Raw genomic sequence first — 57,671 nt, forward strand, 5'->3', positions numbered from 1 at the left:
GCAAATCACCAATGCGGATGTTACCAACATGCTTCAGTTCATCAACAAAACAGATACGGGCAAAATGATCGTTTCTGTGATGGGCGAACTGGATACCATACGTCCAACTTTTGTGCTGCATCGCGGTGAGTATGATGCTCCGGGTGAAAAAGTAGAGCCCGCAACTCCGGTATCCATTCTTCCATTCGATAACAGCTACCCCAAAAACAGACTGGGATTGGCCAAATGGCTCTTTGATCCAAAGCATCCGCTTACGTCAAGAGTATATGTTAACCTGTTATGGCAGGAGTTTTTTGGAAGAGGACTTGTCAAAACCTCTGGTGATTTCGGGATGCAGGGAGATCTGCCTTCTCATCCCGCATTGCTGGACTGGCTGGCAGTGGATTTCAGGGAACATAACTGGGATATAAAAAGACTGGTAAAGCTGATGGTAACATCTGCCACTTACCGCCAATCTGCAATTGTATCCAAAGAAAAGCTGGCGAAAGACCCGGAGAATATCTATCTCTCCCGTGGGCCCAGGTATAGGATACATGCTGAGTTCATCCGCGACCTGGTATTGTCGAGCAGTGGGTTGCTGAATCCTGAAATAGGCGGACCAAGTGTGAAACCTTATCAGCCTGCAGGATTGTGGGAAGGAGCTACCTCCGGTCGTGGTTTACTTTCGATTTACACGCAGGATCATGGTGCAGCGCTTTACAGGAGAGGGATGTATACACTGATTAAACGTACGGTACCTCCTCCTGCCTTGTCTATTTTTGATGCGAGCAACCGGGATATCTGCGAGGTAAAAAGACTTCGCACCAACACTCCGTTGCAGGCACTGGTTATGTTGAATGACCCAACTGTATTGGAGGCTGCCCGGGTACTGGCAACTAAACTGCAACAGGAAGCAGGAGCACCCGAGGCAAAAATCAAGCAGGCTTTCAGAAGAATTGTATGCCGGAATCCGGATGCAAAAGAAACTGAGGTACTCGTGAATTATTATCAGCAGGAGCGAACAACAATGGACAAATCAACCGCTCAGAAAATGATCCGGGTGGGAGAAAGCCCCCTGCCGCAGCAAGCTGACATCCTCGAGATCGCTTCCCTGATGCGGGTTATAACAGCTATCTATAACCTAGAAGAAACCATAACCAAATCCTGATTAGGAGATAATCAATACAGCGCAATGGATAAAGAAATCATAGAACATGGGTTCAGTTGGAACAGGCGGCGTTTTTTATCTGCCATGAGTATCGGTGTTGGTAGTATGGCACTGGGATCACTGCTGATGCCTGATTTGTTATCAGGTGCTGGTGCTGAGGAAGGATGGGCACCAGGAGTTCCGCACTTTGCTCCAAAAGCCAAACGGATCATCTATTTGTTTCAAAATGGAGCACCCTCTCAACAGGAACTGTTCGACTACAAGCCTAAGCTGCGTGAAATGCATGGACAGGAGATTCCTCCATCTGTGAGAGGTAAACAGCGCCTGACCGGAATGACAGCTAACCAATCAGCCTTTCCGCTGGTAGGCTCCTTCGTAGACTTTAAGCAATATGGTCAATCAGGTGCCTGGATAAGTGACCTGATGCCGTATACTGCTAAGATTGCAGACGAGTTGTGTATCATTAAATCGATGTATACCGAAGCAATCAATCATGATCCTGCACTTACCTTTCTTCAAACCGGCGCGCAACAGGGGAATCGTCCCAGTATGGGCGCCTGGTTGAGTTATGGATTGGGGAATGAAAACAACAACCTGCCTGCATTTACCGTATTGCTATCCCGTGGCGTGGGCAATGGTCAGGGTGTGTATTCCAAATTGTGGTCCAATGGATTTCTGGATTCTGTTCACCAGGGGGTGCAATTCAGCAAAGGGGAGGATCCGGTTCTATATCTGCGCGACCAGGATGGTATGAGCAGGGAATCCCGACGCATCATGCTTGACCAGATTGCGGAATTGAATGAAAAATCCTACCTGGAATTTGGTGATCCTGAAATCGCCAGCCGCATTCAGCAATATGAAATGGCTTACCGGATGCAAACAGCTATTCCTGAAGTGATGGATATCTCAAAAGAGCCGGAGAGTATTGTAAAGCTCTATGGTCCTGATTGCCTCGTACCGGGAACCTTTGCTGCGAATTGTCTCCTGGCTCGCAAACTTTCAGAGAATGGGGTCCGCTTTGTTCAGCTGTATCACCAGGGATGGGATCAGCATGGCAATCTTCCCTATGAAATTGCACAACAAGCCAAAGATGTAGATCAGGCATCTGCTGCTCTGGTGATGGATTTAAAACAAAGGGGATTGCTGGATGAGACCCTTGTAATTTGGGGTGGAGAATTCGGGCGAACCAGTTATACCCAGGGAGAGCTGACAAAGGATAATTATGGTCGTGATCATCATCCCCGTTGCTACAGTATCTGGATGGCAGGTGGTGGTATTAAACCAGGCATTGTTTATGGTGAAACGGATGAACTTGGATATAACATCATTAAGGACCCTGTTCACGTGCATGATTTTCAGGCAACCGTTCTGAATCAAATGGGCCTCGATCATAAAAAACTAATCTTCAAACATCTTGGTCGCCGGTACCGCTTAACCGATATTTCCGGAGAAGTAGTTCGAAACATCATTAGTTAATCCTCCTTATGCAGTGGTACTCAAAAATCAGGCTGGTAACCGAACAATGTTTGCTGGCGGTTCTGCTTCTTGCCAGCTTTCTGTTGTTATTTGAACAATACCTGGAGATTCCTTACTGGCTGCAGCCGGTTGGCAGGATGCATCCCATGCTCTTACATTTTCCAATCGTGCTGCTGGTAGTTGCATTGCTGCTATTATGGATGCCCCGAAGTCTTGAAATGGCCCAGGCTTTTTTATTATGGGGGAGCCTGCTTTCCGGTATAACGGTGATCATGGGATTGTTTTTATCAAAGGAAGAGGGATATACCGGTGAAGCGCTCAACTGGCACAAGTGGAGTGGCGCCCTACTGTTTTATTGCGGAGCAGGATTGTACTGGTTGAGTACAAGGAAACAAAAACCAGTTGTTACAAAATGGCTTGGTTCTCTTTTGATAGTACCGGCTCTTTGGATAACCGGCCATTATGGTGCCAGCCTCTCGCATGGTGAAAATTTTATTCTGGAACCGATACTTGCTCAAAAGAAAGAGGCTCCCGTTGTGTTGGAGGAGGCCATTGTTTATGCGCATGTCATTCAGCCCATTCTGCAACAAAAATGTGCAAGTTGCCACAGTGTGCAGAAGATGAAGGGTGCTCTCAACCTCACTGATACCCTGGCCATGTTGAAAGGTGGAAAAACGGGCAGGCTTTTTATTCCGGGTAATTCAGATCTCAGTTTATTGTTGGAGCGGGTTCATCTTCCACTGGAAGAAAAAAAGCACATGCCGCCTCAGGGAAAGCCGCAATTGACACCAGTAGAAGTTGAGTTGTTAACCAGGTGGATTGATGGAGATGCCAGTTTTCATAGCAGGCTGATGGAGCTTCCCGAGACTGATTCATTGCGCATACTCGCGCAGTCGCTTTTACAACCATCCGGTCAATTGGCTGAACAATTTGATTTTGCTGCTGCAGATGAGAACACGATCACGCAACTCAATAATTTTGACCGCTCAATTAAACCAGTTGATCGCGAAACTCCTGCTTTGGAAGTTGCCTTGTATAATCGGAACAAGTATACAGTAAAACACCTGCAGGAATTATCCTCCATTCGTAAGCAGGTGATTTCCATCAATCTCAATAAACTTCCGGTAAAAGATGCCGATCTGTCTGCCTTACAACAGTTTCAAAATCTTCGCAAGCTGGATTTGAATTTTACAGATATAACGGATGCGGGATTGGCAACACTGGCTGCATTGCCACAGTTGCGTTCATTGGCGATATCGGGGACAAAGATCAGCCATGCAGCGCTTACCAATTATCTTCCTGGTTTCAAAGCATTGCAATCTATTGCTATCTGGAATACAGCAGTAAATCCGGAAGATGTGATCAGTCTGAAGAAAAACTTTCCAAAAATCAATATAGTGGAAGGCTTTATTGACACAGGAGTGGATACGTTGAAATTAAATCCGCCCCAGGTCAGGAATCAGGAGATGGTTTTCCCTAAAGCATTACCGCTGGAGTTGTATCATCCGGTAAAAGGAGTAACGATCCGTTATACCATGGATGGCTCAGAGCCTGACAGTATACGCTCTCCAATATTTGATGGAAATACCATACTGCAACAACATACAACGATAAAAGCAAAAGTATTCAAGCCTGGATGGTATTCCAGTGAGGTGGCAACATTTGACTTTTTGAAGAATTCATTTATTCCGGATAGTGTTCGTTTACTTAGCAAACTCAATGATGTTCACCAGGCTGAGGGAGCGGAAACATTTTTTAACCGGAAGCTGGGAGCGATTGGCGCCAATAATCCTGCCTGGGCGAATTACTGGGCGGGAGTGCGAAATAATGATTTGGTGCTGGAAGCAAGGTTTGATCAAGCCATTCCTTTGACTTCGGTTGGATTGCATTATATGGTGGAAGAAGCTACCGGCATTTACCCTCCGGCTGTTGTAGAAGTGTGGGGCGCTGCGGGGGCTGAATCTCCTAAACTACTTACAAAAATCACTGCTCCTTTACCACTCAAGGGAGAAAAGCCGTCTTTAAAATTGGTACAAAAAGAGATGCCCATGAAGCAGGTTTCTTATCTCAAGATTATTGCCCGGCCTTATCAAAAAGGGAAGAACCGATATCTTTTACTGGTAGATGAAATGTTCCTCAACTAGTAAAAAAAGAGTCCCCCGTAGAAACGGGGGACGATCAACGATTGCTTGCCATATGTGAAACAGTGGTTAGAAGCTATAGATAGCGGCCAGCAGGAAACTGCCTGCTGATTTTTTACCGGTACCATTTGCGTCTGCATAAATTTCTTCTGAAGCATTTTCAACCCTGAATTCTGGAATGAATGTCAGTCCGCCTACTTTGAAATTGGCTGATAGGGTAGTGGCAAAAAGGCTGGCTCCATCTGGTCCTGCAGTTGGAATCTTGAACTGATTCTTATCACTGAAGTATTCGCCTCTCAACGTCAGGCCAAACCAGGGTTTAGGGTCGAGGTTTAAATAGAGGGCGGATCCCCACCAGGATTTTCCGGATTCATTTTTAGCGCCATCCCAGGTTTTGGTAGTGTTAACCGTACCATTGTAACCGATACTGAAGGCATCCGAAATACTGGCTGTCATCACAAGGTCGAACTGGTTGGTTTTAGAGGTGTCCGGATTTTTGCCACCTACATAATTCAGGTAGAATTTCAGGTTATCACTTGCTGCGAAACTATACTGGGCAAGGATGAATTTCCGGTTGATTTGGTCAGTTGGAGGAATGCGATAATCTGTAGCGTTGGAGATACCAAGCATGAATCCGCTCTTCCCTTTTGATACTTCTGCTTTCAGACCGGTATGAGAGAACGGACCGTTGGAAAACATGTAAGACATGCTGTAGTTCCGGTTCAGTTGTGGATCAACGAGTTCATATCCAACATGGGTTGCCCAGGTACCTGCAGTAAACTTCAACCAATCGGTTGGAGCATAGCTGACATAGAGCTGTTTAATAGCCTGGGTAATACCTTCGTCTGCATAGGTGAATTCCTTGGCGCGTGGGCCAAAACCAAGATCCAGCACAACGCCGATCTTATCGCCCTGGTGTTCAGCTTTCAGGCTGGCCATACCAAGCGCGAAACTGTTATGTGTATTGGTAAAGCTGGTACGATTGTTACCGGCCTGTTTTCCAAAATCATATCGGTAGTAAACATCAGCGGATCCGGAAAAGCTGATCAATGGTTTTTTTTCTTCGGGTGGGGTGGCAGCCGCTTCCGCGGTGCTGGTTGTTTGGGTTGATTCGGCAGTCTGGGCATGGCTAATTGTTATACAGGATAGCGCAATGCCTGTTGCCAATAATTTTTGTAACATTGTGAAACATTTTAAGTGTTAAGGGAAAGGGTACGGCGATAAACTTGTATCAGAAGTTTGTCAATATGCTGTACCTTTTTCTCGTTTACTGCCTGGCCCAAAAGTGGAGAGTGCAGTTAGTTTTGGTTGGTTATTAAATTTCAGAAAGCTCTTCTTCTTTCAATTTGCCGTTATTGTGAACCAGCAATGTTCCCTGCAGGTATTTTTCATTGTGCTGGGTTTCATCCAGTCCAAGTTCTTCTTCTTCAGAACTAACCCGCAATGGCAACAGGAAATTGATGAATTTGAATATCGCATAAGAAACTACAAAGCTGTATCCTACTGCTATCAGCATGGCTTTCAACTGAGTCAGGAAGAAGGCTGCATTTCCGTAGAACAGACCATCCTGGCCCGCACTGTTTACTGCTGTTGTGGCGAAAATACCAGTCATCAGCATACCTACCATACCACCAATACCGTGACAAGGGAATACATCCAGTGTATCATCCAGGGAAGATTTTTGCTTGTAATAAACAGCCAGATTTGAAATCAGGGCAGCTACCACGCCAATGAAAATACTTTGTGGAATAGCTACAAATCCGGCAGCGGGCGTGATGGCAACCAGGCCAACCACTGCACCAATACAGAAACCGATAACAGATGGTTTTTTGCCACGCATTACATCAAAGAACATCCAGCTACAACCGGCTGCACCTGCTGCAACATTTGTAGTAATGAAAGCAGAAACTGCCAGCGCATTAGCACCCAGTGCAGAACCTGCATTGAAACCAAACCAGCCGAACCACAGCAAACCGGTTCCGATTAATACATAAGGGATATTTGCAGGAGGAATTTCTTTATGTTCCATGTGTACCTGGCGACGCTTTAATACCAGTGCACCTGCCAATGCTGCACAACCGGCAGAAATATGTACTACTGTACCACCGGCAAAGTCAAGTGCTCCCATTTTCAGGAGGAACCCATCTGCATGCCAGCTCATGTGTGCGAGAGGTGCATATACTAAAACAGCGAACAGTACAATAAATAAGATATAGGAAGTGAAGCGGATTCTTTCAGCCACAGCTCCTACTACGAGTCCCGGTGTGATGATCGCAAACATCAGCTGGAATACCGCAAACAGGGATTTGGGGATGCCACCAACCGGTTCACCACTGTTAACGCCTTTCCAGAACATATGGGTAAAAGGATTACCAATAAAACCTCCGATAGATTCTCCGAAGCAAAGGCTGTATCCAAAAAACACCCATAAAACACTAACAACTCCTGCTGCTACCACACTTTTAATCATAGTGGAGATTACATTCTTCCTGTGTACCATTCCGCCATAAAAAAATGCAAGTCCGGGTGTCATAAGAAATACCAGGGCTGAGGCTACCAGGATCCAGGCAATATCTGCCCCATTATAAACCTTGTCGGGGTCAGCGAAATCTGCAACGGTTGGGGCAAAGAGCGCCGCTACAGAAACAGCAGCCAAAATCAGAAAGGGGGCTACCTGTTTGATCGTCAGTTTACTCATTTCAGTTGGTTTTAATTGCATTAAAAAAATAGTAACTATAAATTATTTTTCTAAAGTAGTGATAAAACCGATTAGAAATGCTCTAATATATACACATATAAATAAATATAATGTTATATCTGATTCCCTGGAAGAGGCTCTTCAAAGAAGAAGCTAGGGTATGCTGAATATTTTGTTTATAACAATTGATATTCAATTAGATATGAATCGATTAATGTTTTTCAGGAAATCGCTGTAATCCAGGTTAATAGAATTTTATCCTTTGGGTTAAATTTTGTTTTATTCCGGTCGGTAAATAAAAAAAGCGGCCAAAAGCCGCTTTTTATTAAATATGATAAAAAATATAATATGTTAGAGTGCCATGGATAACATTGCATCCTTGGTTTCCAGTACAGATTGCCCCATCAGGTATTCATCCACTTTACGGGCACATTCCCTTCCTTCACTGATCGCCCAAACCACCAGGCTTTGTCCCCTCCGCATATCACCAGCAGTAAAAACTTTGGGAATATTGGTTTGGAAGGATTTTTCTCCTGCTCTTACATTACCTCTTTCATCCAGGTCAACACCCAATTCTTCCAATAATCCTTTATGCTGCGGGTGTAGGAATCCCATAGCGAGGAATGCTCTTTCACAGGGGATTTCCCGAACACTTCCTGCTACTTCCTTAAACTGAGAGGGGCGCCCATCTGCTCCGGAACTCCATTCCAGGTCAACTATCTGCAACGCTTTCAGGTTTCCCTGTTCATCACCAATAAAGGATTTGGTGGCAATCGCCCAATGGCGTTCACAACCTTCTTCATGGGAGGTGGAGGTTTTCAATACCATCGGATAACTTGGCCAGGGCATGAAATCCGTTCTTTGAGCAGGAGGTTTTGGTAACAGTTCAAATTGTGTTACTGAAACAGCACCCTGGCGATTGGATGTACCTACACAGTCACTACCCGTATCTCCACCACCGATTACAACTACATTTTTCCCGGTGGTCAGGATGTTTTCTCCAACAACGTTACTTTCAATTTCTTTGAATGCGAGGGGATCCGACTGATAATTGCGTTTGTTCTGCTGCTTCAGAAAGTCCATCGCAAAATGAACGCCGTTTAAATCGCGACCAGGAATCGCAAGGTCACGAGGCACAGTTGATCCGCCTGCCAGTACAATTGCGTGGTACTCTCTCAACAAATCATTCACGCGTACATTCACTCCCACATTGGAATGACATTTAAATACAACACCTTCCTCCTCCAGTAATGCCACCCGGCGCTCTACAACCCATTTCTCCAGTTTAAAATCGGGTATGCCATACCGTAAGAGCCCACCTGGCTTTTCATCCCGCTCGTATACAGTTACTTGGTGACCTGCATAGTTCAGTTGTGCAGCGGCTGCCAGTCCGGCCGGACCAGAACCAATCACAGCAACTTTTTTACCTGTTCGGAGTGTTGGCTTCTGTGGTTTTACCAGTCCTTTTTCAAAGGCGACTTCAATAATATGTTTTTCGATTTCTTCAATCGTAATGGCCGGCTGGTTAATTCCCAGTACGCAGGCAGTTTCACAAGGAGCCGGACAAATTCGTCCTGTAAACTCCGGGAAATTATTCGTGGATTTCAGAATGTCATAAGCTTCTTCCCAGTTCTTGCGATACACGGCATCATTGAATTCGGGTATCACATTTCCTAAAGGGCATCCGTTATGACAAAAAGGAATGCCACAGTTCATGCATCGCGCAGACTGTTTGTTCAGCTGCTCATCCGAATACCGGTTGATGAATTCGTTGTAATCTTTCACACGCTCTTCTACAGGTCGCTTGCCTGGCAACTCCCGTGTGAACTCCATAAATCCGGTTGGCTTACCCATATTTCTTTCTCAGTTAAGTTTTGTTATTAATTTTTTTCCTCCTTTCTTCCCTTCTCCTTTGTCTCCTCTTCCCTTCCTCACTTCTCACTTTTCACTTCCATGCTCCTGCGCTTTTGCAACACTTTCTTGTAATCACTCGGGAACACTTTCACAAAATTCTTCAGCTGGTTCTCAAAATCAGTTAAGATGAATTGCGCTACTGTACTTCCGGTATAGGTATAATGCTGCTGCAACAAATCTTTTAGTTGTGCGATATCCTCATCCGCAACCGGATCCAGGTCCACCATTTCCTTATTACAGAGATCAGGGAAATTTCCTTTTACATCGTAGATGAAAGCAATTCCTCCACTCATACCTGCAGCAAAGTTTCTTCCAGTGTCTCCCAGTATCACAACTGTACCTCCGGTCATGTATTCACAACCATGATCACCAACTCCTTCCACAACTGCTGTTGCGCCTGAATTTCTTACCGCAAATCGCTCACCCGCTTTACCGCGAATGAATGAAATACCGGAAGTAGCGCCATAAAATGCTACGTTACCAATGATGATGTTTTCCTCCGGAACAAAACTTGCCTGCAGAGATGGATATACCACCAGTTTCGCACCGCTTAATCCCTTTCCAAAATAATCATTGGCATCTCCTTCCAGTTCGAGTGTTACTCCTTTTGTATTGAACGCTCCAAAACTTTGTCCGGCTGTTCCGGTAAACTTGAAATGAATGGTATCGTCCGGTAACCCTTCTTCTTTGTACTTCTTCGAAATCTCATTGGACAGAATGGTGCCAATGGTACGATCCGTATTCTTCACATCAAATGCCGCAAATACTTTCTGCTGGCTTTCCAGTGCTGGTTTAGCTGCTTCCAGCAATTTCCAGTCGAGCACATTGCTCAACCCATGATCCTGTTCTTCCATTTTGTACAAACCTGTGTAACGTGACGCAGGTTCCTTATACAATACAGGAGAGAGATCGAGGCCTTTGTATTTCCAATGTGTTACATCTGTTTTTGCTTCCAGGAAATCTACTTGTCCCACCATTTCATTGATGGTTCTGAATCCAAGCTCTGCCATGATCTCTCTCAGATCTTCTGTGATAAAGCGGAAGAAATTCACCACATGATCCGCATTTCCGGTGAAACGTTTTCTGAGCTCGGGGTCCTGGGTAGCAACACCAACCGGACAAGTATTCAAATGACACTTACGCATCATGATACAACCTTCCACAACAAGTGCTGCAGTTGCAATGCCCCATTCTTCCGCACCTAATAAAGTTGCTATCGCGATGTCGCGACCTGTACGCATCTGCCCGTCTGCCTGCAATACCACGCGACTCCTGAGTTTATTTTTCAGCAGGGTCTGGTGCGATTCAGCCAACCCCAGTTCCCAGGGTAAACCTGCATGTTTGATGGAGCTGATAGGAGAGGCCCCTGTTCCGCCATCGTGACCAGCAATCAGAATTACATCCGCTTTTGCTTTGGCTACACCGGCTGCAATGGTTCCAACACCTGCTTTACTTACCAGCTTCACACTGATGCGTGCCGCACGGTTGGAATTTTTCAGGTCATAAATCAGCTGCGCCAGATCTTCGATACTGTAGATATCGTGATGCGGTGGTGGTGAAATCAATCCTACACCCGGAGTAGAGTGACGAACCTTGCCGATCCATTCATCTACTTTATGTCCGGGTAATTGGCCACCTTCTCCCGGCTTGGCACCCTGCGCCATTTTAATCTGTAATTCATCTGCCATGGTGAGGTAGTAGCTGGTCACACCAAAACGACCGGATGCTACCTGCTTGATCGCACTGCGCATGGAGTCTCCATTGGCCATGGGCTCATAACGCAATACATCTTCACCACCTTCTCCGGTATTGGATTTAGCACCAATGCGGTTCATCGCAATAGCCAGGGTGGAATGTGCTTCGTGTGAAATGGATCCGAAACTCATTGCTCCAGTTGCAAATCGTTTCATGATGCTTTCTGCAGGTTCAACTTCGTCAATGGAAATAGACGGACGATTGGTTTTAAACTGCAACTGGCTTCTGAGTGTGGCGGCTTTTACGCTTTGATCATTTACCAGCTTCGCATATTTTTTGTAAGTCGCATAATCATTCATCTTGGTTGAATACTGCAACAAGTGAATGGTTTGCGGATTGAATAAATGGAATTCTCCTTTGCGCTTCCATTGGTAAACACCACCAACCGGCAGACGATCCACAGGAATTTCTTTTTTACTGAACGCAAGGAAATGTTTGGCTAATGCTTCTCTTGCGATTTCATCCAGCCCCATTCCTTCAATGCGGGATGTGGCACCGGTGAAGTATTTTTCAACTACTGTTTTATTCAGGCCGATAATTTCAAAGATCTGTGCACCCTGGTAAGATTGCAGGGTAGAGATTCCCATTTTAGAGAAGACTTTCAACAGTCCTTCATTAACCGCTTTGATATAATTTTTCTTGAGCTGATCCGGATCCAGGCTGGTTTCCAGCTTGCCATTCAGTCGCAGATCACGAATGGTGGACAATGCCAGGTAGGGGTTAATCGCAGTAGCGCCAAATCCAATCAAACAGGCGAAATGATGTACTTCCCATACATCGCCGGCTTCTACTACCAATCCTACTTGTCCACGTAATCCTTTTCTTATCAGGTGATGATGAATCGCTGCAGTGGCCAGCAAAGAAGGAATGGGAGCGTGATCCGAATCAATCGCACGGTCAGAAAGTATCAGTACTTCAAATCCATCCTGTGCAGCATCTACTGCATAGCGGCAGATACGATCCAATGCTTTCTGCAGTGATCCGGGTTTGCCATCGGCGCGGAAATAACATTGCAGGGTTTTGGCCTGAAATACGCCGGTATCAATACTTCTGATTTTTTCCAGTTCATGATTGTTGAGTACCGGATGTTTCAATGCAACACTATGCGCGGCCAGTGGTTCTTCTGTCAGCAGGTTGCCATTGTTACCTACAAAGGTGGCGAGTGACATTACCAGTCGCTCACGAATTGGATCAATTGGCGGATTGGTTACCTGAGCAAACAGTTGTTTGAAATAACTGCTGAGGTGTTGCGGCTGATCACTTAATATCGCAAGTGGGGTATCAGTACCCATTGAACCTACTGGCTCTTTGCCATCTATTGCCATGGGTGCAATGATGGTTTCAAGATCTTCCGTAGAATAACCAAAAGCTTTCTGGTATTTGAATACCTGGTCGTGTTCCAGGTGAGTAAACAATACTCTTGGCTCCGGCAATTCTTCCAGGCGGATCTTATATTTATTCAACCAATCTCCATAAGGTTTCTGAGAGCAGATCTGTTCTTTTAATTCGGTATCACTGATGATGCGGCCCTGTTCCATATCCACCACGAACATCTTACCTGGCTGCAGACGACCCTTTTCTATTACGATGGAAGGATCCACTGGCAATGCTCCGGTTTCAGAAGCCATGATTACACGATCATCATTGGTAACGCAGTAGCGGGAGGGGCGAAGACCATTCCGGTCGAGCGTAGCACCAATAATTTTTCCATCTGTGAAAGAGATAGAAGCAGGACCATCCCAGGGTTCCATAAAGGAAGCATGGAACTCATAAAATGCTTTTTTAACAGGATCCATGCTCTCGTTGCCATCCCATGCTTCGGGAATCAGCATCATCATTACATGTGGTAATGAACGACCTGATAAAGTCAGCAATTCGATCATATTATCCAGGCAGGCGGAATCTGATTGTCCATCTGTTACGATAGGCAGCAGCAGATCCATTTCCTCCTTGGTAAAGTAGGGAGATGTAAATCCTTTTTCATTGGTGCGAAGCCAGTTCAGGTTACCCTGCACTGTATTGATTTCACCATTGTGCGCGATAAAGCGGAAAGGCTGTGCCAGCTTCCAGGAAGGGAACGTGTTGGTGGCAAAACGGGAGTGCACCAGGCCGAAAGCACTCACCAGTCTTTTGTCATTCAGGTCGGGGAAATAGCCTCGTACCTGGTTACTGGTAAGCTGCCCTTTATAAACTACAGTTTTGTAGGAAAGCGATGCAATGTAAAATCCGATAGCATCTTTCTTCACTGTATTGTTGATGGTATGGCTGGCGTAATTACGCAGGATAAAGAGTTTGCGTTCGAACTCATCCGGGTTGTTGATATGATCCGGACATGCAATGAATACATGCTCCATTTCCGGTTCCACACTTAAGGCGGTTGCACCAATTCCCTCTGTATTCACCGGTACCTTACGGTAACCAATAATTTCAAGTCCGAGTTTTTCTGCTGCCCGGTTGAAGATATCTCTACACTCTTCACGCAGGCGGATTTCCCTTGGGAAGAATAAAACACCTACACCATAGCGGCCGAAGGAGGGGAGATGAAATCCCAGTTTCACACACTCATCAAAATAAAATTCGTGCGGTACCTGGATCATGATACCAGCGCCATCGCCGGTATTGGCTTCACAGCCGCAGGCACCCCGATGCTCCATATTTTCCAATACGGTAAGTGCATCCGAAATGATTTGATGAGATTTGTTGCTCTTGATGTTTGCCACAAAACCGATCCCACATGCGTCACGCTCAAAAGAGGGATGGTATAAACCCTGGTTGCTTGCCATCGTTGATAATGCAGTTTAGAAAATTTTCAATAAAAAATACCTTCTGTTAGACAGAATTAATTATATGCAGCAAGCAAGGCTATGAATATACAACAAAATATGAATATTCAGACGAGGTATCCAAAAAGATTATCGTCTTTATTCAATTCTGTGTAATTGATATGGTACTGCTGCATATTTTTCAGCAGGATATGGTAATCTGTCGGGCTTTTAAGTTCTATTCCTACCAATGCTGGCCCGGTTTCTTTGTTGTGTTTCTGGATGTATTCGAACCGGGTTATATCATCTGATGGTCCCAGGACAAAATTTACAAATTCTTTCAATGCGCCGGGGCGCTGTGCAAAACGGATGAGGAAATAATGTTTGAGTCCCTCGTATTGGAGGGCTCTCTCCTTAATTTCCTGCATTCTGTCAATATCGTTGTTGCTGCCGGATACAATGCAAACCACCTTTTTTCCCTGTATCTGGTCGGCATATTGGTCCAGGGCAGCGATCGAGAGGGCTCCGGCAGGTTCTACCACGATGGCATCCTCGTTGTACAGCTTCAGGATTTCCGCGCAAACCCTTCCTTCCGGTACCAGCAGCATATCCGTTAATACTTCCTGGCAGATGGGGAAGGTCTTTTCACCCACTCGTTTCACTGCAGCACCATCCACAAATCGTTCGATGTTGTCGAGGGTTACAGGTTCGCCTGCTTTAAGTGCCTGGTACATGGAGGGAGCTCCTTCCGGCTCCACCCCAATTATTTGAGTGGCGGGGGCATAAATCTGGAGATACTTGCCTACACCTGCGGAAAGGCCACCACCTCCCACGGGGATAAAAACAAAATCTGGATCGTTCAGCTCTTCCAGGATTTCAACGCCTACTGTTCCCTGTCCCTCTATGATGCGCTCATCATCAAAGGGTGGAATAAATACCATTTCATTGGCCTCCGTATAAGCTTTGGCTGCAGTTGCGCAGTCGTCGAAGGTATCTCCGGTCAGGCGTACTTCTATCCAGTCTTCCCCAAACATTTTTGTCTGGCTGACTTTCTGATTGGGGGTTATGATGGGCATGAAAACCACACCCTTTACTTTTAGCTGTTTGCAACTGAATGCAAATCCCTGGGCATGGTTGCCGGCACTGGCGCAAACCACTCCTTTGCGAAGTTGTTCCTGCGGCAGGCTGCTCATCATGTTGTAAGCTCCTCTCAACTTATAACTTCTCACTACCTGCAGGTCTTCCCTTTTCAGGTAGACATGACAGTTATACCGCCGCGATAAATTGGCGTTATAGGTCAGCGGTGTTTTTTTAATCACCTTCTTCAGGCGATGCGCTGCTTTGTGAAAGTCGAGTATGGAGTTAACTTGAATGACTATGAATTTTTAAGTGAGATGTGAAATGTGAGACGTGAAATGTGAGATGTTCTTCTGACGTCTCACATCTCACGTCTCACGTATTTTACTTTGCCTGATTTTCCGGTCGCAGACTCCGTACGGTTTTACCAGCCTGCCACATTTCACTCTCCCGAAGTTCTTTCAGTTCTTCTTCCAGTTTCTCGCGATAGTCGGGCTGACTGTTGGAATCGATAGAACGCTGTGATTCTTTTCCGGTTGCCACGCTTTCGTACAGTTCTTTGAATACAGGTGCTGTTGCATCTCTGAATTTTTTCCACCAGTCGAGTGCACCACGCTGAGCAGTAGTAGAACAGTTGGCGTACATCCAGTCCATTCCGTTTTCAGCAACCAGTGGCATCAGTGATTGTGTCAATTCTTCCACCGTTTCATTGAATGCTTCAGAAGGAGTATGGCCTTTATCACGCAATACCTGGTATTGTGCTGCAAAGATCCCCTGGATAGCACCCATCAGGGTTCCTCTTTCACCAGTCAGATCAGAGTATACTTCTTTTTTGAAATCTGTTTCAAACAGGTAACCGCTTCCTACAGCAATACCCAATGCAATTACACGGTCTTTTGCTTTACCGGTTGCATCCTGGTAGATGGCATAAGAGCTGTTCAAACCACGACCCTGCAGGAACATCCGACGCAGGGAGGTACCACTTCCTTTCGGAGCTACCAGGAATACGTCTACATCAGCAGGAGGAATAATTCCAGTTTGCTCATTAAATGTAATTCCGAAGCCGTGAGAGAAGTAAAGGGCTTTCCCTGGAGTCAGGTGTTTTTTCACCGTTGGCCACAGTGCGATCTGTGCTGCATCACTCAGCAGGTAACAGATGATGGTGCCACGCTCCAGCGCTTCTTCAATTTCAAACAGGGTTTCACCGGGAACAAATCCATCAGCGATTGCCTTGTCCCAGGTCTTGGAATTCTTACGCTGACCAACAATAACATTGATGCCATTGTCGCGCTGGTTCAATGCCTGACCAGGACCCTGAACACCGTATCCAATTACTGCTACGGTTTCATTTTTCAATACTTCCTGTGCTTTTGACAGGGGAAACTCTTCCCTCGTTACTACATTCTCCTCAACTCCTCCGAAATTTAATTTTGCCATGATTTAAATTGATTAAGAAATTTTACGGTTGCTTGTTATATATTGATTTTTTTCGTCTCACGTCTCACATCTCACGTCTCACATGGTAAACACCTCATCCTGCTTATCCAAATACTCATTCTCCACCACTTCCTCACTCGGTTCCTGCGCTTCAAATTCTCTCAGCTTTTCATGGAATCCACTGCTCGCTTTAATAATCGCTACGCGTGCACTTCTCACAAACTCGATTAAACCATATGGTTCCAATACATTGATGAGTTTGTCGGTTTCTTCGCGGTGACCGGTTGTCTCAAATACAGTATAGTCTTTCCGGATTACTACGGCACGTGCGCCATACTCTCTTAAGAGACGCTCTACTTTTACTTTTTCCGCAATCTCATCCGTAGATACTTTATACAGTGCCAGTTCCTGCCAGATGAGTTCTTCGTTATTGTTGTAGTAGGCCTTCAATACTTCCACCTGCTTTTCAATCTGGCGCACCAGTTTTTTCACCACCTCTTCAGTTTCATGTATCACAATAGTAAAGCGATGAATTCCCTCCACTTCAGAGGGCGAAGTATTCAGGCTCTCAACATTGATTTTTCTCCTGGAGAACATGATGGCGATCCGGTTCAGCAACCCGATCTGGTTCTCCGTATATACTGTTATGGTAAATTCTTGTTTGGTCATCGTTTGTTGTTTTTGAAATCAATTTATCTCTCTTCCCTTCTCCCTTCTCCATTCCCCCGTCTCCCGTCTCCCTTTTCACGTCTCACGTCTGACGTCTCACTTAAGTCTAATCTCCGCCACACTGCAACCCTGCGGTACCATTGGGAATACATTGTTTTCCTTACCTACCATTACTTCCAGCAGATAAGCGCCCTTGTGGTTCAGCATGGTTGATAGCGCTTCCTTCAGGTCTTTTCTTTCACGAACGCTGTTGCCATCTATGTGATATCCTTTGGCTACCTGTACAAAATCCGGACTCGTAATATTCACAAATGAATACCGGCGATCATGGAAAAGCTGTTGCCACTGACGTACCATTCCCAGGAACTCATTATTCAGGATCAGGATTTTTACATCCACATCAAACTGCATGATGGTTCCCAATTCCTGGAGTGTCATCTGGAAACCGCCATCACCGATTACTGCAACTACTGTTCTTTTGGGATCACCATATTTTGCTCCAATGGCAGCGGGCAATGCAAAGCCCATGGTTCCCAATCCACCCGAGGTTACATTGCTCTTGGTTTGATTGTAGTTGGCATATCTGCAGGCTACCATCTGGTGCTGACCAACATCTGTTACGATGATCGCATCACCACCTGTTAATTCATTCAGGGTATTGATCACTTCACCCATGGTTAATACCTCTCCGGTTGGATGCAACTCGGGCTGGATGCATTGCTCCTGCTCCTGCTGCGCATAGTCACGGAAACGCTGTAACCATTGAGGATATACTTTGGGTTCAATCAATTCCGTCAGCATAGGAAGTGTCTCCTTACAATCGCCCCATACCGGAACAGTTGTCTTCACGTTTTTATCAATCTCTGCCGGATCAATATCAAGATGGATTACTTTCGCCTGCTTGGCATATTTATCCAGCCGGCCGGTTACCCTATCATCAAAGCGCATACCCACGGCAATCAATACATCACATTCATTGGTCAGTACATTCGGGCCATAGTTGCCATGCATTCCCAGCATTCCAACTCCAAGCGGATGATCTGTTGGGATAGCACTCATGCCCATGATGGTCCAGGCAGATGGTATTCCAGCTTTTTCTATAAAGGCAATGAATTCTTTCTCCGCTTTGCCCAGGATCACACCCTGACCAAAAATCACAAAGGGCTGTTTTGCTTCGTTGATTAATGCAGCTGCCTGCTCAATATATTCTTTGCGCACATTGGGTTTCGGGCGATAGCTACGGATATGATCACACTTTTTGTAGCCTTCATACTCAAACAACTGCAACTGCGCATTTTTGGTGATATCGATCAGCACCGGACCAGGGCGACCGGTTCTTGCGATGTAAAATGCCTTTGCCAGTACAGCAGGAATTTCTGCTGCATCCGTTACCTGGTAATTCCATTTGGTTACAGGAGTAGTGATATTGATTACATCTGTTTCCTGAAAGGCATCTGTCCCAAGCAGGTGTGCAAATACCTGTCCTGTTATAGCTACCACGGGAGTAGAGTCAATCATTGCATCTGCCAATCCTGTTACCAGGTTGGTTGCACCCGGACCGCTGGTTGCAAATACAACTCCTACATCACCAGATGTACGTGCATATCCCTGGGCAGCATGTATACCTCCCTGTTCGTGACGTACCAGGATATGTTCCAGTTGATCACTATAATCATAAAGTGCATCGTATATGGGCATGATAGCCCCACCGGGATAACCAAATATGGTTTTCACACCTTCCGCAATTAATGCTTCCAGTACAGCTTTCGAACCACTAATGGTCTCAGTCTTCGTCGGTAACGCAGCCTTCTGCGGCTGACTTAACGTGCTTTGCATATTTATAAAGAATTCCTTTTGTTACTTTTAATGAAGGTTTTTTCCAATTCGCTTTACGCTGATCAATCACGCCCTGTTCTACTTTCAGATTGATGGTGTTATTCGTTGCATCCAGTTCAATGATATCATCATCCTGAACCAGTCCGATTAATCCGCCATCATAAGCTTCAGGCGTGATGTGACCGACGACGAATCCATGCGTACCACCACTAAAGCGGCCATCTGTAATTAATGCCACGGATTTGCCTAACCCCGCGCCAATGATAGCAGATGTGGGTTTCAGCATTTCCGGCATTCCCGGTGCACCTTTAGGCCCTACATTTCTGATCACCACAACATCCCCTGCTTTCACGCGACCACTGCTGATGCCATTGATTAATTCAAACTCACCGTCAAATACTCTTGCTGGTCCAACAAATTTTTCTCCTTCCTTGCCACTGATCTTGGCAACACTTCCACCTTCAGCGAGATTGCCATAGAGGATCTGAAGATGTCCGGTTGTTTTCAATGGCGCTTCCAGCGGATAAATGATCTTCTGTGTTTCAAAATCCAGATCCGGAACTTCCGCCAGGTTTTCTGCAATTGTTTTACCTGTTACTGTCAAACAATCACCATGTAATAAACCTTTGCTCAATAAATATTTCATTACTGCAGGTACACCTCCATATTGGTGCAGATCCTGCATCAGGTATTTTCCACTTGGTTTGAAATCTGCGAGTACGGGCGTTTTATCACTTATGGCCTGGATATCATCCTGCGTAAGAGGAACATCCACACTTTTCGCCATCGCAATCAAATGCAGCACAGCATTGGTTGATCCACCCAATACCATGATCACCGTAATCGCATTTTCAAATGCTTTGCGGGTCATGATATCACTGGGTTTAATATCTTTTTCCAGTAATAAACGGATGGCTTTTCCGGCTGCCCGGCACTCATCCTGTTTTTCCTGGCTCAGGGCAGGGTTGGAAGAAGAGTAGGGTAGACTCATGCCGAGTGCTTCAATCGCGGATGCCATTGTATTCGCAGTATACATACCGCCGCAGGCACCTGCACCCGGACAAGAATGCTGCACAATTCCTTTGAAATCCGCTTCCGATAATTGTCCCGCGATTTTTTGTCCTAATGCCTCAAATGCAGATACAATATTCAGATCCTGTCCTTTATAATGTCCTGGTGCGATGGTTCCACCATACACCATAATAGAGGGGCGATTCAAACGACCCATCGCAATGATAGAGCCCGGCATATTTTTATCACAACCCGGAACAGTGATCAGGCCATCATAATACTGCGCACCGCATACTGCTTCAATTGAGTCGGCAATGATATCCCGGCTTACCAATGAATAGCGCATGCCATCTGTTCCATTACTCATGCCATCACTTACGCCAATCGTATTGAAAATGAGTCCGACCAGGTTTTCCTGCCAAATACTTTCCTTGATAATCTTCGACAGATCATTCAGGTGCATATTGCAGGTATTGCCATCGTAACCCATACTGGCTACGCCCACCTGTGCTTTCGCGAGATCTTCATCTGTTAGTCCGATTCCGTACAACATTGCCTGTGCGGCAGGTTGTGTTGGGTCCTGTGTGATTGTTCTTGAGTACTTGTTTAACACGTGCGACATGAGCAAACTGTTGTTTAAAATATTGTTGGTTGTTTTAGGATAAAAAAAACGATCCGCCTTTTTGGAGGCGGATCGTTTGCAATGCTTTTATGAAACCAGATTACATACTGTTACCACCTCCTGTTATGACAGGAATAATCACCACCACCACAATAATGACTGCAGCGAAAAGGCGAATAATAGATGTGATAGTAACGTTGTTCATCTGTTCAATGATAAACGAATGTACTAACTACATCGAAACAAAAAAAAGAACTATTGATTATTTTTTTAAATAATCGTTGACTTCCGCAACTCAATGTTTTCCGGGTGCAGCTCGGTTGGGATCTTGTCCTGCACCAGGTCTGCCACCAGTTCACCAATAGTGGAAGTGAAATAAAAATTCATCGGGTCAATGTCTTTTGTTACAAAACCATTGTCCAATGTCCATTGTACTGCTAATCTCACTTTTGTTGCTTCTTCCTTCAAACCAAAATGGTCCAGCATCATCGCTGCCGATAAGATTGAACCCAATGGGTTGGCAATATCTTTTCCGGCTGCTGCGGGATAAGAACCATGAATCGGTTCAAACAAAGCTCCTCCATTTCCAATGGAAGCAGAAGGCAATAATCCCAGGGAGCCGGTTAATACACTGGCTTCATCACTGAGAATATCACCAAACATGTTTTCTGTAAGGACCACATCAAATTGCGCCGGATTCAGAATGAGCTGCATGGCAGCATTATCAACAAAGAGAAAATCGACGGATACATCCGGGTACTGCGACTGCATTTCACGCACCAGCTTTCTCCAGAGTCTTGATGTTTCCAGGACATTGGCCTTATCTACGAGGGTTAATTTCTTTTTACGCTGGCGGGCTGCCTGAAATGCGAGATGGGCGATCCGTTCGATTTCATTCTTCGTATAGGCGCAATCATCAGAGGCCATATTGCCATCAGCTGACAATGTCTTGTTTCCAAAATAAATACCGCCGGTTAACTCACGGTAAATGATGAAATCTACTCCTTCCAGAATTTTTGCTTTGACAGGTGTGAGATGCTGGAGAGCAGCATAGGTAGTAACCGGACGTATATTGGCGAAAAGTTGTAAGGATTTACGCAGCTTCAGTAAGCCCTGTTCCGGACGTACTTTGGCATTAGGATCATTATCATATTTAGGATGCCCGATGGCTCCGAATAAAATAGCATCGCTGTTCAGGCATAATTCGATGGTGCTATCCGGAAGAGGATTACCTGTTTTATCGATTGCATCTGCACCCATCAAACCATATTCATAATGAAAATGATGATGAAATTGTGCAGCAACGGCATTCAGCACATGAATGGCCTGCCGGGTTACTTCCGGACCGATTCCATCTCCTGTTATAACGGCTATTTTCTTATCCATTTATTATTGCTGCTTATGAAACGGCCAGTGTATGAGCTTTTGCCAGGGTATTCAGGTCCTCATCGCTTACTTCTTTTTTTGTATCGGCGATTTCAAGGAAACGTGCATATAGTTCATCAATGTCGTTGCGGTTGAACTGATGTCCCAGTTTCTGAAAGCGATAGGCCAGGGCACTGCGGCCGCTGCGCGCAGTCAGCACAATTTTGGAACTATCTGCTCCTACTTCTTCCGGCGCAATAATTTCATACGTAGTAGTGTCTTTCAGGAATCCGTCCTGGTGGATACCAGAGGAGTGAGAGAAGGCATTTGCTCCAACAATCGCTTTATTAGGCTGAACCGGCATGCGCATGGTATCTGCTACTTTGCGGCTCATCGGGTTCAGTTGAGTTGCATTGATTCCGGTGAAGAAACCCATACTACTATGTTGTTTGATGATCATCACCACTTCTTCGAGAGCAGTATTACCTGCTCTTTCACCGAGACCGTTGATGGTACATTCGATCTGGCGGGCTCCGGCAATGATACCTGCAATTGAATTGGCAGTGGCAAGACCAAGATCGTTATGACAATGGCAGCTGAGCACCGCTTTATCCACATTGGGAACATTATTAATCAGGTAAGCGATCTTCTCACCATACTGGTGGGGAAGGCAATACCCGGTAGTATCTGGAATATTAACAGTAGTGGCACCTGCTGCGATCACTGCTTCCACCACGCGCGCCAGGTATTCATTATCAGTTCTACCGGCATCCTCTGCATAAAACTCTACATCATCTGTAAAGTTGCGGGCCCATTTTACACACTGGATGGCACGCTGCAGGATATCTTCCCGGTTGCTGTTGAATTTGGATTTGATATGAAAATCAGAAGTACCGATCCCGGTATGGATGCGCTTGCGGGCGGCGGGTTTCAGGGCTTCTGCAGCTACTTCAATGTCTTTCTGCACAGCGCGACTTAATCCGCATACCACTGTTTTTTTCAGGAGTCTGGCGATCTCATGAACCGCATCAAAATCTCCGGGAGAGGAGATAGGGAAACCTGCTTCAAGTATGTCCACGCCCATGGCTTCCAGTTGGAGGGCCAGCTCAATTTTTTCAGCTTTATTGAGTTTGCATCCGGGAACCTGTTCGCCATCTCGAAGGGTGGTGTCGAAAATGAAGATTTTTTGATCCATAAATCGCGTGTGTTTTAGGTAAAAAGGCAGGCACCGTAAGCGGGTTCTGCTTGCTATAAAGCTGCATTACGGCAACCTGCTTTTCGAAAGTACCGATAGGGGCATGCGAAAAGAAATCAAAATGCCTCGTATATTACAGCGCTTAATGCCCCATAAATCGGCTGAAACCCACGCCAGATAAGGATTTAAAATTAGATTAATTACGATGCCCAACAGATCCATAGATCCGCTGTTTCAACTGATCAAAACGTTGGAAAAGTCCGAAAAACGGAATTTTAAGCTCTATGTGACCCGGAATACCTCATCGGACAACCTGAAAATCATTGAATTATTCGATGCGCTGGACAAGCTGTCGGACTATGATGAAGCCCAGCTGCTCAAAAAAACGCCGGGTATCAAGAAACAGCAGTTAAGCAACCTGAAAGCCCATTTATACAAGTCGATTTTATCCAGTTTAAGGCTGATAAAGGATGATCAAAACATTGATATTCAATTACATGAGCAGATGGGTTACGCCCGCGTGCTCTACAATAAGGGTTTGTATCACCAGAGCCTGAAGATACTGGACAAAATGAAAGACCTTGCCCGGCAACACCACCAGGTGAGTTTCCTGGTCCAGGCCCTGTTTTTCGAGAAAAAGATCGAGGCCCTTCATATTACCCGAAGCAGTGAGCACCGGGCGCAAAGCCTGGTAAAGGAGTCGGAGGAAGTGGTAAGCCGGATCAAGGCTATCAACAACAGTTCGAATCTCTCGCTAATGCTGTACGACTGGTATATCCGGCATGGCCATGCCCGGAACCAGCAGGATGCGGAAGAACTGAATGCCTTCTTCCAGCAGCATATGCCAGAGCGGGTTCGGCAATTCAGGGGATTTTATGAAGAGCTCTATGTAAGCCAGAGTTATTGCTGGTACGCCTTCATTCGCCAGGATTACCTGCAATACTACCGATACACTTCCAAGTGGGTTGAATTGTTTCAGCGGCATCCGGATATGATCAAGGTGGAAACCCTGCAATACATCAAAGGATTGCACAACCTGCTGAGCGCCCATTTTGATTTAAAAAATGAAGAAGGGTTTACTAAAACACTAAAGCAATTTGAGGAACTGGAACAGACGGAATGGGTGCAGCAAAATGATAATAACCGGATTCAGGCATTCGTGTACCTGCAACAGGGAAAAATTAACCAGTATTTCATGACGGGCAGGTTTACGGAAGGGTTGACCATTGTGCCGCATCTGGAAGAAAAACTGCAGGAATACCAGTTGCAGTTGGACAGGCACCGGGTCCTGGTTTTTTACTATAAAATTGCCTGTCTGTATTTCGGTAGCGGCGATAATGAAAAAGCTATTGATTACCTGCAGAAAATCATCAATTGGAAACTGGATCTGCGAACCGATTTGCAATGTTATGCACGCCTCCTGCATTTGATTGCACATTATGAACTGGGAAATTTCGACTTGCTGGAATACCTGGTAAAATCCGTGTATCGATTCATGGCGAAAATGGGTAGTCTGAGTATTGTGGAAGAAGAGATGTTCAGCTTTATCCGGAAATCTTTTCAGTTTGCTGCCGGTGATGAACGACCTGCTTTTCAGCACCTGCTGGATCGCATCAAACCCTACGAAAATGATCCCCGCGAAACAAGAACCTTTTCCTACCTGGATGTGATCTCCTGGCTGGAAAGTAAAATTGAAGGCGTGCCGGTTCAGGAAGTGATCAGAAGAAAATACCTGGCAAGTAAGCGCAAGAAATGAGCATTTGAGTTGGATTCCCAAGTGATTTAAGCAAACTGAAATGGCCTTTCAATGCCGCGCCAAAATCGGTTTCGTGGTAAGGTATTCCCTCTAAGCGAAGCGTTTCTTTTATGCGTTTCGTCAATTCCCGGTAATGAATGTGGCAGATATTAGGAAATAAATGATGCACGAGATGTGTGTTCAATCCACCACTGAGGTAGTTTAATACTGAGCTGTTGGTGGATGCATCAACCGTAGAATAGATTTGCCACAATGCCCAGTGATCCTGATTTTTCAAAGCGGATGGAGTGGCTGCTGTGGATGCTGTTTCGTTGATATGCGGAACAATCAATACTAGTAGCATCATCGCGCCGCAAATGGCCATGCACATGAAACAAAGCAACAATACAATCCACCACTTGTAGGGAAGCACAAACAATGGAATCAGATAACTGATAACCAGGAACTGCAGTTTTATGTAGATAAGTCGCGGCAGAGAAATGCCGGATGTTTTGCCACGGATACCATCCTGCTTTCTCAACTGCACATACAAAACAAAATCTTTCACATACACGATGTAAATGCCAAATAATCCATACAGGACAGGTGCATACAAATGTTGCAACCGGAAATAATTTCTATACGGATAATTGGCGTGTAATCTTAGCAAAGGGCTCTCAGCAATATCGGTATCCTGGTGGGGGATGTTGGTATAGATATGATGTGCATGATGATGTTTGATTTCCCAGATGATTTTGCTGATGCCAAGCAAATTCCAGGAATAACTGAGCAGTTTATTGGTGGTTGCATTCGGAGAAATAGCCTTGTGGGATGCATCATGCGCCAGATTTACAACCAGCAGGGTAGTGCCTAATATGAAAAGGAAATAAAACAGGAAGGCCAGTCCGATTGACAAGGATCCCCAAACTAACAGTCCTGTATAACCGCCAATCATCAGTATTGCCATAACTGCAATCTTGCTCCAGTACTTTTTGTTGGCGTATCGGGTGGTTTTATTTTCTTCAAAAAACTCCCGGACAGTGCTTTTCAGGGTACGGTAAATATGAATCTTGTGGTGGGTATTCATAATGCCGTTTTTAAGGTTAAAATGAAGCTGGTTGGATTGGTGTTTAAATTTCTTACCTTTTAACTGCTTTACAATCATTAAATCTATCTGATATGAAAAAGAATGCAACGCTTCTTCTGTTCAGTTTATGCCTGCTCTCTTTTTACAGCCAGTCGCAGGGGAGGTTAGAGCGTAAAGAAATGAAGGCTGTATCATTGGAAAACAATCCTGCGGGAGAGTCGGCCAATCGAATGGTTTCTGTTTACCTGCCGCCCGGTTATGATAAATCCGGTACGCGGTATCCTGTTATCTATTTTCTGCATGGTTTTTCCACATCTGATACAGACATCACAGGGTGGTTTCAACTTCAAAAGATGATGGATAGTGCCATTGCAGCGGGACAAACAAGACCTGTTATTGTTGTTGTACCCAACAGTGATACTAAATACAGAGGTAGTTTTTATACCAACTCGGCAGTGGGAAATTGGGCCGATTTTATTACGAAGGATCTAGTAAACTGGGTGGATCAGCAATATCGTACACTGCCATCAGCTTCTAATAGAGCCATAACAGGGCATTCAATGGGAGGCAATGGCAGCCTGAAATTGGCTATGCAAAACCCGCAGGTATTTTCAATGGTATATGCGTTGAGTCCTGCTGTATTAAACTGGCATGGCGATTTCAATTTGAATAATCCAGCCTTCAAACGGTTATCAAAATTACAGGCAGATTCAAAATTGAAGAATGCGGTGGATAGTATCTATAAAGAAGATAACTGGCAGTCTTTTTATTCCGGCGTTTATGCTGCCATGGGAATTGCTTATTCCCCTGATCCAACCAGAAAATCTTTTCCTGTTTTATTGCCGGTTACTTACATCGGTGACAGTGCGGTCTATCATCCCGAACGAATCAAAAAATGGGAGGATAACTTTCCATATTTTATGATCGAGCGTCATTTGGCTGAATTACGAAAACTAAAAGCAATTAAACTGGATTGGGGCCGAAATGAAGATTTTGCTCATATTCCGGTTACCGCACTGGCATTCAGCAAGAAGCTGGAAGCCTATGGTATTGAACATGAGGCCGAGGAATACATAGGAGATCATGGTAATAGGATTGGCGGATTCCAGGGACGTTTTTTTACTGAAGTACTTCCTTTTTTCGAGCGGAACTGGTCACAAAAGCAGTAATTCCTGATTCAATTGATTCAATTCCATCGATACATAATCGACTGATAATGCATTCATTAGTAGTTGAATTACGTAGGATGTACGAAGGATGTACGAAGGATGTACGAAGGATGACAAGAATTTGATCAGAAAATGGCACTAAAACAGGAAAAACTGGTACTTTATTGATGATTTTGGTTAAAAAAAGCATAAGATGGGAGCTGATTTCAAAAAATAATCAGCTCAAACAGTAAAATAATCGGCTCAAATTCCCATGAAATCGGCTCAAAACTAGAGCTCACTTTTCAACCGGGCGTATTTCAATTCCTCTTCCTCCAGCCAGAATTCCCAGTGCGGGTTCATGAAATCATCGGTTTCATGGATCCAGCGGCCACCGCCAAGAGGAGCAATCAATTCCTTCAGGAAAGATTTGATTTCCGATTTGCGCTGCTGAAAAGCAGCCTTACGATCCTGCAGGGCGGTCAGTTCATCATGCACCTGCTTGATAGCCAGGATTTCTGAATCAGTATAGGTTTTGTCTGATTTCCGCAGTATCAGTTGGTGATACCGGGCTTTTACATTCTTAATATCCTTGTCCAGCGAACCGGCCTTTTTGTCCTGTTCAAACAGTTCCTGTACCAATACCTTTAAGTCAACCGGCTGGGCAGGGGAGGAAACAGGAGTAGGGTAAATCACAGAGGCAGGGTGGGAACTGGCAATTTTGAGGGCTTCAGACATAAGATCGGATATTATGCCACTTGAACGTTCAAAAATCCGGCTTGGTATCCTGGCCCGGTCTATTCATCGATTAATTTTATAAATTGACTTTATTGGATACATTCCTTACCTTTGCCCACTATTTAAGTTGGGAAAAATCGGTGCATTTCATATAACGCGTTGAAAATCATCCTGTTTCGTTTGGCCGGAAAAGGGCTCTGAACGAACGGGATCTTGTATGTAGTACCATCAGTACCAACCGGGTAGTATCCATAAAACACAATCTGTAGTATATATATGGCTATCAAAAAAGAAAATCGTCCCAGGTCCAGTTTCTCCAAAATCACTATTGGACTGGCTTCACCCGATTCCATTCTGGAAAAAAGTTACGGTGAAGTGTTGAAGCCTGAAACCATCAACTATCGTACGTACAAGCCTGAAAGAGACGGTCTGTTCTGCGAGCGCATCTTTGGTCCGGTTAAGGATTACGAATGTGCCTGTGGAAAGTATAAGCGGATCCGTTATAAAGGTATTGTCTGCGACCGTTGCGGTGTGGAGGTTACGGAGAAGAAGGTTCGTCGTGAGCGCATGGGACATATCAAGCTGGTAGTTCCAGTAGTGCATATCTGGTATTTCAAGAGTCTGCCGAACAAAATCGGTTACCTGCTGGGTATGAGCTCCAAGAAACTGGAAAGCATTATTTACTACGAAAGATTTGTGGTTATCCAGCCGGGTATCCGTGCGGATAAAGGACAAAACGTAGGTGACCTGCTGACAGAAGAAGAGTACCTGGATTTGCTGGAAACACTTCCAAAAGATAACCAGTACCTGCCGGATGAAGATCCCAACAAATTCATCGCCAAGATGGGTGCGGAAGCAGTGCATGACCTGCTGGCCCGTATCGATCTGGATCAGTTGAGTTACGACCTGCGGAATGCAGCAGCCACAGAAACTTCTCAGCAGCGTAAGGCAGATGCCCTGAAGCGTCTGAGTGTTGTGGAAGCTTTCCGTGATGCCAATAGCAGAATCACCAACCGCCCTGAGTGGATGGTAATGCAATATATTCCTGTCATTCCACCAGAACTGCGTCCCTTGGTTCCCCTGGATGGTGGTCGTTTCGCGTCTTCTGACCTGAATGATCTGTATCGCCGGGTGATTATCCGGAACAACCGTTTGAAGCGTCTGTTGGAGATCAAAGCACCTGAAGTAATCCTTCGTAACGAAAAAAGGATGCTGCAGGAAGCAATTGACTCTCTGTTTGATAACAGCCGTAAATCAAATGCGGTTAAAGCAGAAGGCGGACGTGCACTGAAATCTCTTTCTGATGTATTGAAAGGTAAGCAGGGACGTTTCCGTCAGAACCTCCTCGGTAAACGTGTTGATTATTCTGGTCGTTCTGTAATTGTGGTAGGACCTGAATTGAAAATGCACGAATGTGGTCTGCCGAAAGATATGGCGGCTGAATTGTTCAAGCCATTTATCATTCGCAAACTCATTGAGCGCGGTATTGTAAAAACTGTAAAGAGTGCCCGTAAACTGGTTGACAAAAAAGAGCCGGTGATTTGGGACATTCTTGAAAATATTCTAAAAGGGCACCCGGTAATGTTGAACCGTGCCCCAACGCTGCACCGTCTTTCTATCCAGGCCTTCCAGCCTAAACTGATTGAAGGTAAAGCGATCCAGCTGCACCCATTGGTAACTACAGCCTTCAACGCCGACTTTGACGGTGACCAGATGGCGGTACACGTACCACTGAGTAATGCAGCGATCCTCGAAGCACAGTTGCTGATGCTTTCTGCTCACAACATTCTGAACCCGCAGAATGGTACACCAATTACCCTGCCTTCACAGGACATGGTACTCGGACTGTATTACATTACCAAAGGGAAGAAATCCACCGAAACTGAAAAGGTTCGTGGAGAGGGCATGAGCTTCTATTCTCCGGAAGAAGTAATCATTGCATACAATGAGGACCGCATTGATCTGCATGCGCCGATCAAAGTGAAAGTGAATGTGCGTGATGCAAAAGGAAAACTGGAGAAGAAACTGATTGAAACTACTGTAGGTCGCGTACTGTTCAACCAGTTCGTACCTGTTGAAGTAGGATATGTGAATGCGTTGCTGACTAAAAAATCGCTGAGAGACATCATTGGTGATATCATCAATATTACCAACGTTCCCAAAACAGCGAAGTTCCTGGATGAGATCAAGCAACTCGGATTCCGTATGGCCTTCCGTGGAGGTTTGTCGTTCAACCCGCAGGATCTGATCATTCCGGATGTGAAAGGTCAGTTGCTGGAGAATGCCAAAGCTGAAGTGGATGAAGTATGGGATAACTATAACATGGGTCTGATCACCAATAACGAACGTTATAACCAGATCGTAGACATCTGGTCAAGGGTGGATACCCGTATCACGGAAACCCTTATCCGCGAAATGCAGAATGACAAGCAGGGCTTCAACTCTGTTTACATGATGCTGGATTCCGGTGCCCGTGGTTCGAAGCAGCAGGTTAAGCAGCTGGCAGGTATCAGGGGTCTGATGGCCAAGCCGCGTAAGAGTGGATCTACTGGTTCTGAGATCATCGAAAACCCGATCCTCTCCAACTTTAAAGGTGGATTGAACGTATTGGATTACTTCATTTCAACCCACGGTGCGCGTAAAGGTCTGGCGGATACGGCTCTTAAAACAGCGGATGCTGGTTACCTGACCCGTCGTTTGGTGGATGTTGCCCAGGATGTGGTGATCACTGAAGAAGATTGTGGTACACTGCGTGGTATTGCAACCACTGCGTTGAAAGATAATGAAGACATTATCGAACCACTGAAAGACAGAATTGAAGGACGTTACAGTCTGCATGATATTTTCGATCCGATCTCTGAAGAACTGCTGGTATCAGCAGGTGAAGAGATCTCTGCCTTCACTGCCCAGCGCATTGATGATTCAGGAATCGAAACAGTTGAAATTCGCTCCGTACTTACCTGCGAAAGCAAGCGTGGTGTGTGTGTGAAATGTTATGGTAAGAACCTGGCAACCGGTTACACGGCGCAGAAAGGTGATGCGGTAGGTATCATCGCTGCACAGTCTATCGGTGAACCTGGTACACAGCTTACCCTGCGTACCTTCCACGTGGGTGGTGTTGCAGGATCTGCTTCTGTAGAATCCAGCCTGCTAGCGAAATTCGATGGCACCATGCTGTTTGATGGCCTGCGTACTGTAACCACAGAGAACCAGGAAGGAGAGAAGGTAGAGATCGTAATTGGTCGTACCGGTGAAATTCGTAACATGGATGTGGAGAACGATCGCCTGCTGAATGTGGTGAACATTCCTTATGGTGCAACGCTGGTGGTGAAGAATGGTCAGAAGGTGAAGAAAGGAGATGTGATCTGTACCTGGGACCCTTACAACAACGTTGTGATTGCGGAAATTCCGGGTGTGGTGAAATTCGAGCACGTAATTGAAGGTATCACCTATCGCGAAGAGTCGGATGAACAAACCGGTCACCGCGAGAAAGTGGTAATCGAAACCAAGGATAAAACCAAGATTCCTTCTATCCTCCTCGAAGGAAAAGAAATCAAATCTTATAACCTCCCGGTTGGTTCTCATATCATCATGGATGAAGGAGAAGAGGTGAAAGCCGGACAGGTACTGGTGAAGATCCCGCGTGTGCTTGGAAAATTGCGTGATATCACAGGTGGTCTGCCACGTGTAACGGAATTGTTTGAAGCACGTAACCCGGGTAACCCTGCGATCGTTTCTGAAATCGACGGTGTGGTAGCATTTGGTGCCATCAAGCGTGGTAACCGTGAGATCATTGTAGAAGCAAGAGATGGTGTAACCAAGAAATACCTGGTACCGCTGACCCGTCAGATCCTGGCTCAGGATGGTGACTTCGTAAAAGCGGGTGTGGCACTGTCTGATGGTCAGATCGCTCCAAGTGATATCCTCTCTATCAAAGGACCATTTGCAGTACAGGAATACGTGGTGAATGAGATCCAGGAAGTATACCGCTTACAGGGTGTGCGTATCAATGATAAACACATTGAGGTGATCGTTCGCCAGATGATGAAGAAAGTATCCATTGTTGATCCGGGAGATACCAAGTTCCTGGAAGACGATACAGTTGATAAGTTCGACTTCATCGAAGAGAATGACTGGATATATGATAAAAAGGTAGTAACTGATCCGGGAGAAAGCACAAGAATGCGTGCCGGTCAGATTGTGAACCTGCGTGAGCTGCGTGAAGAGAATTCCATCCTGCGTCGTTCTGACAAGAAGCTGGTGGAATATCGCGATGCACAATCTGCAACTTCTCATCCGTTGTTGCTGGGTATTACCAAGGCGTCTCTGGGTGTACAAAGCTGGATTTCTGCAGCTTCCTTCCAGGAAACTACAAAAGTGCTGAGTACTGCAGCGATTAATGGTAAAACTGACGACATGATGGGACTGAAGGAAAATGTGATCACTGGTCACCAGATTCCTGCCGGTACCGGATTGCGTGATTTTGAAAACATGATCGTAGGAAGCAAGGAGGAATATGAATTGCTCCAGACTACCCGCGAAGCCATGAATTTCGACGACGAAGAATAATCCTTATAACAACTTTAAGTGCCTGATACTGCCTTGTATCAGGCACTTTTTCTTTTACTGATACAAGATTTTTTTGTGATGTTCACACAAAGCGTTAAAATTAGGCTGAAATTAAAAGGTCAGTAAAAGGTTCTGCCAAATCCCTTAATTTGCCGTTATCAAATACTATTTCATGAAGTATCTTTCTCTGGTTTTAAGTGCTGTTGCTACCCTGATTAGTGGTTATTTATTGGTTCAGCATACAAGTAAAAAATCCGGTACCAGCGATTCTGGTGCAAGTACTGAGGCTGCTGCCGGATCTGCTGCTGAATTTAAAATCGCCTACTTCGACATCGATTCATTACAGAACAAATACGAGTATTTTAAAGATGCCCTGGCCCAGTTAAAGGCCAAGGAAGAAAATATGAATAAAGAGCTTTCCGGATTGGAACGTTCTTATCAGAAAAAAATCAATGAATGGCAGCAACAAGGTGCCAGCATGAGCCAGTCGCAGGCAGAAGCAGTTCAGCGTGAATATGGCCAGATGCAACAGAATTACCAGCAGCGTCGGCTCACCCTCGAGCAGCAGCTGGAGAACCTGAAAATGGATTACAAGAAAAACATTAAGACTAAAATTGAAGAATACCTGCGTGAGTTCAATAAGGACAAAGGATATGCCTATATTATTTCCTATGAACCCGAACTGATGTTTTACCGGGATACCGTTTACAATATTACCGATCAGATCATCCAGGGGTTGAATGCGGAGTATAAGAAGGGGGAGGAGAAGAAGTGAGAAAAAGTGAGACGTGAGACGTGAGAAGTGAGAGGTGAGAAGGCATGGAAGAGGAAACAATGGATACGGGAGGCATGGAGACGGGACAGGGGTAAGAATGTGAAAGTTTTTTGGACCCGCGGATTTTATTCGCGGGTTTTTTGTGCCCCGCCTCCTTTGTCTCCCTTCTCCCTTGTCTCCCTTGTCTCCCGTTCCCCGTCTCCCGTCTCCTTTGTTTCCTCTTCCAATCCTCCATCTTCCATTCTTCCATTCCCCCTTTATTCCTATCTTCCATGCTTAACTAACTGCTTATGGCCCAGGAAGGCGCTTCTTTTAAACCCACACTTGGATTATTGGATGCCACGATGATTGTAGCAGGATCCATGATCGGCTCAGGCATCTTTATTGTTTCATCAGATATTGCACGCAATGTTGGCAGTGCCGGCTGGTTGATTTTTGTCTGGTTACTGACCGGATTTATGACATTAACGGCTGCCCTGAGTTATGGCGAATTAAGTGCCATGTATCCTAAAGCAGGCGGACAATACGTTTACCTCAAAGAGGCCTATAACCCCCTGATTGGATTTCTTTATGGCTGGAGTTTTTTTGCGGTAATCCAAACCGGTACCATCGCAGCCGTAGGAGTAGCATTTTCCAAATTTGCAGCCTATATCTTTCCCTCGCTCAGTGAAAAAAACATCCTGATTGATGCAGGATACATCCAGATTTCCTCTGCTCAGCTGGTTGCCATCCTGGTAGTAGTAATTCTCTCATTCATAAATACACGGGGCGTCAAGGAAGGCAAGCTGATCCAGACCACCTTTACGCTGGCCAAACTGCTTGCGTTATTCGGATTGATCGTATTTGGTTTCCTGATCGGTGCAAAAGCCGGTATCTGGGATGCCAACTGGGCTGATGCCTGGAGCTTTGGTAAACTGGCAAAAACGGAAGCCGGTGATGAATTGGTGTATGTGGGAGAAACGGTCAAAAAAACGTTTTATGAAAACTGGCCTGCCATCATCGGAGCCTTATCTGCAGCGATGGTAGGTTCGGTATTCAGCAGTGATGCCTGGAACAACGTAACTTTTATTGCAGGAGAGATCAAACGGCCGGAGAAAAATATCGGTCTCAGTTTGTTCCTGGGAACCCTGATTGTTACCATCATTTATGTTTCTGCCAACCTGATGTACACGGCTGTACTGCCCATCAATGAAATCGCATTTGCACAGGATGATCGCGTGGCAGTTGCAGCATCACAGAATATTTTTGGAAGCGTCGGTACGATTGTGATCGCACTGATGATCATGGTTTCGACTTTTGGTTGTAATAACGGCCTGATCTTATCAGGTGCCAGGGTTTATTATACGATGGCGAAAGATGGTTTATTCTTTTCCTCTGTTGGTCGCCTGAATAAAAATGGAGTACCTGCCAAAGCCCTCTGGATCCAGTGTGCCTGGGCCAGCCTGCTTTGTCTTAGTGGAAAATATGGCGATCTGCTCGACTATGTAGTATTTGTGGTGCTGATCTTTTATGTACTTACCATTCTGGGTATCTTTAAGCTGCGTCGCTCTCATCCGGATGCACCAAGACCCTACAAAGCTTTCGGTTATCCCATCCTGCCTGCCTTGTATATCCTGCTGGCAACTGCCATGTGTTTTGCCCTCTTGTACACAAAACCTAAATTTGCATCCTTCGGATTACTGATTGTACTGATTGGTATTCCGATTTATTACCTGGCGGTGGCAAGAAGAAGTGAAAAGTGAGATGTGAGACGTGAGATGTGAGACGCAAAAAAACAAATCCATGAATTTTGATCAGCTGTTTGATTCCTTTAGCAAGGTGAAAGTTGCGGTAGTTGGAGATGTTATGCTGGACACTTATTGGTGGGGCCATGTGGATCGCATTTCTCCGGAAGCACCTGTTCCTGTAGTGGCTTTGGACAGCAGTGAATTAAGAATTGGTGGTGCCGGTAACGTAGCACTGAACCTGGTGGCACTCGGAGCACAGGTGCATATTTTTTCAGTGATGGGAGAGGACCAGGATGGCAAACAACTGGATCAATTACTTACCGACAGCAATATTGATACGTCGTATATTCTTTTCAGTCACGAAAGAAAAACAACCAACAAAATCCGCGTTATCAGCAGGAACCAGCAAATGATGCGACTGGATTCGGAAACCGTAAAAGACCTGAGTGCTACAGAAGAGGAAGCGATTTTCGACAGAATTTCAGAGTATGTTCAGAAGGAGCAACCCCAGGTGCTGATTTTTGAAGACTACAACAAAGGTGTACTCACGGAATCCCTGATAACAAAGATTATTTCCCTTTGCAAACAGGAGGGAGTTCTCACAACCGTAGACCCTAAAAAGAAAAACTTCTTCGCCTATAAAGGAGTAGATATATTCAAGCCGAATCTGAAAGAAGTAAAAGAAGGATTGAATCTCTCCCTGGAAAAAGTGGATCAGGCATCTCTCAGCGAAGTACACAGCAGGTTATCGCAGGAACTCGGGCACGCTGTTTCCTTTATCACCCTGTCTGAAAAAGGCGTTTTTGTACAACAGCAGGAAACCGCTTTTCAAATACCTTCTCATATTCGCAACATTGCAGATGTATCCGGTGCTGGTGATACGGTTATTGCGGTTGCCTCACTTGTTTATGCAGTAACTAAAGATATTCGCTTGTTTGCCGCAATGGCCAATATTGCGGGTGGGTTGGTTTGCGAAGAAGTGGGTACCGCAGCCATTGATAAAAAACGTTTCCTTCAGGAATGCAAGCAGTTACTTAGTTAGTAGCTACTCGTATTTTTTGAAATCCCTGCAGTGCCAGGAAATTCCGCAGCACTTTTAATGCCTGTTCATCCGCTTTCACGAGAATGCCTTTTTCGGTTGCCCGTTGCCGTAACTTTTCACTGGCCTGGGATACCAGTTTATTGGTTTCGGCCTGCGACCAATTTCCTTCTTCAATAAAAACATCCGTGCCGGATGGATTAACGATGATGTCCTGAATGCGGGCAGCAGGGATCGTTACTGATACTGAATCATAGCGTATGAATATTGCATTGGATTCCAACCTGCTCAAATCAGTTCCGGCTATCACTTTTCCTTTCACTACCAATACCAGTTGCTCTGCCTGTGCAAGAGGTAGCGGACTTATCCAATCCAGTATTTTTTTCGGAGAGCCTGGGGGAACCGGACGAACCTGGCTCACCACCACTTCATCGGATGATTCAATGGTAAAAAGAGTCGCGATCTGTTTGATTTCTGTGATGAGCAGGGGTGTTTCTTCAATCAGTACGGGGCTCGCCTTAAACCAGCTGCCGACAGATGGTAGCCAGTTCAATTTCACCAGCAGGCTGTACAACAGTACAACGATCACTAAAGCAACTACTATTTTCACTATTCCTCTCATCGCAGTATACTGGTGGGTTGGTCAGCAAATTCAATGTTGATTTCGGTATAGCCCAGTTGTTGGCAAAAGCGGGTGATCCAGTCACGGGTATGACTACGCGCTGTTTCAAGTATACCTGTTTCAGGTATAGCAGCTTCGATCTGCTTCTCTGCCTGTGCCAATAAGGCTGTTCTTTCCTCCTGGCTGAATTCAGAGCGAAGCAGTCCCACTTCTTCATATTCCAGTCGTATTTTCTCCGGGGGCAGTTGAAGAGAGAGGATTTTCGGTGGCGGTAATTTGATCTGAATGGAATTTCCAGAGCTGGTGATATCCTCTTCACTTAACTGCGTCAGATCAATTCCTGCTTTGAGATTGGCTTCCACACTTAGCAGAATTTTTCGATCCCCGATTTTATACCAGGTCTGGTTATCACTGGCCTTTACAATTTTGGTAACCGTGTATTGAGTGGTAGCCAAAGCACCCATTTCTTTTATCGCCAATACCTTTTCCTCTCTTGGGATGGATGAGCTGCAGCCTGCCAGCAGGAGAAGTAAAAGTCCGTTCAGATACTGCCCAAATTTGCTCATATTTGCAAATTACGTCTTTCGTAATTTGATCATATGGAAAAATATGCAGTGGTAGTAGCAGGTGGGTCCGGACTTCGGATGGGAACAGCAGTTCCGAAGCAATTTCTGATGCTGCGGGATAAACCGGTACTCTGGTATACGCTGACGGCCTTCCTGGATGCCTTTTCAGATATGCAGATCATCCTTGTATTGCCGGAACACCATATGGAAACAGGTAAAACTATTTTACGCTCAACGTATGACCCCAACCGAATCTGGATGACTAGCGGTGGAGAAACCAGGTTTCATTCCGTGAGAAATGGGTTGCAGCATATACAGAGGCACTCTATTGTATTTGTGCATGATGGTGTACGATGTCTGCTGACACCTGATCTGATTCGTCGCTGTTATAGTGGCGCGGTGGATAAGGGCAACGCAATTCCGGCAACCAGGGCAGTTGATTCCATCCGGATGGAAACAGTAAATGGAGCAGTTTCCATTGATCGGGATAGAATCCGGGTGATTCAAACCCCGCAGACATTTTATTCAGATATTATTAAATCTGCTTTTGAACAGGATTTCCATGAATCCTTTACAGATGAAGCCAGTGTGGTTGAAAAACTGGGCGTTAAAATCAATCTGATCGAAGGCGAGATTACCAATATCAAAATTACCCGGCCGTTGGACCTATTGATAGCTGAAAAAGTATTGGAAGAAAGAGAGATGGGCCTTTAATAGCGGGGCTTCAGCCATCGCAATGGGAATGGCAGATCATTCCAGGCAACAAAATAATAGGGCTCATTGACTGCTCCGAAATTCTGATAAAAATGCGCAATACCGGGGAGATCAGATCCTTCCATATCCAGCCAACTCAGCCGGCCTGCAAATTCCCGGATCAACTGATCCAGTAAAAAATGATTGGCTGCTTTTTTTCGTGCGTGTGGCACCGTTATATTGGCTAGTAAATATAGCCGATCACTGTCTTTCAGACAAAGACAGGCTGCCTGGACTTCATTGCCTAACAGCACTTCCCGTAGAACGAGTTGCCCTTGTCCTTTTTCTGAATTGCAGTACTGATGGAGCTGCTTGTAATCCTGGTTGGAATAGCTCAAGGATTTTCCATAGGTGTTTTGATACAAGGCAAGAACACTGTTCGGATTATCAGCCGGCCGGTATTCAAAAGCATGCTGCGACGCAATTTTCCTGTTTTTCTGAAGATCGGTTTTGTATTGCGATTCGATACTTGCATATGCCGGTTGCAAGTTGACCAGGTAATTATTTCTTTCCTTCGTGTAGCAATGGTTGTTGGCTGGATTGTTGGCAAGATAAAACTCTGCAAACCTGAATCGTTTCCTACAGGCAGAAAGGAAAAGATGGATGAGGGAACTGTCAACAGGTGCCAGCGAATGGATCGCTGTTTTTTGAATAAAAGCTGGTTGATACAGATAAGCTATTCCCCATTTGGTTCTCGGAAAAACAGGCAATACCGCTTCGTAATCCTTGTACACAAAAGCAGCCCAGTTACCTGCCATGGCTGTAAAAAATGCAGGATCCGCATACAGGCTGGTTGGTCCGGTTAAACGCTGCCATTTTTCATGAGAGAGTTCAGCAGCATCAACGTATCGTATGGTCATTGTGTCATCAGCCATTTCTTTGCCGACAGGTTTTGAATATCAATGCTGAAAGAAATCGTTTTCCAGAATCTTTTTTCTCCCAATGTTGATTGATGGTAGTTGCGGAATACTTTTGAATTTACAATAGGTATGTAAAGATTAACCAGATTTCGGAATAAAGAGAGTTGCAGCCCTGCATCCATTAAAAATCGTCCATCTTCCTGATCTTCTTCCCAGGCGCCTGCATAAGTGCCGATATCCATGAATAACTTCATTGGAATTTTCACCGGCAGTTTGCTTAAGGGATTTAAATTGGCCGGAATATCTGCAGTGAGATTCAGCGCGGTTAACCAATTATCAGACCTTCCCACTTTACTGCTTAACAAATCGGTTCGTACTTTGAATCCGCCGTCCCGCATCATGAGCTGCTGGCTTTTCCATCCGGTGAATTCATTTCTGCCAGCGAAATAGTTGCTGTAGGTATAATCTTCAAAACCATTTGCACCTGTCATGTTCAGGTAATACCGGCTGTTGGTTAGTTGCTTCTCCACGGTAGTTGCACCATGTGTAATAAACTTGCCGGCAAAGAATCTTACCTGCACACCACCACCTTCCGGTTTTGGATAATTCAGGAAGTACTGTGCTGTGAATGAAAGTCGCGAAAAAGTATTCCCTACTTCAATCCGGCCATCCAGACTGTATGGATATAACCGACGATGATTGGCATGAAAGAATCGCAGTTGTTGCAGGTTCCTGTTTACCGGATTGATTTCATCTACGAAGGAAGTATCCGTACCATCAATAACCTGTCGGGTTTTCAGAAACTCCTCTCTGAAAAAATAAGAGGTAAATTGAAGGAAGCTTTCTTTTTTCGAAAGGGCAGACGGGTTGGCAAAATTGAGTCGCAGATAGGGAGCCAGTTTCAGCACACTGAATTGGAGATCCGTGGTGCCTGCCTGAAATGCGTCCATAGTCACCTTCATCATCGAAGCACCCAATACCCACTCCCGCACAGATAATGCATTTCTTTTTTCGCGGTTGGGACTGAACCAATGCTGACTGATATGTCCGATGCCGCCGAGTTTCTTACTGCTGGTTCCATAAGTTGGTGCAAGCAAGAATCGAAACCGGCTGAGCGGAAGCTGATAGTTATGAAGAAAAGCCCCCACCTGTAAACCATCATAGTGATTGTATCCAATAGCCGGACCAATTCCCAGGTACTGAAATTTATCCGCTTGCCGGCTGCTGAATAAAAAAACAGGTTTCAGTTTTCGTTCGGAAACAGTCAATAAAGATTCATCAGATGGAAATGGAGTTGACAGTGCGAAACTGGTTGCCCAATCGCTGCTGTCTGCATGCCTGTAAAGGTGCTTCTTTACATAGGTACGCATCAACTCATCAAATCGATCTGCGCCCAGCTGCTGTTCCAGTTGTTCCAGTTGAAGAGCTGTTTTCTCATACACCATCAATCCATAATTCGTGGAGGTCAACTCTTCCGATGGCAGGGCGGGTGATTGAGCAGCGTGAATGCTTTCCAATCCGTGGATCAATGCCAGCGATACATTATCCGGGAATCTGTTTGCCGGAAAACCGGCAGCAGTACCATCAGGATAGAATTGCTTTTTGTATCGGTTATCATAAAACCTGTTGAGCCCTTCGTCCAGCCAGGGACTTTTTCTTTCGTTATTGGCAATGGACAATGCGAACCAGTTATGACCGGTTTCATGTGCGATGGTAAGATCCAGTTCCTGCTGATCGCGAAGCTGGTTCAATACCGTGATCGTTGGATATTCCATGCCTCCGGCCCCGGGACCGTGGTAGCCATCTACAATGGTCATAGTTGAATAGGGGTAATCACCCAGCCAGGAAGACCGGGTAGTTATTGCCCGCTTCAGATAAGCAAGACTGTTTTCCCAATAGGATTCATTTTGTTTCAATACCGCGGATTCCAGCTTAATAATTTTACCGGATGCGAGTTGTACGGTGTCCTGCTGCAGAAAAAAATCTTTCGAAACAAACCAGGCAAAATCAGTACAGTTATCCTGGCTGAATTGAACTACTTCCTTATCAGAACCTGAACCCAAGTCACGCTGACCAGTAGCTGCTATTTGAAAACCCCGGGGTACGGTTAGGCGAACCCGGTAGTTGCCGAATTCATTGTAGAATTCACCCTGATCCAGATAGGGCATGGGATGCCACCCCTGTGCATCGTATACTGCAGGTTTGGGATACCATTGGGTAATGGCATAAAAACCATTCTTATGCCCCGATCGTGAAAACAGCAAAGGAAGTTTGACCTGGAAGCTGTTTACAATTTGCACCGCTTCTCCAGGCGCCAGGGGATTCAACAGGATGAGTTTACCAAAATCCTGGTGAAGGGAGTCTTCCTGCCATTCCAGCAACTCGTTATTCACAGCAAACTGCAGGCGGTTAATATAACCACGGTCTTCTTCCTTGCTGAAATAAAAATCGAGGCGATTATTGCGCAGGAGTTGTTCACTGAATGCAGTATGGTCGTTTTTATAGGCATTGGGCCAGATATGCAGATAGATATAATGCAGCGTATCCGGACTGTTATTGAAATAATGAATCACCTGCCGGGCGGAAACTGTATGGGTGGTGGGATTCAACTCGGCTTCGATGTTGTGATCCACGCGTTGCTGCCAGTAATCCTGTGAAAAGCCAAGCAGCTGGCAAGCCAGAAAAACAGGTAAAAGGAATATTTTTTTCAGCTGGTACATGGGTAGTTATTTTCCTTTTCCTGAAAAAATGATCCGGATGGTGTACAGCATGATTTTGAGATCAAGTGCCAGAGAAATATTTTCAATATAGAGCAGGTCGTATTTCATTCGTTCCAGCATTTCATCCACATTTTCTGCATATCCAAATTGTACCATGCCCCAGGAAGTGAGTCCGGGTTTTACATGCAGCAAATATTTAAAATAGGGATTGCGTTGCATGATCTGATCAATATAAAACTGCCTTTCAGCTCTTGGTCCAACGAGACTCATATCACCACGCAGGATGTTCCAGAGTTGAGGAAACTCATCCAGCCTCCATTTGCGCATGTGGCGGCCCCAGGGTGTAATGCGGGGGTCGGTGGTAGAAGAAAGAGCGGGACCGTTTTGCTCAGCATCCTCAAACATGGATCTGAACTTAAGCATGGTGAAAGGTTTGCCTTTATAACCGATCCGTTCCTGCCGGTAGAGAATTGGTCCGGGTGAAGAAAGTTTAACCCGTATGGCTACATACAGGAAAACAGGAGACAGGAGCAGCATGCCTGTCAATGAAACGAAAATATCAGTGATGCGTTTGATATTCTGTTGCCAGGCTGGAATCAACCCGGTGTGGATATCGTTTAAAAAGGGACTGAAAACATTTTCGGTGCGAACTGCACCAGACAAAATGGAAATGGCAGAAGGAACCATTTTAATTTCTACATCTAAATCGCTTAACCGTTTCAGGTAGTTTTCTGTGTCGGCCTCTTTATTCGATTCAAGCGCCAGCACCACGAGTTGGATCTGGCAGCGATCAATGATGGCTTCCAGTTGATCGTCTGTGCCCAGGTAGACAAGTGATTTGCTAAGGCTGTTGGGAGCAGGAGCGATATAGCCCTGGAAATGGTATCCCTCTTTTCTTAGCTGTGTTGCATTGGCTTTGTAGATAGTAGCAGCAAGACCGGAATCACCGACAAGAAGGGATGGAAATTTGATAGTACCCTTTCTCAATTGTTTTTTTACCTTTTCTAAAATCATCCATCTTCCCAGGAAACTAACACCAATCTGGCTGAGTACAAAAAATGCAAAGGTTTTATAGTAGTATGCAAGACTTTTATCCTCATCGTTTAGCAGGATCACAAAAAAGATAGCGATACATCCGATCAGGCTGGCAACAACCGTGGTGGTGAATTCCCCCAGTCTTGATTTTTTATAGAGCGACTGATATGATCCAATAACTGCATAGAACAACACCCAGCAAAAGGGTAGGATCAGCCAACCCTGAAGAAAGCCCGGATTCAAAAAAAGCTTACCATCCTGAATACTAGGGAAACCCAGGAGATGATTGCGATAGAGATAAAAGATAAACCAGACAAGCAGGGCTGCCAGGTAATCGCTCAATGCATACCAGGCCGGTGAAATAATTGGTTGGGAAGATTTTCGACTCAACTATTAATTGTGTTATGGCGAATCTTGGTTAATATCTGGTGCGCAACTTCCATCGCCCTGAAGCCATCCACTTCAGAAACAACTGTCGGTGTGTTATTAAGGATAGCATCCCTGAATTCTTCCAGTTCTTTTTTGATGGCATTTACCTCAGGGACTGTCGGATTGGCTACCGCGATGGTCTTTTTCCCTTTTGGGGTATCAATATCAAATTCGAATACATTTTCATCCGCGTCTGCCTTCAGGCGGATCACTTCTGTTTTCTTGTTCAGGAAGTCGATGCCAACATAGGCGTCTTTCTGGAACAGTCTCATCTTACGCATTTTTTTCATGGAAATGCGACTGGAAGTGAGATTGGCAACACATCCGTTGTTAAACTCAATGCGTACGTTGGCGATATCCGGGGTATCGGTCATAACAGCCACTCCACTGGAAGAAATATTCTTTACTTCACTTTTTACCATGTGCAGGATGATATCGATATCGTGGATCATGAGATCAAGGATCACGCTCACTTCTGTGCCTCTTGGATTAAACTGGGCCAGACGGTGTACCTCAATGAACATGGGGTTCAGCTTCAGGTTTTTGGTAGCCAGGTAGGCGGGGTTGAATCGCTCTACATGTCCTACCTGCATTTTAACATTGGACTCCTTTACCAGCTTAACCAGTTCCCTGGCTTCATCCATAGTATTGGCAAGAGGCTTTTCCACGAAAACATGTTTCCCGTTGCGGATCGCCAGCTGACAGAGTTCAAAGTGAAAGTTGGTTGGGGCTACGATATCTGCGGCATCAATGGCCTGGAGCAAGGCTACTGGGTCATCAAAGCGTGGAATTCCATATTGTTTACTGACTTCTTCTGCTGTTTGGTCATTGGGATCAAAAAAACCGACCAGGTCAACGCCGGCAATTTCTTTCCAGTTGTTAAGGTGAAATTTTCCAAGATGCCCGGTACCAAAAACGCCGATCTTCAACATAAGCAATAATTAAACAGCAAATATAATCAAGCCTGTTAACCTATTCTAAGTCTTTATAAAACAGTGAATTCTGTATCTGAGATTCCCCTGTTTATACAAATTATCCAAAATTGATACTTTATTAACATTTTTTTTGGCACTTCTTATCAAAATGTTAAATTCATGTCGTCTTTTTCTAAGACTTATTAGTAAAACCAAATTAACTGATTGCTCATGCCAAAAAAAATCACCCTGCCCTTATTGGGCAAGTTCCTAACGTTTTTATTGATCATGGCCTCTTTCAGTGCACAGGCACAGAAGGCCATTTCGGGCAAACTGGTTTCCAAAACCAACCAGCCATTGCCCGGTGCCACTATTACAGTGAAAGGCACCACTGTGGGTACAGCTACTGATGAACAGGGAAATTTCCGTATTACCTTACCTCCCGGACGAAATACACTGGTTATTTCGAACGTAGGGTTTACAACCAAAGAAGTTGTCGTTGGAGATGACACAAACCTTAATATTACGCTTGACGAAGACATTTCTGGTCTGAGTGAGGTAGTTGTTACCGGTTATAGCAGCCAGCAACGCAAGAATATCGTTGGTGCTGTTTCCACTGTAAAAGGGGAGCAGCTGGCAGCGGTTCAGACAGGTAACGTAGAACAGCAATTCCAGGGTCGCGTACCTGGTTTAACTGTAATTACATCCGGACAGCCGGGTACAGTAAGCCAGGTAAGGATCCGTGGTTTTGGTTCCTTTACTCCTGGTGGAAACGATCCACTTTATGTAGTGGATGGAGTGCCCACTTATAATATTGACTTCCTGAATGGTAATGATATCGAGTCCACTACAGTACTGAAAGATGCGGCTTCTGCATCAATCTACGGTGCCCGTGCATCTGCGGGTGTGATCCTGGTTACTACCAAAAAAGGAAAATCCAGTCAGGGCATTCGTGTTACTTATGATATGTCTTACGGTGCTACTGTTCCTGGAAAAGGTTTAAATCTCCTTACTCCCCAGCAACAGGCTGATATGACCTGGGTTGCGTTGCGCAATGCAGGCCAGCCCCTGACCCACCCCCAATATGGAAGTGGTGCGAATCCGGTGCTGCCTGATTACCTGAAAGTAGGTGATGAGTTTGGATTAAGTAATTTATCGCCCAGTGATCCAAGACTTGATCCTGCCCGTTTCAACACCAACTTTGATGCGGGTTCCATTTACCAGGTAATCCGTGCCAACAAAGCAGGTACCGACTGGTATGGTGCATTAACAGAAACCGGCCGGATTCAGAACCATACACTCGGACTGAGTGGTGGCAATGAAAATGCCCGTTATTATGCAGGCTTCAGTATCTATGATGAAAAAGGTACAGTGTTGAATACCTTTCTGAAGAGATATACACTGCGCCTGAACAGTGAGTACAAAATCGGTTCTCACATTCGTCTCGGTCAAAACTTCCAGTTTACTTATCGCGAAAACCCCAATATCGGTGGTCCACAGGGTGAGAACGACATCATGTTCGCACTTACCATTAACCCGCTTATTCCTTTGTATGATGAAGGAGGTGGGTTTGCAGGAACTACTGCACGTGGTTTCAACAACTCAACCAACCCCGTAGCCCGTCGTATCCGTTCAAGAGATAACAAAGGATTCAGCGGCGGTGCTTTTGGTAATATTTTCGGAGAAGTTGACTTCGCCAAACATTTTACATTCCGTACCAGCTTTGGTGGAAGTTTCTTCTACTTCCAGAACCGTTTCCTCAACTACAGAACCTATGAGAACTCTGAAAACGTAGGTAACTACACATTTGGAGAAGGCGCAGGTAATGGTGGCGATTGGACCTTTACTAATACCATCCGCTATGGTCAGGAAATTGGCAAACACAATGTGAACTTCATTGGAGGTATTGAAGCAATCAGCTATGGTTATTTCCGTGGCCTGAGTGGACAGGGATTAAATCCATTCTCAATCGATCCTAACTATGTTACCATTACCAACACCGATCCTAATGGTCGCCAGGTAAACAGTAATGGTAGTCCGTTTATCAAACTGTTCTCTCAGTTTGGTAAAGTAGATTATTCATATGACGATCGTTACCTCTTCACAGGTACTTTGCGCAGAGATGGTGCATCTGTATTTGGAGAAGACAACCGCTACGGTGTATTCCCTGCCTTCTCTGCGGGTTGGAGAATCACCCAGGAAAACTTCATGCAGAATACCAAGTGGATCAATGAACTGAAAATCCGTGGTGGCTGGGGTAAAATGGGTAACTCAAGAATCAGTCCGAACAACCTGTTCAATACAGCAGGAGCGCAGGCTCTTTTCGGATATGATCTTGGTGGCGCTAACACCAGCACAAGTCCTGGTCTGGCCCTTACCGGTATCGGAAACCCAACAGCGAAGTGGGAAGAAAATACTACCATCAACGTAGGATTTGACGGTACCTTCTTCAATAACAAAATTGATGTAATATTTGACTGGTATACCCGCAGAACCAAGGACCTCCTGTATCGGGACCGTCTGCCTGCAACAGTAGGTAATGCTACACCTCCTTTCATCAATATCGGTTCTATGAAGAACAGCGGTATTGACCTGATGGTTACCTATAAAGACAGGGTAAGCAGCAAGTTCCGCTATGAAATGGACTTCATCTTTACCAAGTACACCAACGAGATCACTAAAGTATCTGATGCCAGATCCTTCTTTGATGAATCATTCAGCGGTCGTATTGGTGGAGGTATTGTACGTAACGCTGTAGGACAGCCGGTTTCTTCCTTCTTTGGTTACAATGTAATCGGCTTGTTTGCTGATCAGGCTGATGTTGACAAGTCTCCTGATCAGGATGGCGCTGGTCCAGGTCGTTTCAAATATGAAGATGTAAATGGTGATGGCAGAATCAATGATGAAGACCGTACCTTCCTGGGTAATCCTAACCCTGATTTCTCTTATGGTTTCAATGCCCGCCTGATCTTCGGCGATTTTGATGTGGAAGCCCTGTTCTATGGTGTATATGGTGGTGAAGTATTGAACTTTACCCGCTGGTTTACTGATTTTTATCCTTCTTTCGCGGGAATCGGAAAATCTGACCGTGTATTGGATGCCTGGACTCCGGACAACAGAGACACTAAAGTTCCCATTTTTGAGAACATTTCCAACTTCTCAAATAACGGTGTGTTGAACTCTTACTATGTTGAAAAGGGTAGTTACTTCCGCTTAAGAAGTTTGAAACTGGGATATGTTGTACCTTCTGCATCATTAAAGAAATACGGAATTGACAAGCTGCGTTTCTTCCTGCAGGGAACCAATTTGTTTACCATTACCAAGTACACCGGTAATGATCCGGCTGTAAGTGGTGTGGATACCAACTTCGGTGTGGATGTAGGTAACTATCCTACCAACCGCCAGTTCCTGTTTGGATTAAGTCTTGGCTTTTAATTCTTGAATTCGTGAATGCTTAAATTGTTTTAACATGTTAAAGAAGAGAATCGTATACATTTCGGGTTTCCTGCTCAGTGCTGCGGTGCTGTTGGTTGCCTGTGATAAAAAATTCCTGGATCAGGAAACAACGGGACTGTTGACAGAACAACAGGCCCAAAGCCTGAAAGGTGCTCAGCAATTTTTAGTCGGATCCTATGCTGCACTGAAAGGTATTGGCTGGGAAGGTGGTGGATCCAACTGGGTATATGGAAGTATTGTTGGTGGTGAAGCCAACAAAGGTTCTGATGCAGGTGATCAGGCGAATATTGTGCCGATCCAGCAATATGCACCATTGCCTACGAACAGTTATTTCAACATCAAATGGCAGGCATTGTATGAAGGCATCGCCCGGACCAATGCAACCATTCGTATTTTGAATAACCTTGCAGAATCGGATATTGCTCCTGCTGCCAAAGAACAGATGCTTGCAGAAGCTCGCTTTCTGAGAGGTTACTATCATTTTGAGGCAAAAAAAATGTGGAACAATATTCCCTATGTGGACGAAACCATCAATGTATCCAGCGCCAAGGTTGGCAATACAGAAGATACCTGGCCTAAAATCATGGAGGATTTGAATTTTGCAAGAACTACACTTGCAGTGAATCCTGGTGCTGTTGGTCGTATCAATAAGTGGGGAGCTGATGCGATGTATGCCAAAGCTTTATTGTACCAGGGAAAATATGCGGAAGCTCGTCCGATTTTTACTGATATCATTAATAATGGAAGAACTTCCAATGATATCCCTTATGATCTGGCTCCATCTTTCCATGACAACTTCAATCCTGACCGGGAAAATGATGCTGCCGTTCGCGCAGAATCAGTTTTCGCTTATGAAGCATCAATCAATGATGGTTCCGGTGGATTTAATGCCAACTATGACCATATCCTGAACTTCCCCTATAATGGTGGTCCTGGTGGTTGTTGCGGATTCTTCCAGCCTTCTTTTGAGTTTGTGAATTCCTTCCGTACGAATGCGAATGGTCTTCCTCTGCTCGATGGATCTTATAATGTTGGTGCCAACCAGGTTATTAGTGACATGGGATTGGAATCTTCAGCTCCTTTCACACCCGATGCTGGTAGATTGGATCCACGTCTCGACTGGACAGTAGGCCGCAGAGGTCTGCCTTTCCTGGATTGGGGTCCTCATCCGGGTAAAGCCTGGATCCGTGATCAGGGTAATGGTGGTCCGTATGCACCTAAGAAGATGTCTTATTATCGTAGCCAGCAAGGCAGACTTACCGATGGTACCAACTGGACCAGTGGTTTGACTTCTACCAACTACAAGATCATCCGTTTCGCGGATGTGTTATTGATGGCTGCTGAGGCTGAAATTGATGGTGGTGGATCACTGGAAACGGCCAGAGGTTATGTTAACCAGGTACGTGCCCGTGCAGCTAAACCAGAAACCTTCGTAGTTGACGAGGATGGTAATAATGCAGCCAATTATGTAATAGGTCTTTATAACACTGCATGGACCGATGCCAATGTTGCAAGACAGGCGGTTCGTTTTGAAAGAAAACTGGAACTCGGTATGGAAGGTCATCGTTTCTTTGACCTCGTACGCTGGGGTGTTGCAGATGTAGAATTAAATGCCTTCCTGAATTATGAAAAACCCAAACTGAGTGCAGGATATGGTTCAGCTACCTTCACAAAAGGTAAGAATGAATACTTCCCGATTCCTCAGGATCAAATTGATCTTCATACTTCCGGAGGTTCATCTACACTTCAACAAAATCCTGGTTATAACTAATAGAACCGGTAACATTTTGTAGATTTATAATGAAAAGGGTAGAGTTTCTCTACCCTTTTCACTATCTCCCTGAAATGAACTGCACATGTTTCGCTACTGCATCTGTTTTTTAGTTTCGCTGGCCCTGCTTAGTTCCTGTAAAAACGCTTCCAGAATGGGCTTTGAACTGATACCTGCTGAAAAATCCGGTATCCGGTTTGCCAATACCATTACAGAAAATGATTCCATCAATATTCTCGACCTGGAATATACCTACAACGGGGGAGGAGTGGCGATCGAAGATTTTAACCAGGACGGACTGCCTGATATTTTCTTCACGGGTAACAGGGTCGGCAATCACTTGTACCTAAACAAAGGAGAACTCAACTTTGAAGACATCAGTGCAACTGCCGGTATCAATGGCAATGACAAATGGTCAACCGGTGTGGCTGTTGTGGATATCAACAACGACGGACTTAAAGATATTTATGTAGGCGCCTCCATCTCAAACGATCCGTTGAAAAGAGCCAATATGCTCTTTATTAATAAAGGTGCTGGTAAAGATGGAAAGCCTGTATTCGAAGACCAGGCAACTGCATACAACCTGGCAGATACCGGACATACCACCCATGCTGTATTCTTTGATTATGACAATGACGGCGACCTGGATTGTTATGTACTCACCAATAAAGTAGGCGCTGATCGATACCCCAATCAATACAAGCAAAAACAACTGGATGGCACAGCCGAAAATACAGATCGGCTGTATCGAAATGATTTTGACAGCAGCAAAGGGCATCCTGTGTTTACCAATGTATCTAAAGAAGCTGGCATATTACAGGAGGGGTACGGACTTGGGGTAGCCATCGCCGATATAAATGGAGATGGCTGGAAAGATATTTATGTAACCAATGATTTTCTTACCAATGATATTCTGTGGATTAATAATAAGGATGGCAGTTTTACGAATCGGGTAGAACAATATTTCAAACACACATCCTACTCCGCTATGGGTAATGATGTAGCGGACATCAATAACGATGGCTTGCCAGATCTGATAGCAGTGGATATGTTGCCTGCATCCAATGATCGGAAAAAAATGATGATGGCTGCCAACAGTTACCAGAACTATCTGAACAATGAAGAGTTCGGGTATCAGTACCAATATGTACGTAATACGTTGCAATTGAACCTGGGTCCGGCCTGGAAAGATTCTGCCGGAACCTCACACCCTGTATTTGGAGATATTGCTTTCTATGCCGGGGTGGCTGAAACAGACTGGAGCTGGGCTCCGCTGTTCGTTGACTTTGATAATGATGGCTGGCGCGACCTGATGATCACGAATGGTTATCCGAAGGATATTACAGATCGGGATTTTATGACCTATCGCGCATCCGCCAATAAAATTGCTCCCAAGGAAATGATTCTGGATCAGATTCCGGAAGTGAAACTCTCCAATTTTGTTTTCAAAAATTCGGATGGTTCCAGGTTCACTGATAAAACTGCAGACTGGAAATTTGATAGTCCCAGTTTTTCAAGCGGTGCCGCCTACGGCGATCTGGATAATGATGGAGACATGGACCTGGTGATCAATAATACCAACCAGGTGGCGATGGTTTATAAAAACAAGGCAATTGAAAAATTATCAGATAACCAGTACCTGCAGGTGCAGTTGGAGGGACCACCAACCAATCGTGACGGTTTCGGTACAAGAATTGAAATCCACCTGGGAGACAGCATGCAGGTAACAGAGTTCAGTCCCTACCGGGGTTATCTATCCACCATGCAGGACATCATCCATTTTGGACTTGGTAAACAAAAGCAGGTTGATAAATTGCTGGTTACCTGGCCAGATGGGAAAGTTCAGCAATTGAAAAATCTTCCCGCCAATCAACGCCTCGTGTTAAATTATAAAGATGCGGTTACTACTGTGTTGGAAAAGCAGGAACCAATAACTCCGTTATTCACGAATATAACAGCATCTATACAACCCTACTTCCTTCACCAGGAATATGATTACAGTGATTTCAACGTGCAGAAATTGCTGCCGCATAAGTTATCTGAATTCGGTCCGGCAATGTCGGCAGGGGATCTCGATGGAAATGGTCTTACTGATCTTGTCGTTGGTGGTTCCTTTGGATATAGTGCATCCATACTGCTGCAGCAAATGGACGGTTCATTTAAAAGAACAGAGCTGATTCCGGCTGCTGATGCGCAAACCAAATCCTGGGAAGATATGGGTATCCTGCTATTCGATGCAGAAAAGGATGGCGACCTTGATTTGTATATCACCAGTGGTGGCTATGAATTGGAAGCAGGGGCTAGCAGCTATCGTGATCATTTCTACCTGAACGATGGCAAAGGAAACTTTACAGAAGACAGCACAGCCATTCCTGTTAATACGATAAGTAAATCCTGTGTTCGGGCTGCAGATATGGATGGAGATGGTGATCTGGATTTGCTGCTGGCAGGAAGAGTAAAACCATGGAACTATCCATTGCCGGTTTCCAGTACGTTGTTGTTGAATGAATCCGGAAAAGGAAAGGTTCAGTTCAGGGATGCGACCAAAGAACTGGCGCCTGAACTGCAAGAACTGGGGATGGTTTGTGATGCCATCTGGACAGATATCGATAATGATAACTGGCCTGATCTGTTGTTGGCAGGAGAGTGGATGCCGGTTACCATTTTTAAAAATGAAAAGGGTAAACTGAAACGAATAAACGAAACGGGACTGGAAAATAAATCCGGATGGTGGAACAGCATTGCACCCGGAGATTTTGATAATGACGGGGATATTGATTATGTGGTTTCCAACCTGGGTTTAAATTCATTTTATCGTGCATCGGATAAGGAACCGGTTCGCATCTACGCAGGTGATTTTGATAATAACAAATCACTGGATGCGATTCCAACTCTTTACCTTCCGAATGCAGAATGGGAGCGAAAAGAGTTTCCTGCTCAAACCAGGGATGATCTCATCAAACAAATGATCAGCCTGCGCAGAAAATTCCAGAATTATAAATTGTTTTCGACTGCTGGTATCCGTGAGATACTGAATGATTCGCTGCTTCAAACAGCCTGGAAGGGGGAAGTGAATCAATTGGCTTCGGTATATATCGAAAACAAAGGAAACGGTAAATTTTCCATGAAGGAATTACCGATGCTGGCCCAGGTTTCTATGTTGAATGGAATGTTTGCAGAAGACCTGAATGGAGATGGAAACCTGGATTTGATAAGTACCACCAACGACTATGGTACTGAAGTATCAGTAGGCAGGTATGATGCCCTGAATGGCTTGGTATTGCTGGGTGATGGTAGTGGGAATTTTTCAGCCCTTTCAATTGCCTCCTCTGGATTTTATGTGCCGGGAAATGGAAAGTCATTGGTATGTTTGGTTGGGCCAGATCAAACCAGTAAACTGGCAGTTTCTCAAAACAGGGGAACGTTGCAATGGTTTAACTGGAAAGGAGCACTCGCGCAGGCACAGCCTGCAAGTAATGATACCTATGCTATAATTTCTCTTACCAACGGCAAGCAAAGAAAACAGGAGCGCTATTGGGGATCCGGATTTCTTTCCCAATCGCCTTTCCTGCTCTTTACCAACCAACAGGTAAAACAGATTGAATATTTTACTGGATCAAAAACCGGATCGAAGTGAAGACAACAATGAAGCTCTATAAAGTACTCCAATATCTCGCCTTCCTGGCAGTGATCGGCACATGGATTTCCTGCGCTGATACCAAATCCAAAGCAGTAACCCTGCCCGGAGTGGAAATCCTGCATGCCAATCAGAAAAAACTGACTGACCTGATTATTTACGATGTATTCACGCCTCCCGTTGCTGCAAGAATTTACAGTTACACATCGCTTGCTTCCTATGAAGCGATCAGACATCTGCAATCAGATCAACCTTCTCTTACAGCTAAGCTGCCTGGTTTCAAAGCAATGCCCCTACCGGAACAAGGGAAGGAGTATGATTTCTTACTCTCCGCTACAAGGGCTTTTCTGAGTGTCGCAAACAGTCTCACTTTTTCTGTTGATACCCTTTTACAATATGAAAAAGTGGTGCTCGCAACATACAAAAGTGGACTTGATCCTGAGGTGTATGAAAGGTCCATCGCATTCGGTGAAACCATCGCTAAAAAAATAATGGAAAGAGCAGCTATTGATAACTATCCGCAAACCCGCGGTAAACCACGTTATATAGGAAGCCGATTACCAGGCAAATGGAAGCCAACTGCTCCGGATTACAGTGATGCGGTAGAGCCCTGCTGGGGTGATATGCTTCCTTTCTATAACGACAGCGTTGCTGCCTATCCGTTACCTCCTGCGCCAGCTTATTCCATGAATCAGTCGGATTCTTTTTATAAGCAGGTAATGGAAGTCTATACCATTGGAAACAATCTCACCGAAGAACAAAAACTAATTGCCACTTATTGGGATGATAATCCCTTTGTAACCGAACATGAAGGACACCTGATGTTTGCCAACAAAAAAATTACACCTGGTGGCCACTGGATGGGAATTGCTTCCATTGCCTGTAAAAAAGCAGGAACAGATCCTGTAAAAACAGCCAGGGTGCTGGCACTTACCGCCATGAGCCTGATGGATGGATTTATTGTTTGCTGGGATGCAAAATACAAGTATGAACTTGTGCGACCCATTACCGTGATCAACGAACAGCTTGATAAAAACTGGTTACCTTATTTACAAACTCCTCCTTTTCCGGAATACCCAAGTGGCCATAGTGTAATAACTGCTGCAGCAGCAACTGTGCTGACGATTGAACTGGGAGAAAATTTTGCATTTCATGATGATAGTGATAAAGAATACATAGGCCTGGAGCGCGATTTCAATTCGTTCCAGGAAGCAGCTGCCGAAGCTTCTATCAGTCGGGTGTATGGAGGGATTCATTTCCGGCCGGCAGTAGAAGAAGGAACAAAACTGGGAACCTGGTTGGGCGCTGAACTCATGAAAAAAATCAATGCAGCAGAATGAGGCCGGTTGTCTTTTTACTATGTATAGGTTGGCTGTTTTTTTCACAATGCCTCGGTCCTGAAAAAAGAAAGTTTACAGACGCAACTTCTGCACAGGGATTTGAACTGGCTCAACAATATTGTCAATCCTGTCACCTCGTACCTCAGGCTACCGACCTGGATAAAGCTACCTGGGTAAATTATGTGCTACCTAAAATGGGGTTGTTTTTGGGCTATCATTCCATGGGAATGAACCGGTATATCACTAAAACAGCTAAACCCTTACTTTCATTGGAAGACTGGGATAAAATCCGGCATCACTTTATTACCGAAGCGCCCGATCAACTATCTGATACCAGTAACCGAAAAGCAATTAAAACCGGGCTGGATGGATTTGAAGTACTGAGTGGTTCGCAATTAACAGAGCAGCCTCTTACAACCTATATTGGATACCAGGAAGCAACAGGTCAGTTATTGGTGGGAGATGGCATGCAGCCCGCATTGTTTGTAACAGATCCGACCGGAATATCAAAGCCAGCTACTTTTTCAACCGGTGTTGGAATATCGCATGTTATTACTGATACCTCGCTCTATGTATTAACGATGGGGGTATTGCAACCTTCCGACAGCAGGCTGGGTGCATTGGTCAAATACAATTCGGAAACAGGAGCCGGTCAAACGGTGCTTGATAGCCTGCAGCGACCGGTGCATTTTGTACTGGAAGATCTGAATCAGGATGGCAGGAAGGATATTATTGTCGCAGAGTTTGGAAATCAATCGGGACAACTAGCCTGGTACGAGCAAACACAGCAACAAACTTTTTTGAAACATACACTCCGGGCACAACCAGGTGCTATACGAATTATCACAACCGACTGGAATAAGGATGGCCATCCCGATATAGTTGTTTTAATGGCACAGGGGGATGAGGGCGTGTTTTTATATGAAAACAACGGGACTGGTCAATTCAAAGAAAAAGTCTTGCTGAGATTTCCAGCAGTACATGGTAGCAATTTTTTGGAAATGCTGGATTATAACCAGGATGGTTTGCCGGATCTGCTGGTTACTAATGGAGATAATGGCGATTATCCGCCGGTTATGAAACCCTACCATGGTATCCGGATCTTTCAGAACCTGGGAAATAATAAGTTTGAACAGGTGCTCTTTCTTCCAATGAATGGGGTAGGTAAAGCCATGGCTGCTGATTTTAACCAAGATGGCCATCTGGATATTGCCGCCATCTCTTTTTTCCCGGATAGGATTAAGAGTCCTGAGGAAGCTTTTGTTCTCTGGAAGGGATTGGGACAGGGTGACTTTGAGCCCACCAGTTTTCCGGAAGCAAAAAATGGGAACTGGCTAACAATGGACCGGGCTGATATGGATGGAGATGGCGACCTGGATATCGTAATTGGTCAGGCTTCCTTTGGATTGAATGAGTCCGGGTCAGGGCAGGCTGCTGGTTTGCAAAGCTCCTGGATCCTGCTAAAAAACCGGTTAAGATAATTTACTAGTTAGCAAGCCTGCTGTTCTGCGCATACTGTTGAATCGGCGCATGAATAAAGAGGCAGGAACCATCTTTTATGGTGTTGATGATGGGACGTGCCAGGTAGGTCGGAATAGCCGGGCAACCATAACTTCTGCCCAGGTAGCCCTGGCTTTCGATAAGCGATTCGGAAACATAATTTGCTCCATGTACCACAATCGCCCGGCGAAGTGCGTTGTCATTAATGCCTTTTTCAAGTCCGGATAATTTTAAAGAATACCCGTTACTGCCATAATAAGTTGACTCGGTGCGATAAAAACCCGGACTGCTCATATGAGATTTGGCCCGGTTGGAATAGGCAACAGCCTGATCCTTTCCGGAATTCCGGCCATGCGCCACGTAGGTATGAAAGAGTAACTGATTTTTTTCCAGATCAATGATATACAATCTTTTAGAGGTGCTGGGCTGACTGAAATCAGCTATACTAAGTACAGAGGGATTGGAAAGCTCTCCCTTTCTTTTCAGTTTCTCCCAACCGCGAATGGCCTTCTCAAATGCATCTGCAGAGAGTCCCAGGGAATCCAGCCTTAATCCGTGGTAGACAGAAATCCACACAGCAATAGCTGGAGCTTCAGCGATGCTGCTGTCTGAATAGCTTTTTTTGGAACCGGATGGGATTGTTTTATTGCCTGAGTAGGCACTTATGGATAAAGTGGCAATCACTAGGATAGTGAATAGTAAGCCTGCTGATTTATACCGCATTCTAATAGTCCTTTTTATTAACCAGATCAGATGGCATTGTCACCGGTATAGACGGTTTGAGCCTGAAAATGGTTGTAACAAGGATGCAAAAATCCTTAACCGATACTGAATTTACGGATTTCTGGCTTTTTGGGGCAGGAATGTATCAGGAATATTAAAATATGTGGTGAATAAAGCGTGTAAAACTAAGTCTACCTGGATGGAAATTGGCCTCAAGTTTGTTTAGTATGGACGAATCCAACTTAAAATCCAATTCCAGAAAACCGGTTTAAGGCCCGTTTTTTTAGTCCATGCCTTTGAAATCAATTAATCTGGCCTCTGACAACCGAATAATCTACCGCAGTGGCGACAAGAGATGTAGTGATACGTCTCTTTTTTTTTACATACTTTCTATGGGATGAGGAGCGATTGTACGGCAAAGGGTGCGCATTTTTTGGATCACCTGCTCAATGGTATCTTTTGATATCTGCAAAAAGTGCTTATTGGAATGCTGATCGTCTTCCGCAAATTCAAGGTAGAGTTTGGTGGCTGCCAGGGTCTGTGCAAAATCCTCGTGCATCTTGTAAGCGATGTATTTCAGTTCCTGCCTGAATTCTTCTGTTTTCAACTCCGTTTTTTTTGAGGCTGCCAGTAGCAGGTCGTTTTTATGTTCCAGGAGTTGCTTGTTCTGTAATTTGGAGACCACCAACCGGCCAATTTGCTGGGCAATTTTTTCCAGTGCAATAACCTGGGTTTCACTCAGTCCAACTCTTTTTTCCACTCCCATTATGCTGAGACAGCCAGATTTGTAACCTGTATCCAGTTTGATTGGAACAGAAGCCAAAAACTGAATTTGTGCGGGCAGTTGAATCTGATAGGATGCGAAAGTGGAAGTTAATTGTTCCATATCAGCAACTATCAGGATCTTATCACATTGGGTCGGTATTTTATAGAATTGTTGTTGAATATCCGGAAAGCCTAACCATTCTGCCAGGCCTTTTCGCACAAAATATTTTGTAACTCCCAAAAAGCTGATGGCTGCTACCTGGCAATCGCTGATGTGGGCAGCCAACTCAACTGGTAAATGCAAATCTTCGTCGCTGACTAATTCCAAAGGCATAGACGAGGAACTGAGTCCGGGTGTATTTGTTTGGTTGGTATGAGCAAGAACCGTGATCATAGCAGGGTCGGTTGGAATTAGGTGGTTAAAATTCGCTTACTTCTGATCCGGCAAAGTGTTTCAAGCCGCATACCCAGGTAGGAAGCTGAATACTTTAACGGAATCCGGTTAATGAGTCCGGGGTGTTTTTCAACGAAACGAAAGAACTTGTCTTCCGCGGAAGGAATTCTGCTGATGAATGCTCTTTCTTCAGCTCCCCGGTAATTGTCTTCCAATAATAACTTCGTAATGACAGGAATCTCGGGACAGTTTGCAAACAGGAA

At 45.0% G+C, this 57,671-nt stretch carries 37 protein-coding genes (2 of these 37 running past the window's edge); 15 read left to right on the forward strand and 22 right to left on the reverse strand.

Annotated elements, in window-relative coordinates; all coding sequences use genetic code 11:
• The 3 genes in view from L0U88_RS08005 to L0U88_RS08015 are tightly spaced (at most 24 nt apart) and all read left to right on the forward strand, a layout consistent with a single transcriptional unit that may run on beyond the window.
• Window positions 1-1,147 carry the 3' portion of a PSD1 and planctomycete cytochrome C domain-containing protein gene (locus L0U88_RS08005; protein ID WP_234865344.1) on the forward strand. 1,088 nt of this gene lie to the left of the window's left edge, so the window shows 1,147 of its 2,235 coding nt (coding positions 1,089-2,235); its start codon lies beyond the left edge, outside the window; its stop codon occupies window positions 1,145-1,147.
• Window positions 1,148-1,171: 24 nt separating this feature from the next.
• On the forward strand, window positions 1,172-2,623 hold the full coding sequence (locus tag L0U88_RS08010) for a DUF1501 domain-containing protein (RefSeq protein ID WP_234865346.1): 1,452 nt from the start codon (window positions 1,172-1,174) through the stop codon (window positions 2,621-2,623).
• Between the two features lie 8 nt (window positions 2,624-2,631).
• The gene (locus L0U88_RS08015; RefSeq protein WP_234865348.1) at window positions 2,632-4,767 is read left to right on the forward strand and encodes an FN3 associated domain-containing protein; all 2,136 of its coding nucleotides are present in this window, start codon (window positions 2,632-2,634) and stop codon (window positions 4,765-4,767) included.
• A 66-nt stretch (window positions 4,768-4,833) separates the two neighbouring features.
• Here the strand turns inward: L0U88_RS08015 and L0U88_RS08020 are convergent, their stop codons facing one another.
• The 11 genes from L0U88_RS08020 to L0U88_RS08070 all read right to left on the reverse strand — a co-directional run bounded on the left by L0U88_RS08020 (window position 4,834) and on the right by L0U88_RS08070 (window position 23,105).
• Window positions 4,834-5,946, reverse strand: a complete 1,113-nt coding sequence (locus tag L0U88_RS08020) for a porin (RefSeq protein WP_234865350.1) — start codon at window positions 5,944-5,946, stop codon at window positions 4,834-4,836.
• 133 nt (window positions 5,947-6,079) lie between these two features.
• Window positions 6,080-7,462 (reverse strand): ammonium transporter, encoded by a 1,383-nt coding sequence (locus L0U88_RS08025; RefSeq protein ID WP_234865352.1) that lies wholly within the window; start codon window positions 7,460-7,462, stop codon window positions 6,080-6,082.
• A gap of 351 nt (window positions 7,463-7,813) precedes the next feature.
• On the reverse strand, window positions 7,814-9,316 hold the full coding sequence (locus tag L0U88_RS08030; protein WP_234865354.1) for a glutamate synthase subunit beta: 1,503 nt from the start codon (window positions 9,314-9,316) through the stop codon (window positions 7,814-7,816).
• A 77-nt stretch (window positions 9,317-9,393) separates the two neighbouring features.
• The gene (gene gltB, locus L0U88_RS08035; RefSeq protein ID WP_234865356.1) at window positions 9,394-13,914 is read right to left on the reverse strand and encodes a glutamate synthase large subunit; all 4,521 of its coding nucleotides are present in this window, start codon (window positions 13,912-13,914) and stop codon (window positions 9,394-9,396) included.
• A gap of 107 nt (window positions 13,915-14,021) precedes the next feature.
• Window positions 14,022-15,272: a threonine ammonia-lyase IlvA gene (ilvA, locus tag L0U88_RS08040; RefSeq protein WP_353620650.1), complete on the reverse strand. Its 1,251-nt coding sequence runs from the start codon at window positions 15,270-15,272 to the stop codon at window positions 14,022-14,024.
• Between the two features lie 82 nt (window positions 15,273-15,354).
• Window positions 15,355-16,407, reverse strand: coding sequence for a ketol-acid reductoisomerase (ilvC, locus tag L0U88_RS08045; RefSeq protein ID WP_234865360.1), 1,053 nt, complete (start codon window positions 16,405-16,407; stop codon window positions 15,355-15,357).
• Window positions 16,408-16,485: 78 nt separating this feature from the next.
• Window positions 16,486-17,076 (reverse strand): acetolactate synthase small subunit, encoded by a 591-nt coding sequence (gene ilvN, locus L0U88_RS08050; protein ID WP_234865362.1) that lies wholly within the window; start codon window positions 17,074-17,076, stop codon window positions 16,486-16,488.
• Window positions 17,077-17,172: 96 nt separating this feature from the next.
• Window positions 17,173-18,912, reverse strand: a complete 1,740-nt coding sequence (gene ilvB, locus L0U88_RS08055) for a biosynthetic-type acetolactate synthase large subunit (protein WP_234865364.1) — start codon at window positions 18,910-18,912, stop codon at window positions 17,173-17,175.
• Window positions 18,860-20,545 (reverse strand): dihydroxy-acid dehydratase, encoded by a 1,686-nt coding sequence (gene ilvD / locus L0U88_RS08060; protein ID WP_234865366.1) that lies wholly within the window; start codon window positions 20,543-20,545, stop codon window positions 18,860-18,862. The genes ilvB and ilvD overlap by 53 nt, the downstream gene beginning before the upstream one ends.
• A gap of 270 nt (window positions 20,546-20,815) precedes the next feature.
• Window positions 20,816-21,931 carry a 3-isopropylmalate dehydrogenase gene (gene leuB / locus L0U88_RS08065; RefSeq protein WP_234865369.1) on the reverse strand — a complete coding sequence of 372 codons (1,116 nt, stop codon included), beginning with the start codon at window positions 21,929-21,931 and terminating at the stop codon, window positions 20,816-20,818.
• 13 nt (window positions 21,932-21,944) lie between these two features.
• On the reverse strand, window positions 21,945-23,105 hold the full coding sequence (locus tag L0U88_RS08070; RefSeq protein WP_234865371.1) for a 2-isopropylmalate synthase: 1,161 nt from the start codon (window positions 23,103-23,105) through the stop codon (window positions 21,945-21,947).
• A gap of 205 nt (window positions 23,106-23,310) precedes the next feature.
• Here L0U88_RS08070 and L0U88_RS08075 point away from each other — a divergent pair, with 205 nt between their 5' ends.
• Entirely contained in the window at window positions 23,311-24,861 is a 1,551-nt protein-coding gene (locus L0U88_RS08075) for a hypothetical protein (RefSeq protein WP_234865372.1), read from the forward strand.
• Here the strand turns inward: L0U88_RS08075 and L0U88_RS08080 are convergent.
• Entirely contained in the window at window positions 24,824-25,927 is a 1,104-nt protein-coding gene (locus L0U88_RS08080) for a fatty acid desaturase family protein (protein WP_234865373.1), read from the reverse strand. The genes L0U88_RS08075 and L0U88_RS08080 overlap by 38 nt on opposite strands.
• A 92-nt stretch (window positions 25,928-26,019) precedes the next feature.
• Between L0U88_RS08080 and L0U88_RS08085 the strand changes: the two genes are divergently transcribed.
• Entirely contained in the window at window positions 26,020-27,096 is a 1,077-nt protein-coding gene (locus tag L0U88_RS08085) for an alpha/beta hydrolase (RefSeq protein ID WP_234865375.1), read from the forward strand.
• A gap of 270 nt (window positions 27,097-27,366) precedes the next feature.
• On the opposite strand, the gene L0U88_RS08090 is transcribed toward L0U88_RS08085, so the two are convergent.
• The gene (locus L0U88_RS08090; protein WP_234865377.1) at window positions 27,367-27,813 is read right to left on the reverse strand and encodes a hypothetical protein; all 447 of its coding nucleotides are present in this window, start codon (window positions 27,811-27,813) and stop codon (window positions 27,367-27,369) included.
• A 276-nt stretch (window positions 27,814-28,089) separates the two neighbouring features.
• Between L0U88_RS08090 and rpoC the strand changes: the two genes are divergently transcribed.
• The 4 genes from rpoC (at window position 28,090) to L0U88_RS08110 (ending at window position 35,926) form a co-directional block, all read left to right on the forward strand.
• The gene (gene rpoC, locus L0U88_RS08095; RefSeq protein ID WP_234865379.1) at window positions 28,090-32,382 is read left to right on the forward strand and encodes a DNA-directed RNA polymerase subunit beta'; all 4,293 of its coding nucleotides are present in this window, start codon (window positions 28,090-28,092) and stop codon (window positions 32,380-32,382) included.
• 172 nt (window positions 32,383-32,554) lie between these two features.
• Complete coding sequence (locus L0U88_RS08100; protein ID WP_234865382.1) at window positions 32,555-33,157, forward strand: OmpH/Skp family outer membrane protein; 603 nt, start codon at window positions 32,555-32,557, stop codon at window positions 33,155-33,157.
• 290 nt (window positions 33,158-33,447) lie between these two features.
• A complete protein-coding gene (locus tag L0U88_RS08105; RefSeq protein ID WP_234865384.1) occupies window positions 33,448-34,899 on the forward strand; it encodes an APC family permease in 1,452 nt (483 codons plus the stop codon).
• A 40-nt stretch (window positions 34,900-34,939) separates the two neighbouring features.
• On the forward strand, window positions 34,940-35,926 hold the full coding sequence (locus tag L0U88_RS08110) for a bifunctional heptose 7-phosphate kinase/heptose 1-phosphate adenyltransferase (protein WP_234865386.1): 987 nt from the start codon (window positions 34,940-34,942) through the stop codon (window positions 35,924-35,926).
• Here the strand turns inward: L0U88_RS08110 and L0U88_RS08115 are convergent.
• Window positions 35,919-36,545 carry a DUF4230 domain-containing protein gene (locus tag L0U88_RS08115; protein WP_234865388.1) on the reverse strand — a complete coding sequence of 209 codons (627 nt, stop codon included), beginning with the start codon at window positions 36,543-36,545 and terminating at the stop codon, window positions 35,919-35,921. The two genes, L0U88_RS08110 and L0U88_RS08115, sit on opposite strands and share 8 nt — an antisense overlap.
• Window positions 36,542-37,111: a DUF4230 domain-containing protein gene (locus tag L0U88_RS08120; protein WP_234865390.1), complete on the reverse strand. Its 570-nt coding sequence runs from the start codon at window positions 37,109-37,111 to the stop codon at window positions 36,542-36,544. Before L0U88_RS08120 ends, L0U88_RS08115 begins: the two co-directional genes overlap by 4 nt.
• 33 nt (window positions 37,112-37,144) lie before the next feature.
• Here L0U88_RS08120 and L0U88_RS08125 point away from each other — a divergent pair, with 33 nt between their 5' ends.
• The gene (locus L0U88_RS08125; protein WP_234865392.1) at window positions 37,145-37,825 is read left to right on the forward strand and encodes a 2-C-methyl-D-erythritol 4-phosphate cytidylyltransferase; all 681 of its coding nucleotides are present in this window, start codon (window positions 37,145-37,147) and stop codon (window positions 37,823-37,825) included.
• Here the strand turns inward: L0U88_RS08125 and L0U88_RS08130 are convergent.
• The 4 genes from L0U88_RS08130 to L0U88_RS08145 are packed head-to-tail and all read right to left on the reverse strand — an operon-like array spanning window position 37,822 to window position 43,840.
• Window positions 37,822-38,739 (reverse strand): GNAT family N-acetyltransferase, encoded by a 918-nt coding sequence (locus L0U88_RS08130; RefSeq protein WP_234865395.1) that lies wholly within the window; start codon window positions 38,737-38,739, stop codon window positions 37,822-37,824. The genes L0U88_RS08125 and L0U88_RS08130 overlap by 4 nt on opposite strands.
• Window positions 38,721-41,444 carry a M1 family metallopeptidase gene (locus tag L0U88_RS08135; RefSeq protein WP_234865397.1) on the reverse strand — a complete coding sequence of 908 codons (2,724 nt, stop codon included), beginning with the start codon at window positions 41,442-41,444 and terminating at the stop codon, window positions 38,721-38,723. Before L0U88_RS08135 ends, L0U88_RS08130 begins: the two co-directional genes overlap by 19 nt.
• Before the next feature lie 6 nt (window positions 41,445-41,450).
• Entirely contained in the window at window positions 41,451-42,869 is a 1,419-nt protein-coding gene (locus L0U88_RS08140) for a sugar transferase (RefSeq protein ID WP_234865399.1), read from the reverse strand.
• A complete protein-coding gene (locus L0U88_RS08145) occupies window positions 42,866-43,840 on the reverse strand; it encodes a Gfo/Idh/MocA family protein (RefSeq protein WP_234865400.1) in 975 nt (324 codons plus the stop codon). Before L0U88_RS08145 ends, L0U88_RS08140 begins: the two co-directional genes overlap by 4 nt.
• A 213-nt stretch (window positions 43,841-44,053) precedes the next feature.
• Between L0U88_RS08145 and L0U88_RS08150 the strand changes: the two genes are divergently transcribed.
• From L0U88_RS08150 to L0U88_RS08170, 5 genes are all read left to right on the forward strand, one after another.
• A complete protein-coding gene (locus tag L0U88_RS08150; protein WP_234865401.1) occupies window positions 44,054-47,257 on the forward strand; it encodes a SusC/RagA family TonB-linked outer membrane protein in 3,204 nt (1,067 codons plus the stop codon).
• A gap of 34 nt (window positions 47,258-47,291) precedes the next feature.
• Window positions 47,292-49,049, forward strand: a complete 1,758-nt coding sequence (locus tag L0U88_RS08155; RefSeq protein ID WP_234865403.1) for a RagB/SusD family nutrient uptake outer membrane protein — start codon at window positions 47,292-47,294, stop codon at window positions 49,047-49,049.
• An 85-nt stretch (window positions 49,050-49,134) separates the two neighbouring features.
• Window positions 49,135-52,686 carry a VCBS repeat-containing protein gene (locus L0U88_RS08160; protein WP_234865405.1) on the forward strand — a complete coding sequence of 1,184 codons (3,552 nt, stop codon included), beginning with the start codon at window positions 49,135-49,137 and terminating at the stop codon, window positions 52,684-52,686.
• Window positions 52,683-54,026: a vanadium-dependent haloperoxidase gene (locus L0U88_RS21060; protein ID WP_234865407.1), complete on the forward strand. Its 1,344-nt coding sequence runs from the start codon at window positions 52,683-52,685 to the stop codon at window positions 54,024-54,026. The genes L0U88_RS08160 and L0U88_RS21060 overlap by 4 nt, the downstream gene beginning before the upstream one ends.
• Window positions 54,023-55,507 carry an FG-GAP repeat domain-containing protein gene (locus tag L0U88_RS08170; RefSeq protein ID WP_234865409.1) on the forward strand — a complete coding sequence of 495 codons (1,485 nt, stop codon included), beginning with the start codon at window positions 54,023-54,025 and terminating at the stop codon, window positions 55,505-55,507. The genes L0U88_RS21060 and L0U88_RS08170 overlap by 4 nt, the downstream gene beginning before the upstream one ends.
• 4 nt (window positions 55,508-55,511) lie before the next feature.
• On the opposite strand, the gene L0U88_RS08175 is transcribed toward L0U88_RS08170, so the two are convergent.
• The 3 genes from L0U88_RS08175 to L0U88_RS08185 form a co-directional block, all read right to left on the reverse strand.
• On the reverse strand, window positions 55,512-56,249 hold the full coding sequence (locus L0U88_RS08175; RefSeq protein WP_234865411.1) for a murein L,D-transpeptidase catalytic domain family protein: 738 nt from the start codon (window positions 56,247-56,249) through the stop codon (window positions 55,512-55,514).
• Between the two features lie 379 nt (window positions 56,250-56,628).
• On the reverse strand, window positions 56,629-57,408 hold the full coding sequence (locus L0U88_RS08180) for a GAF domain-containing protein (RefSeq protein ID WP_234865413.1): 780 nt from the start codon (window positions 57,406-57,408) through the stop codon (window positions 56,629-56,631).
• Window positions 57,409-57,425: 17 nt separating this feature from the next.
• Window positions 57,426-57,671, reverse strand: the 3' end of a protein-coding gene (locus tag L0U88_RS08185; protein ID WP_234865415.1) for a Crp/Fnr family transcriptional regulator. It continues 342 nt past the right edge of the window; only the last 246 of its 588 coding nucleotides appear in the window; the start codon falls outside the window, past its right edge — the gene reads right to left on this strand; its stop codon occupies window positions 57,426-57,428.

The organism is Flavihumibacter fluminis, from assembly GCF_021491375.1.
Lineage (GTDB): Bacteria > Bacteroidota > Bacteroidia > Chitinophagales > Chitinophagaceae > Flavihumibacter > Flavihumibacter fluminis.

Excerpts from the sequence above, each read along its gene's own strand:
- L0U88_RS08025 (WP_234865352.1), bottom strand. The coding sequence starts at position 7,462 with ATGAGTAAACTGACGATCAAACAGGTAGCCCCCTTTCTGATTTTGGCT.
- L0U88_RS08130 (WP_234865395.1), bottom strand. The coding sequence starts at position 38,739 with ATGGCTGATGACACAATGACCATACGATACGTTGATGCTGCTGAACTC.
- ilvB (WP_234865364.1), bottom strand. The coding sequence starts at position 18,912 with ATGCAAAGCACGTTAAGTCAGCCGCAGAAGGCTGCGTTACCGACGAAG.
- L0U88_RS08170 (WP_234865409.1), top strand. The coding sequence starts at position 54,023 with ATGAGGCCGGTTGTCTTTTTACTATGTATAGGTTGGCTGTTTTTTTCA.
- L0U88_RS08100 (WP_234865382.1), top strand. The coding sequence starts at position 32,555 with ATGAAGTATCTTTCTCTGGTTTTAAGTGCTGTTGCTACCCTGATTAGT.
- L0U88_RS08030 (WP_234865354.1), bottom strand. The coding sequence starts at position 9,316 with ATGGGTAAGCCAACCGGATTTATGGAGTTCACACGGGAGTTGCCAGGC.
- leuB (WP_234865369.1), bottom strand. The coding sequence starts at position 21,931 with ATGGATAAGAAAATAGCCGTTATAACAGGAGATGGAATCGGTCCGGAA.
- L0U88_RS08135 (WP_234865397.1), bottom strand. The coding sequence starts at position 41,444 with ATGTACCAGCTGAAAAAAATATTCCTTTTACCTGTTTTTCTGGCTTGC.
- L0U88_RS08160 (WP_234865405.1), top strand. The coding sequence starts at position 49,135 with ATGTTTCGCTACTGCATCTGTTTTTTAGTTTCGCTGGCCCTGCTTAGT.
- L0U88_RS08150 (WP_234865401.1), top strand. The coding sequence starts at position 44,054 with ATGCCAAAAAAAATCACCCTGCCCTTATTGGGCAAGTTCCTAACGTTT.
- L0U88_RS08075 (WP_234865372.1), top strand. The coding sequence starts at position 23,311 with ATGCCCAACAGATCCATAGATCCGCTGTTTCAACTGATCAAAACGTTG.
- ilvD (WP_234865366.1), bottom strand. The coding sequence starts at position 20,545 with ATGTCGCACGTGTTAAACAAGTACTCAAGAACAATCACACAGGACCCA.
- L0U88_RS08105 (WP_234865384.1), top strand. The coding sequence starts at position 33,448 with ATGGCCCAGGAAGGCGCTTCTTTTAAACCCACACTTGGATTATTGGAT.
- L0U88_RS08110 (WP_234865386.1), top strand. The coding sequence starts at position 34,940 with ATGAATTTTGATCAGCTGTTTGATTCCTTTAGCAAGGTGAAAGTTGCG.
- ilvC (WP_234865360.1), bottom strand. The coding sequence starts at position 16,407 with ATGGCAAAATTAAATTTCGGAGGAGTTGAGGAGAATGTAGTAACGAGG.
- rpoC (WP_234865379.1), top strand. The coding sequence starts at position 28,090 with ATGGCTATCAAAAAAGAAAATCGTCCCAGGTCCAGTTTCTCCAAAATC.
- L0U88_RS08125 (WP_234865392.1), top strand. The coding sequence starts at position 37,145 with ATGGAAAAATATGCAGTGGTAGTAGCAGGTGGGTCCGGACTTCGGATG.
- L0U88_RS08015 (WP_234865348.1), top strand. The coding sequence starts at position 2,632 with ATGCAGTGGTACTCAAAAATCAGGCTGGTAACCGAACAATGTTTGCTG.
- ilvN (WP_234865362.1), bottom strand. The coding sequence starts at position 17,076 with ATGACCAAACAAGAATTTACCATAACAGTATATACGGAGAACCAGATC.
- L0U88_RS08115 (WP_234865388.1), bottom strand. The coding sequence starts at position 36,545 with ATGAGAGGAATAGTGAAAATAGTAGTTGCTTTAGTGATCGTTGTACTG.
- L0U88_RS08120 (WP_234865390.1), bottom strand. The coding sequence starts at position 37,111 with ATGAGCAAATTTGGGCAGTATCTGAACGGACTTTTACTTCTCCTGCTG.
- L0U88_RS08145 (WP_234865400.1), bottom strand. The coding sequence starts at position 43,840 with ATGTTGAAGATCGGCGTTTTTGGTACCGGGCATCTTGGAAAATTTCAC.
- L0U88_RS08175 (WP_234865411.1), bottom strand. The coding sequence starts at position 56,249 with ATGCGGTATAAATCAGCAGGCTTACTATTCACTATCCTAGTGATTGCC.
- L0U88_RS08085 (WP_234865375.1), top strand. The coding sequence starts at position 26,020 with ATGAAAAAGAATGCAACGCTTCTTCTGTTCAGTTTATGCCTGCTCTCT.
- L0U88_RS08080 (WP_234865373.1), bottom strand. The coding sequence starts at position 25,927 with ATGAATACCCACCACAAGATTCATATTTACCGTACCCTGAAAAGCACT.
- L0U88_RS08020 (WP_234865350.1), bottom strand. The coding sequence starts at position 5,946 with ATGTTACAAAAATTATTGGCAACAGGCATTGCGCTATCCTGTATAACA.
- L0U88_RS08070 (WP_234865371.1), bottom strand. The coding sequence starts at position 23,105 with ATGGATCAAAAAATCTTCATTTTCGACACCACCCTTCGAGATGGCGAA.
- L0U88_RS08090 (WP_234865377.1), bottom strand. The coding sequence starts at position 27,813 with ATGTCTGAAGCCCTCAAAATTGCCAGTTCCCACCCTGCCTCTGTGATT.
- gltB (WP_234865356.1), bottom strand. The coding sequence starts at position 13,914 with ATGGCAAGCAACCAGGGTTTATACCATCCCTCTTTTGAGCGTGACGCA.
- L0U88_RS08180 (WP_234865413.1), bottom strand. The coding sequence starts at position 57,408 with ATGATCACGGTTCTTGCTCATACCAACCAAACAAATACACCCGGACTC.
- L0U88_RS08010 (WP_234865346.1), top strand. The coding sequence starts at position 1,172 with ATGGATAAAGAAATCATAGAACATGGGTTCAGTTGGAACAGGCGGCGT.
- L0U88_RS08155 (WP_234865403.1), top strand. The coding sequence starts at position 47,292 with ATGTTAAAGAAGAGAATCGTATACATTTCGGGTTTCCTGCTCAGTGCT.